Below are 49,970 nucleotides of genomic sequence, written 5' to 3'. Positions count from 1 at the left end.
GGTGCTGGTGATTCAGGGCGTCATCTTCGTGCTCGCCGTCTCGCTCTTCCGCCGCGGCTTCGTCGGCGAGGTGATCGCGGTCTGGGCGCAGATGAGGACGAGGACCGAACGGTGACATCGGGATGCGGCGCTCTCCCTCTTTCCGTGGGCGCCGTGTCGCAAGCGCTTCTTTTTACGAGGCGTTGCAGTCCATTCGATAGCTGACAACTCCTTGGTCCATGTTGGTGTTGCGCTTGTGCTGGAACACAGCGCCGCGACGTGTTTGACAGTCGCAAGATAGTTCAACTATGAAAGTGACATGCCAGTCCGATTGACCGACCTGAACCGGTCGGTCCCATGAGACATTCCACGGCCCACGGCCCATGGCCCTCTACTGACGCGCAGCAATGCATCGAAAGGCATTTCAGCCGTTTCGTTCACGTCGAGGTGAAGCTTCCTCTTCGACGGGCCATCGCGGCACCAGCCGGGTGACAGGAACGAAGGGATGGCCGCCCATGAGAAACAGAGCGACCAAGCTAAGAGGATCCTTCATGAAACGCAGTGAGAAGGTTATTATCACATGCGCGGTTACGGGCTCCATCCATACCCCGGCCATGTCTCCGTATCTGCCCATCACGCCCGACGACATTGTGCGTGAATCGATCGCCGCCGCTGAAGCCGGAGCGGCCATGATTCACCTCCATGCGCGCGATCCGCGAAACGGAAAGCCCTCGCCGGCTCCCGAGCTCTTTGCCGACTTCCTGCCCCGCATCAAGCAGCAATCCGACGCCATATTGAACATCACCACGGGTGGCGGCCTAGGCATGACGCTGGACGAGCGACTGGCTGCAGCGACATGGGCTCAGCCAGAGGTCGCCTCCATGAATATGGGGTCAATGAACTTCAATATCTCCGGCGCACTCGCGAAAATGGACGAGTTCAAATACGACTGGGAGGAGCCCTACCTCGCTTCTACGTCGAATTTTATTCTTTCCAACACGTTCGCTCAGATTGAGCAGGCCATGCGGAAATTGGGCGAGTTCGGCACCAAATTCGAGTTCGAATGCTACGATGTCTCACATCTGTACACGCTGAAGCATTTCGTCGACCGTGGCATTGTACAGTCGCCATTATTTATCCAGTGTATTTTTGGAATTCTCGGCGGCATGGGCGCAGATCCGGAAAACCTTCTGCATATGAAGGCAACAGCCGATCGCCTTTTCGGTGATGGATACTATCTCTCCGTACTGGGTGCAGGCCGCCATCAGATACCATTTGTCACCATGTGTGCGATTCTCGGGGGCAATGTCCGCGTGGGTCTTGAAGACAGCCTCTATGCGGGCAAGGGCCGGCTGGCGGCCTCGAACGCAGAGCAGGTGTTGAAGATCCGGCGCATTCTCGACGAGCTGGGTCTCGAAGTTGCGACGCCCGAGGATGCGCGCCGCATGTTGCAGACGAAGGGCGCCGATAAGGTAAACTTCTGATCTCACAAAAATAATATACACAGAGGGAGGATGCACGATGAAGCTTTTATTCCTTTCCGGACTTGCCATAAGCCTGCTCTGTCCCCTGGAGGCGCAGGCCCAGATTTCGGACGAGAAGATAAAGATCGGGGTCCTGAACGACATGTCGGGCCCGTATGCGGAATCGACGGGGATGGGGTCGGTCGAGGCTGTCCGCATGGCCGTCGAGGAGTTTGCAGGCAAGGTTGCCGGCCGGCCCATCGAAGTCATATTCGCGGACCATCAGAACAAGCCTGACGTGGCTTCTGCGATTGCCAACAAGTGGATCGACACGGAACAGGTCGATGTGATCGTCGACGTGCCCAATTCGGCAGCTGCCCTGGCGGTACAGGATATTACCCGGCGCAAGGAGAGGGTGCTGCTTGTCTCCGGTGGCGGGACCGCACAGTTGACGGGCGCATCGTGCTCACCGACCACCGCCCAATGGACCTATGACACCTATGCCCTGTCCCAGGGAATGGGCACTGCCGGCATGAAGCTCCTGGGCGACACCTGGTATTTTCTAACCGTGGATTACGCCTTCGGTCAGGCGCTAGAAAAAGACCTGTCAGTGGTGCTCAAGGCCAACGGCGGGAAGGTTCTCGGCTCCGCCCGCCACCCGCTGAACGCCTCGGACTTCTCCTCGTACCTGCTTCAGGCCCAGGGGTCGAAAGCCAAAGTCATCGCGCTCGCAAATGCAGGAGCCGATACCGCGAATGCCCTGAAGCAGGCGCAGGAGTTCGGAGTTCCACAAGGCGGGCAGACCCTCGCGAGCCTGCTGATATTCCCATCGGATATTCAGGCACTGGGCTTGAAGTCCGCCCAGGATCTCGTGTTCATGGACGGCTGGAATCCGGATCTCAACGATCAGAGCCGAGCTTTTGCCAAGGCGTTCATGGCGCGCAGCGGGCGTCTGCCCAGCATGATCCAGGTGGGCAGCTATTCGGCGGTTCGTCATTACCTCAAGGCCGTTGAAGCCCTCAAGTCCGATGCGGCGGAACCTGTCATGCAGAAGATGCGCGAGTTGCCGGTCAATGATGCCTTCACCGGCAACGGGAAGTTGCGGGTGGATGGCCGGATGGTTCATGACATGTATCTGATGCAGGTCAAGAAGCCCTCAGAGTCGTCGGGTTCGGGCGACTATGCCAAGCTCCTTACGATCATCCCCGGAGATCAAGCATTTCGCCCACTCGATCGCGGAGGTTGCCCGCTTGTGCGATAAGCACGTATCCGCATTCGCGGCCGACAGGGACGTGTGAATCGGCATGGAAGGTTTCCGTGCCGATTCACACCTTGGCGTCCTGCCGCGGCACGGTCATCCAGATCTCGATTTCCTCCGGCTCCGTGAGGATTATCGGCATTGCCTTCGGGTGGATGCTAGCGACCGGCTCACTCGGATCCGTGGTGAAATAGCAGAAGAGATCCATGGTCTCGATGCCCGTCTTCATCTCGCGGACGCAGGTCCAGACCAGCCGTCAAGATCCCGGCGAAGAATGCGAGCAGTAGCTCCTCCGAGAACGTGAACCAGATATCGCCGCTCACCGACAAGACCAACTGTAGCTTCCCAGCGCCGGGAAGCCTCTAGGGAGGCCGACACTCAGGCCTGCCGCGCCAGCGCCTCGAACACGCGGGCGACCGCCTCCGCGCCGGGGTCCACCACCCCGGCGAGGTCGGTGCCCGACAGGTAGCTGGACCGGCCGACACGGGCCGCCGTCATCGCTGCGGTAGCGTCCGCCCCGGCCCGCGCTGCACGGGCGGCGGCCGCAAGCGTTTGCCCCTCCGCCAGCGCCGCGATCGCTGGGCTGAGCGCATCGATCATGGTGCGGTCGCCGAGCTTCGCTCCACCGTAGTGGCTCATCCGCCCGACCCCGGCGTCGAGCGCCGCGGCAACGCCGGAGCCCTGCCTGAGGGCCACCCCGGCGGCCGCTGCAAAGATAGAGAGCAGCACGCCGCTCGATCCGCCCATCACCCGCGACAGACGCTCTGCGATGGCCTCGCACAGGGCGGCGGGATCGGCGAGAGGCAGGAGATCGAGATCGTCCTAAACCTTGCGGGCGGCGGCGGCGAAGGTGGAACCCGTGTCGCCGTCGCCGACTCGGGCGTCGAGCGCATCCAGCTGCGGCTGGGCGGCGATCAGCGTCGCGCTGACGGCGCGCAGCAGGGCACGGGTCGCCGGATCCTCCGACGGCGTCGCCGCGGGCCCGGCAAGCCGGGCCGAAGGCGCAACCACCGCGATCGGCCCCGGCGCGCGGGCCTCTGGCCAAGCGGGCACATCGACCGGAGCGGTCAGCCAGGCGCGCCTGACATCGTCGAGCGGAAGGAACGACAGTGAGAAGCCACGCATGTCCAGCGCTGTCACGGCACCCGCGGGGCCCAGAACCAGCGCGATGCGCGCCCCGATGGGGCTCTTCAGCACCTCGCGCAGAACAATGGAGAGTTCCAGGGCCGGGACACCGCCGAGATTGTTGACCAGCAGCGCGAGCTGGGGCGCCTGATGCACGTCGGTTCCGAAACGGGAGATCATGTCGGCCACAAGTTGTGCCGCGCCGGGCAGCACGATGCGCTCCAGCCCCGGCTCGCCATGGATGCCGAGGCCGAGTTCGGCGTGCCCGTCCTCCATGCGTTCCTCGGAGGGTCGCCCGGGAATGCTGCAGGTGCTCGTCGCCACCCCGAGCGACTTCACCGCCCCCGCCGCGTCAGCGGCCCGGCGTCGCACCTCGGCGAGCGGCAGTCCGGCGGCGGCGGCGTGTCCCGCGGCCTTGTGGACGAAGATGGTGCCGGCGATGCCGCGCGGACGGGGATTGTCCGGCAGGGCGATGTCGTCCCCAACGATCACCATCTCCACGTCCAGCCCAAGGGTCCGCGCGCGCTCGGCGGCGAGGCCGAAGTTGAGCCGGTCGCCGCCGTAGTTCTTGACGATCAGCAGGCAGCCCGCCGGTCCCGTCACCGCGAGGATGGCCGCAAGCACCGCATCCACCGTGGGCGAAGCGAAGATGTCGCCGCAGACGGCGGCATCCAGCAGCCCTTCGCCGACGAATCCGGCATGGGCCGGCTCGTGCCCCGATCCCCCGCCGGAGATGACCGCAACCCGGTCGGCCGGCCGATCGGTCCGCAGCACGACCTTGATCTCGGGATAGCCATCGAGCCGGGCCAGCCGGCCGCCAGATCCCAGGACGAGGCCATCGATGGCGTCGGCGACCAGCGTTTCGGAGGAGTTGTAGAAATGCTTATTCACGGCAGTCCGTCCTCGCGTTCCCGCAGGGACCATAGCCGCGTCGGCGCCGGTATCACCAGCGCCACCGTCAACAAGGATGGCGCGCGCAACCTGTGGATGGCATGCCTTTCGGGACAGGCAGGACCATAGGCCATTGTTGTAGGAGATCGTTGCCTGATCCGGGCTCCGCCGCCGGGAGGTCGGTCACCCTCCTGCCCGAGATCATAAGTCCAAGACCAGGCGCGGGCTCGCCGAGAGCGCGACGCAGGCCAGGAGACTTCTCCGGCGTTCTTCGGGGCTTAGGGCGCGGTCGCGGTGCAGGGGCTCGCCCTCGATCCAATCGACCTTGCAGAGCCCGCAAATGCCGCCGCAGCAGGAACTGGGAATGGAGATGCCGACTGCCGTCAGCGTGTCCAGCATGCTGGCACCCGCCTCCATCTCGATTTCAGCACCCGAGCGGGCGAGGACGAGCGTGTAAGGCCGGGCCTCTGGGGGAGCCACCAGCGGAGGCGGGACGAAGCGCTCCACATGGACGAGGTGCTCCGGCCAGTCGGCGGTAGCGGCCTCGAATGCGGCGATCAGGCTTTCCGGGCCGCAGCAGGAAACCGACTGCGTGGCATCGCCGGAAAGGAGGGGGCCGAGCGCCGGGCGGCAACCGGTGCTGGTGTCGTGAAGCTCGGCGACGCCCGCTGTCACCAGGGGGGCCAGCCGGTCGGCGAGCGGCGGCGGGCCGCGTGAGATGACATGGAGGCGGAAGTCGGTCCGTCCCGCGCGCAGCAGCGCCGCCGACGCCGAGAGAAAGGGCGTCACCCCGATGCCGCCTGCGATGAAGATCTGCGATTCAAGGGCCAATGAGAGGCCACCGCGTGGCAGGCCGACGCCGATCTCGTCGCCCGCCTTCAGGCTTTCGCAGAGAAAGCGGGAGCCGCCACGCCCGGCCGGCTCGTGCTTCACCGCGATCACGTAGCTGTCCTTCTCGGCGGGATCGTTGACGAGGGAATAGGTCCGCACGAGTCCATCTGGCAGGTAGAGGTCAAGGTGCGCGCCCGGGCGGAAGGGCGGCAGGTCCCAACCCTCCGGATCCTGCAGTACGAACGAGACCACGTCGCCGCCCGCATCGCTGCGGGCCGCGACCACGGTTCGGATGCGACGCGGCGCCATCTAGAGACTCCGCACCGTGTCGCCGACCCGCACCACGCCGCCCGCGAGAATGCGGCAGTTCAGGCCCGAGCGGTTGATGAGCGGGTCGAAGATGGCCTTCCCGGTGATCTCCTCGATATGGCGGCAGGGGATGGACAGGCGCGTCGCTTCCAGCACGGTCTCGCCCAGGCGGAAGCGGCGGCCGACGAGGTGGTTGAGCGGCACGCCCTCCACGGTCACGTTGCGCCGGTGCTCCTCCGGGCCGAGCACGATGCCGCAGTCGCGCTTCAGTGCCTCCAGCGTCTCCAGTTCGAACAAGGTGACCTGCCGCCCGTCCTCGGGACGGTCTGAGTAGAACCCTTCCTCGCGGCCGATCATGTAGCGGTCGCCCTCGATGCCAAGGCCGGCGACCAGCGTGATCTCGGGCATGGAGCGCATGGGCAGGAAGGCCCGCGGGGTGATGTGGAGGAAGCGAACGACGCCGGTGAAGGCGATGTTTTTGGCAAGCGGTCCCTTGGCGGGTCCTTCCGCGGGAAAGGTAACGTCGAGATCGCGAACGATCATGGGAATCTCCTGGCAATGATCTTGATGCTGATCTTGGAGTGGCGGTTCGGGAGCCGGCTACGGGCGGCCGGCTCCGTATCCGAGCAGGTCAGGTGAGCTCCTTGCCCGCCGTCTCGGGGGCGGCCCAGGTGGCGATGGCGGTGACGAGCGCCGTGCAGACGAGGAACAGCGAGACCGGCCAGGTTGCTCCGCCGCTCCACGCCATCAGCGAGGCGGCGACCACCGGGGTCAGGCCGCCGGAAATGGCGGCGCCGATCTGAAAGCCGAGCGAGGCGCCGCTGTAGCGCAGGCGGGCCGAGAACAGCTCCGAGTAGAACGGCGCACCCACCCCGAACATGACCATCTGCCCGAAGGAGATGGCGACGATGACGGTGAGCGAGACGATCACGGGATCGCGCGTTTCCAGCAGCGCGAACATGGGAAAGGCGAAACCGGCGCAGAACAGGCAGCTCAGGAAGAACATGGTCCTGCGCCCGACTTTGTCCGACAGCCAGCCGAACATGGGGATCGAGAACAGCGCCACGAAGGAGGAGAGCATCACGCCGTTAAGGATGGTGGAGCGTGCCATGCCGAGGTGCTGGGTGGCGTAGGACAGGATGAACACCGCGGCGATGGAGGCGTAGGAGATTTCCGCGACTTTCAGGCCCACCGCGGTGAAGAAGGTCTTCTTGTGGTCGCGGAACACCTCGGCCACCGGCATGCGCGCCACGTCCTGCTTCGCCTTCACCTGCCGGAATGCCGGCGTCTCATGCAGTTTGAGGCGGATGAACAGACCGACGCCGATGAGCACGATGGAGATGAGGAAGGGGATGCGCCAAGCCCAGCCCAGGAAGTCCTGCTCTGGCAACTGCGAGGCCAGAGCGAACACGCCCAGGGCTGCGAGATTGCCGATGGGATTGCCGACCTGCACCATGGAACCGAGGAAGCCGCGCTTTTCCTTCGGCGCGTTCTCCACCACCATCAGCACGGCGCCACCCCACTCGCCGCCAATGCCGATGCCCTGCACGAAACGCAGCAGCACAAGGAGAACGGGTGCCGCGATGCCTATTTGCTCGTAGGTCGGCAGGAGGCCGATGGCAAAGGTGCCGAACCCCATGATGATGATGGTGATGGACAGCATGGCCTTGCGGCCGAGCTTGTCGCCGTAATGGCCGAAGATGGCTGCGCCCAGGGGCCGCGCCAGATAGCCAACGGCATAGGTGCCGAAGGCGGCGATGGTGCCGATGGCTGGGTCCTGCATGGGGAAGAACAGCTTGTTGAAGACCAGGGCCGTTGCCACCGCGTAGATGAGGAAATCGTACCATTCGACGGCGGTGCCGATGACCGATGACCAAACGATCTGGCGCATTTCCGAAGCCTTGAGGGCTGGGGAGGGGAAGGACAGGTCGCTCGGGACTGCGTGTTCCGTCAAAGCCATGTGAGTATCCCCGCTGGAAGTGTGGAAGATTGGGGCGCACGCTCCCCCGTTCCTCCCGGCTTCTGTCGTCCGGGCGGCTGGACTTCATCGGGTCTTGGGCAGCGGTCAGGTGGTGGGCAGGGCTGCAATGCAGCCGATTTCCACCTTGATGCCAGGATGGGCGAGCCTGCTTTCCACGCAGGCCCGCGCCGGGGCCGCGCCGGGCGGCACCCAGGCATCCCACACAGTGTTGAAGGCGGCAAAATCGCCGATGGCGGGCAACCAGACGTTCGCGGTGAGGATGCGCGCCTTGCCGGTGCCGGCCGCGGCCAGGATGGCGTCGATCTTGGCCAGCACCTGGCGGGCCTGATCCTCGACCCCGGTCGTCAGATCATCCGGAACCTGGCCCGAGACGAAGACGAAGCCTCCGAAGACGGTGGCGGCGGAAAGGCGGGGTCCGACCCCGATGCGGCCGATCACGACGCCACCTTCAGGCCCGGCAGCACCGCCGGCTTGCCGAGCGCGCGGGCGATGGTGCTATCCAGCATGTCGAGCCGGTCCTGCCCCCAGAAAGCTTCGCCCCGGAAGACGTAGAAGGGCGCGCCGAACATGCCGTTGGCGATGCCCTCGTCCGTGTTGCGGTAGTATTGTTCCGCCGCCTCCTTGGTCTTCGAGCGGGCGAGGATGGCCTCGCCGTCGAGGCCGAGGCCGGACGCGATGGCGACGAGGGTCGCCGCGTCCTCGATGTCCTTCTCCTCCACCCATAGCGCGGTCATGATCGCGTGGACGAGATCGTGCGCCGGGATGTCCATCTGCATTGCGGCGATGGCAAAGCGTGAGGGAATCTCCACCGATTGCGTCATGTGCTTCGGCTCGAGAGTGATGGGCATGCCGAGGATGTCGCGGAAGCGGCGCATCTCCAGGAGGCGGTAGTCGCGTCGCTCCTTGGAGCGCAGCGGCAGCTTGATGCCGCCGGTCCGGGCGTACACGGCGCCGATGTCCACGGGATAGTAATTGATGGGCAGGCCATGGCGTTCGCCCATGGCTTTCAGGCGGGGGTTTCCGAAATAGGCCCAGTCCGAGTTGATCCAGAAGTAATAATCGATGGCATCGGCTGTCATTTCGGGTCTCCGGAGGTCTTTATTTCAGCGTTCGTTGAACTGGGGCGACCAGCGCAGCAGGCGGCGCTCCAGCCGTTCGGCCAGCGAGACGAGGGCGATGCCCACGAGCCCCAGCACGGTGATGGCGGCGAACATCTCGTTGGCGTTGAGCGTCGAGAGGGAGGACACGATCAGGTAGCCCATGCCCGTCGTGGTGCCGACGAACTCGGCGATCACCACGCCCACCAGAGAGAAGGAGATGGCGTTGGGCAAAGCGGCGAAGGTCCAGGCGAGCGCGCTGGGCACCCTGACGCTCCACAGGACCTGCCGGGGCGAGGCCCCGAGCGTCTGGCAGAACTGGAGGATGTGCTTCTCCACCGACAGGGAGCCCTTGAAGGTGTTGAAGAAGATGAGGAAGAACACAACGAACCAGACCGTCACCACCTTAGCCAGCAGGCCGAGGCCGAACATCATGGTGATGAGCGGGACCATGGCAATGCGCGGCAACGAGTTGAAGCAGACGATGAAGGGGTTCAGCGTCTTCGCCAGCACCGGGTTCTGGCTGAGGATCAGGCCGGCCGCGAAGCCGGTCACGCCCGCCACCGCGAGCCCGAGCAACGTCGCCGCGAGCGTCGATGCGAGGTGAGGCACGAGGAAGCCCGCTTGGGCGCCGAACGTCCAGGCCCACAGTTGCTCGGCGATCAGCGAGGGCCGGGAGATGAAGAACGGATCGAGGAAGGTATTCTTCATCAAATAAGGCACGCGGGTCAGCCCTTCCCACAGACCGAGAATGAGGGCCAGGAGCGCGAGCTGGTAGAGCCGTACGCGGGTGCTCTCCCCGAGGGAGAAGCGTCGGGCCGGGGGCGTGAGGGGCGCCGAGAGGCTTCGCGTCGTGTCGGTCATGCTGCGGCTCCGATCACCGCCTGAGTGCCGTCGGGCGTGCGCTGATATTCGCGGCCCAGCACTGACCAGATGGCCTTGAGGTGCTGCCCGAAGGCGTCGGTCTCGCGCACGGCATAGGGATCGCGCGGATGGGGGATATCCACCCGGTGGTCGAGCAGCACACGGCTCGGCGGGCCGGAGAGCACGATCACTCGGTCGGCCAGTGCCACCGCCTCGTCGAGGTCATGGGTGACCATGACAATGGTCTGCCCCAGCTGCCGCCAGATCTCGTGCAGCTCGCGGTGGAGATTGATCTTGGTGTGGCTGTCGAGGGCACCGAACGGCTCATCCAGCAGCAGGACGCGCGGGTCGCAGGCGAGCGTCATGAGAAGTGCCGTGCGCTGCCGCATTCCGCCGGAGATTTGATAGGGAAAATAGGCCGCATAGGGTTCGAGATTGGCGAGCCGGAGCAGGCTTCTGACCCGCTCCGCGACGCGCACGGGGGATTGGCGCGCAAAGCGCAGGCCGAGCCCCACGTTCTGCTCCACCGTGAGCCACGGCAGGACCGTGTCCTTCTGGAACAGGTAGCCGAGGCCCGCCGGTACGGTGCCGGGCATCACCTGCGCACCGTCCACGGTGATGGCGCCGGCGGTCGCCGGCTGAAAGCCGGCGATCATGTTGAGAAGCGTGCTCTTGCCGCATCCGGAGGGCCCGACGATGCACACGAACTCGCCCTGCGCGATTTCGAGGGAGACGTTGCCGATGGCCGTGTGGCGCGTCCCGCGCGATGCATAGGTCTTCTCGACGCCGTCGAGCCGGATCATAGTGCGCATCAGGCTTTCCCCCGCGCCTTGAGGACGAAGGAATTGTCCACGAGATCGGCGAACTTGGCCCGCGCGGCCAGATCGGCGGTAGGATACATGCGCCCGTCGCCCATCACCGAGATGAGGTCCGCATAGGCGGCGGGCGTGTAGGTATTGTCGAAGTTCCAGGTGGACTTGAACCGCTTCGCCCCACTGACCAAGGCGGCCAAGGGCGTGGACGGCAGGAAGTCGGCCTTCACCAACTCGGCGATCTCCTCCGGAGACGCGCCCTTCACCCAGTCCGTGCCCTTCACCAGGCCGTCCACCAGCTTCTGGACCTCGGCGCGCTTCTCCTCCAGCGTGTCCTTGAGCACGTAGACGCCGACGCCAGGCAGGTCGCCCTTGAACGCGGAGTTCCAGTTGGCATCGTCATAGGCACGGAAGATGGGCATGCCCCATCCTTCGGCCTCAGCGGCGTCGAGCATGGAGAAGGAGGCGATGCAGCCGTCCACCGAGCCAGCCTTGACCGCCCCGAGCATGGTGGTGAAGTCGCCCAGCGGGCGGAAATCCACCTTGCCCTTCAGCCCCGCCGCCTCGGTGATGGCGACGCCGAGCAGCCAGGTGAGCGACTGGGGCTGGGTGACGCCGATCTTCCTGCCGGCGAGATCCTTCACGCTGCGCACGCCGGCGTCGTAGGCGGCCTTGCTGACGAGGATGTTGGCGAGCGCCGGGCGCCGCTCGAAGGAGCAAACCAGGACGGAGGGCTTTCCGGCCATGGTGAGGGCGATGGAATCGCTCGATCCCGTGCAGGCGGCGAAGATCTGGCCGGCGGAGAGCATCTGCTTGGTGCGCGGACCGCTCTGCGAGTTGAGATGCTCCACATCGAGCCCGGCGGCGCTGAAATATCCCTTTTTCAGCGCCGCATAGATGGGCGCGTAGCTGACATCGAGGCTCGCCACGCCAAAGGTCACGGACGGCGCGGCCCGCAGCCTGCCCGGCAGCAAGGCCATGCCTGCGCCCGCCGCAGCGGCTCCCAGCAGCGAGCGGCGGGTGATGTTGAGATGGGCCATGTGGATCCCCTGTGGTCTGGTTGGCCGTATCGGGCGTGCTGCTCGCCGGCCTCTTGGTCTTGGGTCAGCCGCGAGGCTGGAGGCTGGACGGGGCCGGCTTTGGATCCTGGCGGGTCCATGCCGCGCTCAGTTGCAATCAACTCGCAAATCCAAACAAGTTTACTGTTGGAAATCAATAGCCCTCTTTCGAGGCTGATTCGGCTCGCGCCCTCGAAATGGGCAGAAAAGGGCTCAAAGAGAGTTTTTGCGGGCCAAAGTGCGCTCCATGCCGTGATTTTCGGCGGCGGGAGGGTAAAATTTCCTCAGTCAGTGTGTTTACTGCTGGATTTATAGGTGTCACTCCGATATTCCCAATCGGGAATAACTTTTCAGCCCGACGCCCATTGGGCGCGGGATTGCATCAGCCCTTGAGAGCGCGTTTAAGGTGGGCTGTAGCCCCTTCATGCGGCGGGAAGCGGAGACGGGTGTGCTGGACGTTTCAAAGTCCGATCGGCTGGGAGCGAATCTGAAGAAGCTGCGCGTCGAGCGGGGGCTCACGCTCGATCGGCTGGCATCCCTCAGTGAGCTGACGCGCGGCTATCTCTCCCTCGTCGAGCGGGGGTTGAAGACGCCGTCCATTGCCGCGCTGCTGCGCCTCGCGTCCGCGCTTGATGTCCACGTGGCGCAGCTGTTCGATCTGAATGCCGTCCCTGCTCCGCACTACACGCTGCAGCGTGCGACGGACGTGGCGCAGGGCGAAGCCGGCGTTGCGGGTCTTTTGCCGCTTGCCTCCGGCCGCGCGCGGAAGGCCATGGAGCCCTTCCTGATCCACCCTCCCATGGCCGGCGACAAGAAGGCCCGACCCATCCACTGGGCGCATCACGGGGGCGAGGAAATGGTATTCGTGGTCTCGGGCAGCATCACCGTGAAGCTGGGCACCGAGGAACTGCTGATGGAAAAGGGGGACTGCCTCTATTTCTCCGGCGAGGAGCGCCACGATCTGCGCAGCGTCGGGACCAGTCGGGCGGAGGTCTTGGTGGTCGTATCCGTGGGCGTCGATACTGCCGCCCCAGCGCCGGTCGAGGGCTGATCTCGATCAAGCCCCCGTACGAACACCGGAGGCCGCATTCCAGGCGGCGCGCTGTCCGGAGGCAAAGAGCATCGCTCAATAGCGAAAGCCCATAGAGATGGGGACGGCGAGCGCTCCGACACCATCTCCATGGGTGTGCCGATTCTCCGGCGCCGGCTCGACGGGATGCTGGGCCGATATCAGCCGAGCGCTTCCGCCGGTGCCTATTGGGCGGCGGCCGGAGCAGCGGCCCCCTCAGCTTCCTCGCGGCGGTGGGTCTGGCCCATCAAGACATAAGCCGTGGGCACCACATAGAGGGTGAACAGCGTTCCGATGGCGAGGCCGGTGGCGATGACGAGGCCGAGGTTGAAGCGCGAGGCCGCGCCCGCGCCGGACGCGAAGATCAGCGGCACGACGCCCAGCACCATCGCCGCCGTCGTCATCAGGATGGGCCGCAGGCGGAGCGTCGCCGCCTCGATGATGGCCTCGCGCTTGGACTTGCCCTCGAGTTGCAGCTCGTTCGCCACCTCCAGCATCAGGATGCCATGCTTGCTGATGAGACCCATGAGCGTGGTGAGGCCCACCTGGGTATAGATGTTGATGCTGGCCCCGCCGATGCCGACGCTGATGAACAGCAGCGCCCCGGCGAGCGACATCGGCACCGACAGCAGGATCACCACCGGGTCGCGGAAGCTGTTGAACAGCGCGGCCAGCGACAGGAAGATCACGATCAGCGCGAAGGCGAAGGTCGTGACGAAACCGCCGCTCTCCTGCACATATTGCCGTGAGGCGCCGCCAAAATCGAGCGTGTAGCCCGTCGGCAGGGTGCGCTTGGCGAGATCCTTCAGCGCCGTGATGGCTTCGCCCGTGGTCACCCCGGGCGCAACCACGCCGGCAATGGTGGCGGCATTCACCTGCTGGAAGTGGTTGAGGGATTCGGGCACGGTTTTGGTCTCGATGCGTGCCACCGTCGACAGCGGGATCATGGTCCCGTCGCTCATGCGCATGTAATAGTCGAGCACCTGGTCCGTATTGAGCCGTGCCTCCTGCTTCACCTGCGGGATGACCTTGTAGGAGCGCCCGTCCAGGCTGAAATAGTTCACATAGCCGCCCCCCAGCAGCGAGGAGAGGGCGCCCCCCACATCGCTCATGGAGAGGCCGAGGAGCGAGGTCTTCTCCCGGTCGATGACAATGGAGGCCTGCGGCTGGTCTATCTTGAGATCGTTGTTGAGGAAGATGAACAGGCCGGTGTCGAGTGCCTCCTGCATGAACTTCGCAGCCACCTCGTTGAGCTTGTCGAACCCATCCGAGGTGCCGATCACGATCTGCATGGGCAGGCCGTTCGAGCCGGGTAGAGGCGATGTCTGGAAGGCGACGATCTTCTGGCCGGCGATGGCGTTCAGCTCCTGCTGGATCATCGGCTGAAGGGTCTTGGTGGTCGCCTTGCGCTCATCCCAGGGCTTCAGCACCCAGCCGGCGATGCTGGTGCCGGTGCTCTCCACTTGGAACACCGTCTCGGTCTCGGGATGCTTGGCGAAGGTCTCGTAGGTCTGCCGGTTGTAGAGCAGCTTCTGCTGCAGGGTCGCATTGGGAGCGGAAATGCTCTGGGCGAGGATGATGCCCTGATCTTCCTCGGGCGCCAATTCGCTCTGCGCCGTGCCGTATAGCCAGTAGACGCTGCAAAGCACGAGGCCGGCGAACACGGCGGTGACAGGCATGTAATTGAGCGCGCCCCTCAGCGAGCGGGAATAGGCGGCCGTGATCCTGCCCATCACCCGGTCCACAGCCAGCACCATGCGGGATTCGAGATCCCCGCCCGCATGGTCCACCGGCTTCAGCATGTAGGCAGACATCATCGGCGTCAGCGTCAGCGCCACAACGGCCGAGATGGTCACCGCCCCCACCAGCGTGAAGGCGAACTCGGTGAACAGCGCACCCGTAAGCCCGCCCTGGAACCCGATGGGCACATAGACCGCGATCAGCACCACGGTCATGGCGATGATCGGATTGGCGAGCTGCCGCGCAGAGGCGAAGGCGGCCTGACGCGCGCTCATGCCCTCTTCCATGTGGTGATTGACGCTCTCCACCACGATGATGGCGTCGTCCACCACGAGGCCGATGGCGAGCACGAGGGCCAGCAGCGTGAGCAGATTGATGCTGAAGCCGAAGGCCAGCATCATCAGGAAGGTGCCGATCAGCGACAGCGGGATCGCGATGACTGGAATGAGCACCGAGCGCCAGGAGCCGAGGAAGGCGAACACCACCAGGGTCACGATGGCGAGCGCCTCCACCAGCGTGTGGATCACTTCCTCGATGGAGGAATTCACGAAGGCGGAGGAATCGTAGATCACCCCCATGGAGAGGCCAGTGGGCAGCTGGCTCTCGATGTCCGGCAGCACCGCACGCACGCCCTTGATGACATCAAGCAGATTGGCGGTGGGGGCGATCTGGATGCCGATGTAGACGGACTCCCGCCCGTCGAACATGGTGGCGGACTCATAATCATCGGCGCCGAGGGTGACGTTGGCCACGTCCTTCAGACGCACGATGGCGCCGTTCGCCTCCTTGACGATGAGGTTCCTGAACTCCTCCACATTGTGCAGGCTGGTGGAGGCGGTGAGGTTCACCTGCACCATCTGGCCCTTGGTGTTGCCGAGGCTCGCGATGTAGTCGTTGCGGGTGAGCGCGGTGGAGACCTCCGAGGCGGTCACGCCATAGGCCGCGAGGCGGATGGGATCGAGCCAGGCGCGCATGGCGAAAGTCTTGCTGCCGAGCAGTTCTGCCGTCTGCACCCCCTGCACCGCCTGCAGCTTCGGCTGCACCACGCGGATCAGGTAATCGGTGATCTGGTTACCGGCGATGGCGTCGCTGCGGAAGCCGATATACATGGCATCGATGGTCTGTCCCACCTTCACCGTCAACACCGGCTGCTGGGTTCCGGAGGGCAACTGGTTAAGGACCGAATTGACCTTGGTATTGATCTCGGTGAGCGCCTTGCCGGTATCGTAATTGAGCCTGAGGTTGGCGGTGATCGTGCTGGTGCCGGTGGTGCTGGTGGAGGTCATGTAGTCGATGCCGTTCGCCTGGGCGATGGCATTTTCCAGCGGCGTCGTGATGAAGCCCGCCACCACGTCCGGATCGGCGCCGGGATAGGTGGTCGAGACGGTCACGATGGCATTCTGCGTGCGCGGATATTGCAAGATGGGCATGGAACTCATGGCGCGCAGGCCGAGCACCAGGATCATCAGGCTGACCACGATCGCCAGTACCGGCCGGCGGATGAAGATGTCGGTGAAGGATGACACGGGCGCCTCCGTTCAGCGATCGACGATGGAGGGAGCGGGGTCGTTCGTCGGCAGCACCGCATTGTTCACGCTGACCAGGGACCCGTTGTGCAGCTTCATTTGCCCGGCGGCGACGATCTGGTCGCCCGCCTTGATGCCCGAGAGGATGGCGATCTGGTCGCCACGCGTCGCGCCCGTCTTCACAAACACCTGCCGCACGCCGAGGCCCGTGGCTGACCCGTCCTTCTTCTCCACCACGAAGACGATGTCGCCGTAGGGGTTGGCCGTGATGGCCGTCTGGGGCACGGTCACGAACGAGTCCGGTGTTCCCACAGCGACCTCGACCGTGGCGAACATGCCGGGAGTGAGGCGGTGGTCGTCGTTCCTGAACTCGGCGCGCAGTTGCACGTTGCGAGAGGTGACGTCCACCTTGGGGCTGATGGCCGTCACCGTGCCTTCGAAGGCCTGGCCGGGATAGGTGTCCACCGTGGCCTTCACCGTCTGCCCGGCCTTCACTTCAGCGAGGGCCTGCTGGGGCAGGTAGAAGTCAATGAAGATGGGGTTGAGGGACTGGAGCGTCACCACGGTCGTGCCTGCGCTCACATACTGGCCAAGATCCACGGAGCGGATGCCGAGGCGGCCGGAGAAGGGCGCCTTCAGCGTCTTCTTGTCCACTACGGCCTGCTGCTCGGCCACCTGGGCCAGCGCTTTCTTGAGGTTGGCGGTGTCGCTGTCGATGGTCGCCTGGCTCACCGCGTGGATCTTCAGCTGTTCCTGGTCGCGGTTGAGGATGATGGCGCTGACATCCGCCGTCGCCTTCAGGGCGGCGAGGTTGGCCACCTCCTGCTCGTCGCGTAGCTGAAGGAGGACCTGTCCCTCGCGCACTTCGTCACCGGACTTGAAATTGATCTTGGCAACCGTGCCGGAGCTTTCCAGCGCAAGGTCGGCGCCCGCCTCGGCGCGGACGCTGCCCACCGCGTTGACGGTGGACTGCCAGGGCGCGAGGGCAGCCACCGTGGTGGCGACGGTCTGTGGCGGATCGCGCAGCGAGGCCAGCGCCTGCTTGATCATGCTCGCCTTGAAGAGCTGGAAACCGTAGAGCGCCCCGAAAACCAGGGCGACGGCGGCCAGCATGATGATCATTCGTTTCTTCATCTGAAGTCTCTTCTTGCGGCTGCGGCGCAGGGGGGCGTTTTGAGGGCGCGCTCGCGAGGGGCGTTGCAGCCCTCTCAGTGGTCCTGGAAATAGCCGGCGTTGGTGCGGGGCTCGGACTGGGCGGTCTGGTCCACCCGGTTCCACCAGCCGCCCCCCAATGCCTGGAAGAGCGCCGCGGTATCGGTGAAGCGGGCGGCCTGCGCCTTCACACGCGCCACCACCGCTTGCTGGAAATTCTGCTCGGCGGTGAGCACTGAGGGATAGGTGACCGCGCCGGCGAGATATTGGGTGCGGGAGATCTTCACGCTCTCCTGCGCTGCCTTCTCGTAGGCGAGTTGGGCCTTCAGCGTGCTGGCATCGGCCTCGATGGCGCGAAGCGAATCCGCCACGTCGCGGAAGGCGGTGATGACCGTGCTCTTGTATTGCGCCAACGCCTGCTCGTTGCTCGCGACGGCGGATTCCTTGTCGTGGTAGAGCGTCCCGCCGTCGAACACCGTCTGGGCGACGCTGCCGGCGATGCTCCATGCCGCCGTGCCGGGAGAGAACAGGCTGTCCGGGGTAAGGCCGGCCCGGCCGTAGCTACCCGAGAGCTGAACCTGCGGCAGCATGTTGGCCACATTCACACCGACCGTGGCGGTGGCCTTGTGGAGGCTGGCCTCTGCGGCGCCGATGTCGGGTCGCTGGCGCACCAGAGCGGACGGAACGCTGACCGGAAGATCGCGCGGCAAGGTGAGGCTGGCGAGGGTCACATGCTCGCCCCGGTCCTGGCTCGGGAGGCGGCCGAGATAGGCCATGAGCTGGTTGCGCTGCTGGGCGAGCTGCTTCTGCAGCGGCGGAAGCGTGGCCTGTGTCTGGGCGAGGTTGGACTGCTGGGAGAGCACGTCCGACTGCGCCACCGCGCCCAGCTCGAACTGGCGCTGGACCAGCTTGAGCTGTTCCTGCTCCGACTTGATGATGTCGTTGGTCGCCTCGATCTGCGCGCGCAGGGAAGCGTCGGTGATGGCCGCCGTCACCACATTGGCGGTGAGGCTGAGATAGGTCGCTTCCAGCTGGAAGCGCTGGTAGTCGGCCTGCGCCTCCAGAGCCTCGACATTCCGGCGAGTGCCGCCCCACACGTCGAGCACATAGCTGACGCTGACCGAGGCATTGTAGAGATTGTAGGGACTGGTGTTTCCGCTCTCGCCCTGGTTCGCCAGCGAGGTGACCTGCCGCGTGGCGCTGCCGTTTGCCGACACCTGCGGAAACAGGGCGCCTTCCCCCGCCAGCGCATTTTCGCGTGCCGCCCGCAGCGCCGCCTGGGCGGCGGCGATGTCCGGATGGTTGCGGATGGCCTCCGCGACGAAGGCATCGATCTGCTTGTTCCGGAACACCCGCCACCAGTCGCCGGGGAGATCGCGCCCCCGAAGAAAGACCTGGCTGCTTCCGCCATGGACGTCGGCCGAAGTGGTGGGACGCGGCGTGCCCTCGGGGAGGTAGCCGCTGACGCGCGGAGCATCGGGCGCCTCGAATTCCGGCCCCACCATGCAGCCGTTCATGAGCAGCAGGGAGGCGGCGACGACGCCTCCCTTGAGGCGGGGCGCGAGCCGGGAAAGGGCAGAGAGGTCTCGCATGGGTGGCGGCATCCCGGATAAGAAATCTGAACCGAACCGTTCAGTTCGGCCTACGGGTAAGGCCAGATAAATCGTGAGTCAATATGGACTGAACCGTACAGTTCGATTAAGTTGAAGGCATGTCGGAATGCAACGCTTCATCCCTTGTGTCGCATGAGTCGAGCAGCCTGAGGCCCAAGGCCCGGGAGGCCCTCAAGGCGGCCCGCGCCGTGTTCCTGGACGCCGGCTACGACGGCGCCACCATGGATGCGATCGCGCGCGTCGGCGCTCTGTCGAAGGCAACTCTGTATGCGCACTTTTCCAACAAGGCCGCCCTTTTCGAGGAGTTGATCCGGGTCGAGTGCCGGGCGGTGAACGCCGACCTTTACAGGCCCGACCCGAAGAGCGACGCCGTCTCGAAGGAATTGCACAAGGTGGCGACCAATTATCGCCGCATCTTCGCGCATCGGGAGGGGCTCGACATCTTTCGTATCCTGATCCCGGTCGCGCCCAGGTTTCCCCGTCTCGCTCAGGTTTTTTATGATGAAGGGCCAGGTGCCGCGATCCACCAGATCGCGGCCTATCTGGGCGCGCTGGGCGACGTTGGCCGCCTGCGAATTCCCGATGCCGAACTGGCGGCGCACCAGTTTCTCGCGCTCGTCACAGAGGACATCAAGCTGTCCGGGGCCCTTGGGTTCCCCTCCCCGAGCAGTCGCGCGGCCGATCGCCTGATCGAGAGCGGCATCGCTATGTTCCTCGACTTTTACAAGGCGGAGCCGAAGCCTTGAGCGACCGAACCATGTATGGATGGAACAGGACGTCGGCTTGCGAACAGGGGTAAGCCGATTTTGAGGCGCCGCTGGGGGAAGAAACGGCCTTGCGCAAGGATGCTCTGGAGAACAGAAGGCGCCTGATCGAAGCGGCCCGGACCACCATGCGGGAGCAGGGACATGATGTTCCGCTCGAACTGATCGCGGAACGCGCGGGGATTACACGAGGGACGCTCTACCGGAACTTCGTGGACCGCGCCGATCTGTTCAAGGCTGTCCTTGATGACGAAATTTCGGCCTTGAAAAACGAAATCCGGACGGACGGCTCTCTCGGCATCTTCGTGGTCATGCGTCGGCTGATCGAAGTGAGCGACCTCTATCACGCCTACGCCTCGTCCCTGCAGGGCACCGCCGACCCAGCCGAGGCCTGCTCGCCGGCCGACCTGCTGCGAGATGTCATCAGCATCCCTCTTGCCGCGGCAAGAGCCGATGGCGTCGTCCGACCGACGCTGACAGAGGCTGAGGTCCTCCTGGCTTGCCGCATGGTGGCGTTCGGCTGGCGCCTGGATGGCGCGGAGAGCCGGGCGGAGGCCATCGAAAAGAGGCTTCGTCTGGTGGTCATGGGCTTCGGCACCGATCGGGAAACCGAGGGGCTCGCCAAGCCAGCATGACCGCTACATGAACCTCTTGCGCTCGCGATATCCGTACACCATTGTACGAAAATAAACGTACACATACGTACGCTTGTCTCGCGGGAGATGTTCATGTTCGCAGTCACCGGCGCCACCGGCCAGCTGGGCCGCAAGGCTGTCGCCAGCCTAATCAAGAGGGTCCCGGCTTCCGACATCGTCGCCCTCGTGCGCGATCCTGCGAAGGCCGGAGACCTCGGGGTCGAGGTCCGGGCCGCCGACTACCTCGTGCCTTCGACGCTGGATGACGCCCTCCGGGGCATCGACACGCTCCTGCTGATTTCCTCGAACGGAATGCAGACGCGCCAGCAGGAGCATGCCAACGTCATCGCAGCCGCAAAGAAGGCCGGGGTCCACCGCCTCGTCTATACGAGCCTGCTCCACGCCGACCGATGGTCCCACTGGTTTGCCGGCGACCATGTCGAGACGGAGCGGCAGATCAAGGCCTCCGGCCTCGCCTTCACCATCCTGCGCAATGGCTGGTACTGGGAAAACCACACGATCTCGATTCCGCCGTCCCTGCCGTATTCCGCCATGGTGGGCAGCGCCGGAGAGGGGCTCATCTCCTGGGCCTCGCGCCAGGATTTCGCCGAGGCCGCGGCGGCAGTCATGACCAGCCCGGGACATGAGAGCCAGACCCACGAACTCGCCGGCGACAAGGCCTACCGGCTTGATGACCTCGCCTCGGAAGTCGCCCGCCAGAGCGGCAAGCCGTTCAGCTATCGCAACCTGACGCAGGCGGAGCACGCGGCCGTTCTCGCCCAAGCCGGCCTGCCGCCAGAGGTTGCGGGCCTGATCGCCGAAGTCGAGGCGAAGGACGTCTCCACCGGCGTCCTGCACGACGATGGTGGCGTTCTGGCCCGCCTCATCGGCCGCCCCACGACCACGATCGTGGACGCCGTCGCCGAGGCTCTCGCCGGCCTGCCCCGCGGCTGAGAAACAAGACGCCGCAGGTCAATCCCCGGCCGACCCTGCGCGCCGGTCCGCGACTTCTCTGCAGGCGTGTGCCCCCTGCGCCTTCAACTGCTCGATCAGCCACCGGCCTGCGGGTCCGGGGGGCTGGTCGGCGCGATAGAAGGCGGACATTGCCATGCGCGTGGTGAGGTCGTTTTCCTCGGGTTCGAGCTGGACGAGCCGCCCGGCGTCCAGATCATCCTGCACCGCGTGCACGGGCATGCCGCCCCATCCGACGCCCTGCTTCAGGAACGCATGCTTGGCTCCGAGGTCGGATATTCGCCACGTCTTTTCCGACATCACCCGGAAGTCCTTGCCTTCGGTCAGCTTTGAGCGGTCGCTGAGCACGAGCTGCAGGTGCTTTGCGAACGCGCGCGCCGGGATCGGGCCGCCGTACTGCGCGAGTGGGTGCTGGGGGGCGGCGAACATTCGGTATTCGATGCCGAGGATGCGCTCCGAGCGCAGGTCCGGATGGGTGGCCGCCAAGGGCCCGCGGACGCCGAAATCGAAGCCGCCATCGAGCACCGGCTCGATCACGGCACCCATCCCCTCCACCGCCACACGCAGCGGCGTATCGGGGAACTGGACCTGGAACGCGCTGACAGCGGCCGCGAGGATGTTCGAGGGGAACATCACGTTGATGACCACGGCCAGCGCCGGCTCAAGACCGGAGGACAACCCCCTCGCCTGGGCTTTCAACTGGTCCATACCCGAGACCACTTCCCGCGCTTTCTGCAGCAGGGCACGGCCTTCCGCCGTCAGCTGCGGGTAGCGGCCTTCACGGCTGAACAGGCGAACGGCAAGCTGCGTCTCGAGAGTGGCGATGGCCTGGCTCACAACGGACTGCGCCCGCCCAATGCGCCGCCCGGCGGCGGAAAAGCTGCCGGTGTCGGCCGCGGCAATGAATGTGCGCAACTGGTCGAGCGAAAGCGCATCGAGCATCCATCTGCTCCATCGATACTAATCATCGAATTTTATAGGCTACGCGGATAAGCGGCGGAAGCGTACCGAATCTCCCACGCGCAGCATTCTGCTGCCCCGTGGAGAGACCCCATGAAGATCCTGCATGTGGATTCGAGCATCCTGTCGGAAGGCTCCATCAGCCGTCAGCTCACCGCCGAGATCGTCGCGACACTGAAGCAGGCGGCGCCGGGCGCCACCGTCACCCATATCGACCTTGCCGCCGCGCCTCTGACCCACCTGACCGCCGCTCACCTCGGCGCGGCGCAGGGCGCTCCGGTGCCTCCAGCCCTTGAGGCGGACGTGGCAGCCAGCAAGGGCGCGCTCGCGGACTTTCTCGCCAGCGACGTCATCGTCATCGGTGCGCCCATGTACAATTTCTCCGTTCCGTCCCAGCTGAAGGCCTGGATGGATCGTCTGGCGGTGGCCGGCGTGACCTTCCGCTATTCGGAAAAGGGGCTGGAAGGCCTTGCCGGCGGCAAGAAGCTGATCGTCGCCTCGACCCGTGGCGGCGTGTTCAGCGCCGGCACCCCCATGGCGGCTCTGGACCATCAGGAAAGCTATCTCACCGCCTTCTTCGGCTTCCTTGGCATCACCGACGTGTCCTTCGTGCGCGCCGAGGGCGTGGCCATGGGGCCTGAGGCGAAAGCGAACGCGGTGGATGCCGCGATCCGGCAGGCGCACGCCCTCGCGGCGTGACGCGGACCCGACGCAGAGCAACCAAAGGAGGAGCCAGTGTCAGCGTTCTCTGCGCCGTTGAGCGGTGTCCGTCATGGGATGTCCAGCCTCTCCATGGTGCATTTCGACGTGGATCAGCTGGACCCCGGCGGCTCCCCGATCCGCCTGCTCGACGACTTCCGCGTGTCGGGAAGCCCTTTCGGGCCGCACCCGCACGCGGGCTTCTCCGCCCTCACCTATCTCTTCGAGGATTCGGAAGGCGCACTGCGCAGTAGGGATTCGCTGGGCAACGATCTCGTGGTCGGCGCGGGCGGGCTCGTCTGGCTCCAGTCCGGGCGTGGCGTCCTACACGAAGAGACGCCGCAGGACGCGGGCCGCGCGCTGCACGGCGCGCAGATCTATGTGAACCTGCGTGCCGAGAACAAGTCACTACCGCCCCAAACCTTCTGGCTGCAGGGGGGCGACGTGCCGCGATGGAGCGACGATCGTGGCAACGTGGTGAGCGTCCTCGTGGGGACGTATCGGAACGTCGCATCGCCGCTCCTCCCCGCCGAGCCCTTCCGATTCCTCGACCTCGCCATCCGTACCGAGCTGGAGCTGGATCTCGTGCCGGCCGACTGCACCCTGCTCTATGCCCGTAACGCCGTGACGGTCCAATCCGGATGCGAGACGCTCGATCTCGGCGCCGGGCAAGTCATCTCGGTTTCGGGCAGCGATGTCGTCCGCCTCTCCGCACAGGAAGCCGCGCGCGTGCTCGTGCTGTCCGGCGCCCCCATCGAAGAGCCCTGCCATGCGGAGGGGCCGTTCATTCTCAACCACCCGCACGAGGTCCAGGACGCGATCTCCCGCTATCGACGCGGCGAGATGGGATCGCTCCAGCGCCGGTCGTGAGAGCGAGTTAAGCTTGGTGCCGGGCAGAACGTCTACATCTAGTCTTCCCTCTTCAGGGAATGCGGCAGCGACTGGTTTCCGGCTTGATATCCCTCCATGTCCTCGTGCCAAAATCACTCTCGAAAAATCAATGGCTTGTCATCCTGCCAGATGAGCGATCAGCAGGCGGGCGAGCGCGTCCGGCTGCTCCACGCAGGGGATGTGCGAGGCATCGCCGATCACCTCCAGGCGCGCGCCGGGTATCGCCGCTGCCATCGCCTCGGCCGAAGCGGGCGGAGTGGAGGGGTCCTTGTCACCCACCACGACCAGGGTCGGGGCGGAAATCCGGCCGGCGGAGGCGGTGAGATCGGCGTCGCGCACCGCCATGGCGCACCCCACATAGCCCTCGAGGGTGGTGCGGGCCACCATGTTGACATAGCCGCGGACGATGTGCGGCACGCGCTCGCGGAAGCCGTCCGTGAACCAGCGTGTCATGACGCCGGGGGCGATGGCGGGGAGGCCGTCGCGGCGGATGCCGACGAGGCGCTCGTTCCAGACAGAGGCGGGGCCGATCTGCATGGCGGTGTCGCACAGAACCAGCCGATCCACCCGCCCCGGCGCATGGGCCGCCAGATGCTGGGCCACCATGCCGCCGATGGAGAGGCCGCACACATGCGCCTTCTCGATGCCCAGTGCATCCAGCAGTCCCAACGCATCGCCGGCAAGGGCGGCGATGGAATAGCCGGTGTTCTCGTCGGGCAGCGGCGCGGCGTCGGAGAGGCCGTGGCCGCGCATGTCGTAGCGCAGCACGCGGAAGCGGGAGAGGAGCGCCGGCATTACGGCGTCCCACACCAGGAAGCTGGTGCCGAGCGAATTGGCGAGCAGCAGGACCGGCGCGCCCTCAGCCCCTTCGAGCGCGTAATGGGTGGTGCGGCCGTCGACGGCGATAAAGGGCATCCGGGTCTCCTGTGGAAGATCACACGGTGGCGATGGGGGTGACGGGCGAGCCCACGGCGCCGGGCAGGCGCAGCGGCGGGGCGGTGAGGAGGAAGCGATTGCGGCCGGCGGCGTGCAGATGGGCGGCGAGATCGGCGAGCCACCACAATTCGCCCAGCGGCACGCCGAGCCGGAACAGGCAGTGGTGGTGCAGCGGCATGGCCGCCTGCGTCGTGGCGGCGAGGCGCTTCGCCGGCAGATGCTCCACCGCATAATTGTCCGCGACGAGAGCGGCGATGCGGCTGTCCGAAATCCATTGCAGCAGGCGCGCGTCGCGGCCGTCGAGGGCGGCGCAGCTTTTGCTCAGGATCGCGCCGTCTGGGACGCCGTCCATCTCCATGACGACCTGCGTGAAGCCGGTGTAGAGGCAGAGCATGTCGCCCTCTTCCACCGTCACGCCCTGAGTGTCCATGGCTCGCATGAGGTCGTCGTAGCCGACGAGATGCCGTTCCCGGCCGAAGAGGGAAAGCAAATCCACCAGCACGCCGCGGCCCTGCACGCCGTGGACGGCGGCGTTGTGGATACCCAGACGGTGCGCGCCGGAGGCGATGCCCCTCGCCTCGGCGTCGCGCGGACCGACGATATCCGCGCCGGCACGGAAGCCGTTGTAGTAGACCGGCTCGGGTCGGCCTTCGCCGCTCACGTCGAACAGCGCTCCCACATGGGCGAAGCTGTCCCACTGGGTGGAATATTGCAGGCAGATCTCCACCTTGTCGTCGCTCACCACGTCCACAAGGCTCGCGTCCTCCGCGCAAAGCTGGGTGTTGAAGCGCGGCGCGTCCTCGGTACCGGTAGGCTTCAGCACGGGCGGCACGCGGCGCACGTTCAGCACGTTGCCGCCGGGCCGGTCGAGGGGCAGGCTGAGGCAGAAGGTGCGGCCCTCCTTCACCTCGGCAACCGCGGCGCGCACCTTTTCGGGGGTGATGAGGTTGAGACGGCCGAGCTCGTCGTCCGAGCCGAAATCGCCCCAGGTGGAGCCTTCCGGCCGGCGGGTCCAGCGGGGATTGGACGTCATGCTGTCTCCGTTTAGATGCAGCCCGCGCGGCGCCTGAGCGAAGACGCCGGAGCCGACGGACCTAGACTGCGCCTTTGCCCACCGTGATGCCGCCGCAGACCGGCAACGTCTGGCCGGTGATAAAGCCCGCGTCGTCCGAGAGGAAGAACGAAACCGCCTGCGCCACATCCTCCGGCGTGCCCATGCGGCCGACGGGGATGGCCTCCACGATGGCACGGGTGCGCGGCGCGTCGGGCGGGTTGGCGGCGGTGAACAGCGGCGTGGCGATGGGGCCCGGCGCGACCGCGTTCACAGTGATGCCGTCCCTGCCCAGTTCCAGCGCCCAGGTGCGGGTGGCGCCGATGAGCCCCGCCTTGCTGGCGGCATAGGCAGTGCGCAGCTCCTTGCCGTAGGCGGCGCGGCTCGACACATTGACGATACGCCCGAAGCGCGCCGCCCGCATCCCAGCGAGGAGCGCCTGCGTGGCCTGAATGGCGACGCCGAGATTGAGCCGCATGACCGCAGCGAAATCCTCGGCGCTGGTGTCATCGAGGCTTGCGGGCCGCACCATGCCCACATTGTTCACGAGGCGGGTGACGGGGCCGTGCGAGAGCGCTTCCGCGAGCGCTGAGGCGGTCGCGGCTTCATCCATCAGGTTGACGGACACGAAGCGGGCGTCGAGGTCGGCGGGGGGCGGCTCGCGGTCCAGCACCACCACGGCGCGACCGGCGGCCAATTCCTGCCGCGCCACCGCGAGGCCGATGCCGCTCGATCCGCCGGTGACGAGGGCGCGTGCGCTCATTTCGCCTCCGGCAGATAGCAGACGCCGTCCACATAGGCCTTGCGCCAGCGCTGGATCTGGACGCGCTCGAACAGGCCGGCGGTGAAGAAGGGGTCGGAGGCGATGAAGGCTTCCGCCTCCGCTCGCGTCTCCAGCGCCACCACATAGAGGCCGCCGCCGGCGGCATTGCCGTCGTCGTCCAGCTTGGCGCCGCAGGCGAGCAGCAGGTGCTTGTGCGCCTCGAGGAAGGCGAGGTGCGTGTCGCGCACCTGCGCGCGCAGGTCCAGCGTGCCGGGCTTGTCGAAGGTCTCGATCATGTAGGGCATGCGACTGTCCTTCGGGCGCGGCTTCAGATGGCGGAGGGGTGGCGCGCCAGCGGCGTCACCTTGATGTCCATGAAGGGGAAGAGCGGGAGCGAGGAGAGGAGCGTGTGCAGTTCGTCCACGCTCTCAACGTCGAAGATGGAGACGTTGGCGTAGCGCCCGGCGATGCGCCAGAGGTGCACCCACTTGCCCTGCCGCTGGAGATCCTGCGCATAGGCCTTTTCCGCTGCCTTGATGGCGTCGGCCTTCTCGGCCGGGAAGTCGTGGGGGATGTTCACCTGCATCTCGACATGGAACAGCATGGGCTTCGCCTTCTGAACTGCGCGGAGCTGAGGAAAGACCCCGGGCGCCCGCGCTGCAAGTGCGCGCAGGCGCCCGAGGGCGCGCCGGACCGGGAGGAGAGGCCGACGCGCGCGAGACTTACTTCTTCACCAGCGGGCAGGTGCTGTCGCTAAGCGGCTGGAAGGCTTCGTCGCCGGGGATCACGCGGACGATCTCGTAATAGTCCCATGGGCCCTTGGACTCCTTCGGGGACTTCACCTTGGCGAGATACATGTCGTGGACCATGCGGCCGTCGGGACGGATCTTGCCGTTCTTGGCGAACATGTCGTCGATGGGCAGCTCGCGCATCTTGGCGATCACCTTCTCGCCCTCGTCGGTGCCGGCGGCCTCGGCGGCCTTCAGATAGTGAAGCACCGAGGAATAGACGCCGGCATGCACCATGGTGGGCATCTTGCCGTTCATGCGCTGGGCGAAACGCTTGGAGAAGGCGCGGGTCTTGTCGTCCGTGTCCCAGTAGAAGCCGGTGGTCAGCACCATGCCCTGGGCGGCGTCCAGGCCCACCGAGTGGATGTCGGTGAGGAAAAGCAGCAGCGCCGCCAGCGTCTGGCCGCCCTGCGTGATGCCGAACTCGCGCGCCTGCTTGATGGTATTGATGGTGTCCGACCCGGCGTTGGCCATGGCGATGATCTTGGCGCCGGAGGCCTGCGCCTGGAGCAGGTAGGACGACACGTCGGAGGAGCCGAAGGGATGGGCCACCGAGCCCTTCACCGTGCCGCCCTTCTCCTTCACGATCTTGGCCACCTGGTTCTCCAGGTCGTGGCCGAAGGTGTAGTCGGCGGTGATGAAGTACCAGGTCTTGAAGCCCTCGCTCACCAGCGCGTTGCCGGTGCCGGCGGCCAGCGAATAGACGTCATAGGTCCAGTGCAGGCCGGTAGGCGAGCAGGCCTTGTTGGTCAGCGACATGGATGCCGCGCCGGAATTGATGTCGACCTTGCCCTTCTCCTTGGCCACCTCGCGCACGGCGAGCGCCGCCACGGAGCCGTTGATGTCGAAGATGGCGTCCACGTCCTGCGTGTCATACCACTTGCGGGCGGTGGCGGAGGCGATGTCCGCCTTGTTCTGGTGGTCGGCGGAGACCAGTTCCACCGGCTTGCCGTTGATGGGCTTGCCGAAGTCCTCGATGGCCATCTTCGCAGCTTCCACCGAGCCCGAGCCGGCGAGGTCGGAATAGGCGCCGGACATGTCGGTGAGCACGCCGATCTTCACGCCGCCGCCGGCATACTGGGCGGCCACGGGGCCCACCATCATGGCGCTGGCGAGAAGCGCGGCAGCGAAGGGCACCGCGAGGGCCTTGGTCTTCATGTTTCCTCCTGAGGACTGAAATCAGGCGACGGACAGGACCGCCGGTCAGGGCGTCGGGGGTGGGCGCGGCATCGCGAAAGAGGACTTTCGCGACGGCGATCATCTGAGTTGAGTTTGTGCGTATCGCGCACATTTTGTGCGTAATTTGGTACGGCCCCGCCACCTCTGCCGTCAAGCAGATTAAATGCTGCACCTGCGAACAAGAGCCCGCGATCGAACAGTTTCGCCGATGCCACGGGGCTCGGTACCGGACCGCCTGACCGCGATCGCAGCCGCCGGAAACTAGCGGCTTGTCTTTCAAAATTGTTCGCATTACGAACTAATGATGTCAGTTACGCACAAATCGAGGCCCGTATGAGCGAAGGCCGGAGCGGTCCCGTCACCCTGGTCGGCGGTGGCAGCATGGGGGTGGGCTGGGCCATCGTCTTCGCCCGGGCGGGGATCGAGGTGCGGGTGCACGACGCCTCGGCGGACGTGCGCCGAGGGGTTCTGCCTGCGGTGGCCGAGCGCCTTGCGGCACTCGCGGCCCACGGTCTGCTCGACGCTGCCCCGCGGGAGGTGATGGCCCGGGTGCGCGTGGTCGATACCCTGGCTGACGCCCTCGACGGCGCCGTTCATGTTCAGGAGAGCGTGCCCGAGCGGCTCGACCTCAAGATGGAGCTGTTTCGCGCGATGGACGAGATGGCGCCCCCCGATGCGGTGCTGGCCAGCTCGACCTCCTCGCTGCCGGCCTCCGAGTTCGCGGACGGCCTGCCGGGGCAGGCGCGCTGCCTCGTGGCGCACCCGGCCAATCCGCCCCATCTTCTTCCCATCGTGGAGATCGTGCCCGCTCCCTTCACCGATCCCGCCGCTGCGGAGCGCACCCGCGCCCTCATGGCGCGCGCCGGGCAGGTGCCGGTGGTGCTGAAGCGCGAGGTGAACGGCTTCATCTACAACCGCTTGCAGGGCGCCGTGCTGCGCGAGGCCTACTGGATGCTGGAACAGGGCATCGCCGACGTGGCCGATATCGACCGGGTGATGACCTCTGGCCTCGGTCTGCGCTGGTCCATCGTCGGGCCGTTCGAGACGTCGGATCTCAATTATCGCGGCGGACTTGCCGAACATGCCCAGCGCATGGGCGAGCGCTACCGGCAGATGGGGGCGGAGCGCGGCCAGCCGGAAGGGTGGAGCGATGCCCTCGTCGCCCGCGCCACGGCCGAGCGCCGGGCGCTGCTGCCGCTGGAGGACTGGGAGGCCCGCGTCGCGTGGCGGGACGAGCGCCTGATGGCAGCCCGCGCCGCCGAGAATAGGGCGGCTGGGCAGGCGCAGGATGCCCCCTATAATGCACCGGATGGATCGACCGCTGACGGCGGTTCGCGGGAGGGGGCATGACGACGGGCGAGGTGCTGGAGCGCGCCGGGGCGGCGGGCGAGGACAAGGACTATGTCCAGTCCCTCGTGCGCGGCCTTGAGGTGATCCGCGCGTTCAGCCAGTACAAGCCCCGCATGACGCTCAGCGAGGTGGCCCAGCATACCGGCCTGACCCGCGCCGCCGCCCGCCGCTTCCTGCTCACTTTGGTGCGCGAGGGCTATGCGGAGACGGATGGAAAGCTCTTCGCGCTCCGCCCCAAGGTGCTGGAGCTGGGCTTCGCCTATCTCTCGTCCCTCCCGATGTGGGAGGTGGCGCAGCCGGTCATGCGCGACGTGGTGAACACGCTGCAGGAATCCTGCTCCCTGTCAGTGCTGGACGGGGACGACATCGTTTATGTGGCCCGCGTGCCCACGGCGCGGGTGATGACCATCGGCCTGTCCATCGGCTCGCGCCTGCCGGCCTTTTGCAGCTCCATGGGCCGGGTTTTGCTCGCCGGTCTGCCTCCGGCCGAGCTCGCGGTGGTCTACGACCGGGTGAGGATCGAGAAGCGCACGCCTCGCACGGTCGCCACCATGGTGGCCCTGAAGGAGGCCGTGGAGAACGCGCGCCGGCAGGGCTGGGCGCTGGTGGACCAGGAGCTGGAACTCGGCCTGCGCTCCATCGCCGTGCCCGTGCGCAACCGGCGCGGCGAGGTGCTGGCGGCGCTCAACGTCTCCACCCATGAAGGCCGATCCTCCATCGAGGCCATGCGAACGCAGTTCCTGCCGGTGCTGCTCGACGCCGCCCAGCGCATCTCCGCCGCTCTGCCGCAATAGACAGCTTCGGTGCATCAGCGCGCCCCGATGGACTGCATGACGTGCTTGACCAGAGCGCGCTCGGAGCCGACGCCGGTCTTGCGATACATGCGCAGGCGGCAGTTCTTGATGGTGCCCTTGCTGAGGCTGAGCTTCTGGGCGATCTCGCCGGTGGTCTGGCCGTTCATCAGCAGCAGCAGAATCTCGCGCTCGCGCGGCGTGAAGATGCCGAGGGCGTCCTCCAGCAGGCGGTCGGGATCATCCTCCATCCCACGCTGCGGCGCATCGAGCACATACATGCGCCCGCCCGGCGCGAGCGGAAAATCGCGGTCGAAGACTTCCACCTTCACGGTCAGCGGGCCCGAGGCATGGACCGTCCCGGCCGGGGCCACGCGCAGGACCTCCACCGCATCGGCGAGGGCGGGCGCGCGCCGGGCGGCGTCACGCCAGGCGTCATTGGCGAAGACATCCACGCCGAAGCGGTCCTCGATAAGGGTGGGGCGGGTGATGAAGCCCTCCACCTGCGTCCCGCGCGGGTTGCGCAGGTCGTTGAACAGGGCACCGAGGTGGGAGCGGTGGAAGCCCTCCAGCATGGGGAAGATCAAGCGTGCGCGCTCGATGTCCTTTTGCGAGAAGCGCCCCGTCTCCCGCTCCAGAAACAGGCCGAAGCAGCAATGGCCGACGGTCGAGAAGAACATGCCCAGCTCGTCGGAGATGCTGGCGAGCGTCTGGAACACCTTATGGTACATGTCCCATGACTGCCCCGGGGAGCCCACGTCGTTCAACATCAGCACGCCGGGACTGCCGTTCTTTCTCCAGTATTCGGAGAACGGGTCCACCGACGAATAGAGGTTGCTGTAGTAGGCGACCACGTCGCTCGCCACGTCCTTGGTGTAGAGCACATCCGGCGGCGCCACGCGCGAATAGCGGATGATCCAGCAGGCATCGTGGTTGATGGCGGCACCGGCGAGTTCCACCAGCTCCCGGTGGAAGCGGTCCGAGCCGATCGAGCGGGCCACATCGCCCACGCGCGCAAACCATTCCGGACTGTTCAGGCGCACGGCGCTGTAGCGGGCAGGCTGGGCAGCGGGCCGGGGTTGATCGGCGTCGACCATCGCAACATGCCCCAACGGATTCGCCAATCGCGACATTCTTGTTGCGGCGAATAAAGCCGAAGCACCGGCGCTTGGCAATTCTTCGGACGGCGCGGATGGACCATGGGACGCTCGCTTGAAAAATGGGGCCGGCCGAAGCCGGCCCCAAGGAGAAGTGCCGGAGAGCGCGATTGGGACGGAACGCTCTCCGGCGGCGCCCAGGGGGGAAGCTCCTCGGAGGAAGCCCGGAGAGAGCCCTGGGGCACGACGGCCTGAGGTGGCTAAGGTTTCAGGCCGTGCGTTCTTCAAGCGGGTGGGTGCGCAGGCGCAGCGGATCGTAGAAGGGCGTCTTCACCACCCGGGCCGCAAACGTCCCGTCGGCCCCGCGCACCTCCAGTTCGGTGCCGCAGGCGGCGAGGTCCGGCGCCACGTGGGCGAGGGCGAGGGAGCGCATGAGGTAGCGGCTGTAGGCGGTGGAGTTCAGAAGGCCTACTTCCTTGCCGTCGAGGAACAGCTTGGCGCCCGGCTCGACGGCATCGTGGTGGTCGATCTCCACCCCCACCTGCGCCACCCGCTCCTGGCCCTTGCGGCGCACCAGCGCGTCGCGGCCGCGGAAGGCGGGCTTGGACAGGTCCACCGTCCAGCCGAGACCGACTTCCCAAGGCGTCGTGTCGCCCTGCGGCATGTCATAGGGGAAGAACAGGAGGCCGCCTTCCACCCGTACCACGTCGAGGCAGGACCAGGACACGGGCATGGCGCCGAACGGCTGTCCCGCAGCGAGGATGGCGTCCCACAGCGCGACAGCATCCGCCGCCGCGCAGAACACCTCATAGCCCCGCTCACCCGAGTATCCGCCGCGGGCGATGGAGACGGGGCGTCCGAACAGCGTCGTGCGCTGGTGCCCGAAATAGGGCAGGGTCTCCAGCGCGAACGGCGTATGCGCGTCGAGAATGTCCAGCGCCTTCGGCCCCTGCAGGGACATGATGTGGACGTCGTTGTCCTTGGTGAAGGTCACGTCCCGGCCTGCCGCGATGCCGGGCAGGATGTCCTCCAGCGAGCCACCGCCGTGGGAGATGCGATAGGCGTTCGGCCCATCGCAATAGATCAGCACGTCGTCGATGAGCGAGCCGTTCTCGTCCACCACGCTGGTGAGCGAGGAGCCGCCGGGCACGATCTTGGAGATGTCCGAGGTGCACGTCTCGTTCAGAACGGCGAGCGCTTCCGGACCCGCCACGTCGATGATGCGCAGCGCGGAGACGTCGAACAGGCCGGCCGCGGTGCGCACCGCGATGACCTCGTCATAGGTGTCGGTGGCGTAGTTCTGCGGCACCGGCATGTCGTTCCAGGAGGCCTCGAAGGCGGTGCCGAGCGCGCGGTGGCGGTCGGACAGCGCCGAGTGGCGAGAGAAGGCGGAAAGTCCCTGTGTCATCCTGCAATGTTCCTTGCGGATCAGAGGTGGAAGAAGAGGTCGGAGAGGATCACCACCCCGATGCCGGCGATGAGGGCGAGATAGGGCAGGATGCCGGCGCGCTTCTGGGTCTTCGTCCCGTCGCCGACCTGCAAATCCTCGAAGGTCTCATGCGGGAACTTGCCGCCGTCCTGCACATAGTGCCGGAAGATGAAGACCGGGATGATGAGTGCCGCTGTAATCAGCCCCGCCCACAGCGCCACCGGATTCCACACCTTGGCGCCTGCGCCCATGAAGACCGCATTGGCGAAGGCGAAGACGGTGCCGAGCACGATGAGGATGGTGGGGGCCTTGTAGGGCCGTGCCACGTGGCCGGAATCGATGCGGTGGATCCAGCCCGAGTTGAGGTTCAGGAAGTTGAAGATGATGTAGCCGACATTGGCGACCGCCAGCACGAAGAAGAAGCTGGTGGCATCGGCGCAGGCGATGGCGAGCAGCACGAGGTTGAACCACAGGTCCGTCCACATGGCCCGCGTCGGCGCGCCGTGCTCGTTCACATGGTCGAGGAAGCGCGGCAGCCAGCCATCCACGGCGCCCTGGTAGAGGGTGCGCGAGGAGCCCGCCATGGCCGTCATGATGGACAGCATCAAAGCGAGGATCATGAGCATCACGAGGGCGCTCTCGACGATCTTGCCGCCGCCCACCATGTGTGCCAGCGCCTGGGCGACGCCCGAGCCGTCCACGATGGCCGGGTCCAGCATTCCGGTCAGTCCCAGCGCGCCCTGGAAGGTGAAGGGCACGAGGATGAACAGCGCGAGGCACAGGAGGCCCGAGTAGAAGATGGCCTTGAAGGTGTCCTTCTCGGGATTGCGGAACTCGCTCGTGTAGCAGACGGCGGTCTCGAAGCCGTAGGTGGACCAGGCGGCGATGAACAGGCCGCCGAGCACCAGCGTCCAGCCCGGAATGTTCCAGCTGCCGGGATCAGCCGCGCCGGCGGCGGCCAGCGGCACCAGCGGCGAGAAATTCCCCCAGTCCACCTTGCCGGTGAGGATCGGCACGAGGCCGACGATGACCATGGGAATGATGACCGAGAGGCCGATCCACTTCTGCACGCTGGCGGTGCCCATGATGCCCCGGTGCTGGATGGCGAACACCACCAGCATCAGCGTCGCGCCCACGAAGAAGGAGGCGTTGAGCGAGAAGGAGACGGGGCCGATGGCGTGGGAGAACAGCGTCCAGTCGCGCACGGCCGGCGTCAGCGCGGCGACGGCCGCGGCGGCCTTCTCGGCATCGGTGCCGGTGAGGGTGGTGGCATGGGCGGCGATCCACTGCGCCACCTCCGCGCTGTTCACCGCCGGGATGGGGGCGAAGGCGTTGAGGATGTAGGCGGCGGCGATGGTGCAGCCGAGCGAGAGCACCGGGCTCCAGGCGAACCAGTTGCACCACACCGAGAGCGGCGCCACCAGCTTCACGTAGCGCACCCATGCGGCCGCGCCATAGATGGAGGCGCCGCCCGACTTGTTCGGGAACAGGCCGGCGATCTCGGCATAGATGAAGGACTGGATGAAGCCCATGCCGATGGAGATGGCCCAGACGAGGAAGGAGAGCGTGCCGGTGGTGCCGGCGATGCCGCCGATGGAGAAGAGCACGAGCGCGGGCACGCCGCTCGCCACCCAGAAGGCTCCGGTCCAGCTGATGGAGCGGTGCAGTTTCCCGTCACCCTCCGTTGTCGCGTGAATGTTGGTTATCGTCGTCACGGTGTCCTCCCTTGCCCGGTGCTTCGGGGCGACGGCGCGCGTGCCCGGCCCGGATTGTGTTGTCGTCACCCTTGCTGCGCTTCCGTCGAAATCGGTGCGCGCTTGTCTTGCCTCTGGACGCGATCGACTGGCCCGGATGCCGGGACCGATTTGGCGCTCGGTCCCGGCCCGGATTTTCAGCTGGGCTCTACTGGATGCCCTTCTGCTTCCGCAGCTCCTCCGCGATCTCCAGCATGTCGCCGACGATGCCGTAGCGGGCGATGGTGAAGATGGAGGCCTCGGGGTCCTTGTTGATCGCCACGATGTTCTCCACGTGCTTCATGCCCCACTGGTGCTGCACCGAGCCGGAGATGCCCATGGCGATGTAGAGGTTGCACTTGGCCGCCAACTGGCCGGACTGGCCCACCTGCCGCGCCTTGGGCAGCCAGCCGTTGTCGGCGATGGGCCGCGAGCAGCCGAGCGTCGCGCCGAGGCCGTCCGCCAGTTCCAGGAACTGCGCCACGTTCGCCTCGTCCCCGACCCCGCGGCCGATGGAGAGGATGAAGGGCGAGCCGGGAATGTCGATGCCGCCGGTTGCCGGCGGATCGCGCCAGTCGAGGTGCTTGCTGCGGGCCTTTCCGTCGCCGACATCAAGGGCGGATACGGTCGGGCTGGCGGGCGCCGTTTCCGGCGCGAAGGCGCCGCCCCGCAGGGTGAGGAGCACGCCGGTGCGGCCGGGAAAGTCGATCTCCACGAAGACCTTCTCGTTGTATCCGGCGCGCGTCGCGACTACCTCGCCGCCCTCCACCGCGACGCCGAACACGTCGGTGGCGAAGCCGAGGCCTTCGCCGATGGCGACGGCGGGCGCGAGGGAGAAGCTGTCCACGCCGTGGGGCATCAGCACCAGCGCGGGCGATCGCTGGGCGATCACGCTGCGCAGGACGGCCTCGTAGACGTGCGGCTCGTAGGTCGCCGCATCGGGGCGGGTGACGGTGACGACCTCGTCCACCGCGCCGACGCTGACCGCCTTGGCGAGCGGGGCGGGATCGGCCGCGATGATGAGGACCACGACGGGGCCGCCGAGGGCCGCCTTGAGCGTGCCGGCGGCGCCGATGGCCTCCAGCGTGGCGTCGCGCAGGATGCCGCGCCGGTGCTCGGCCAGGATGAGAATGCCGGACATCAGCCGTTCACCTCCGAAATGATCTCAAGAAGACGGGCCACCTGCTGGGAGGGCGTGCCCGCGATGATCTCGCCGCGCCCGCGCTCGGGCACGAAGACGCGCCGCACCCGGCTCAATGCGCCGGCGCCGCCGATCTCGGCATCGGCAAGGCCGATGTCATGGGGCGTCAGGCACTCGATGGGCTTGGCGTTGGCCTGCTTGATGGAGCGCAGGGAGGCATAGCGCGGCGTGTTGATGCCGAGCTGGATGGTGAGCACCGCGGGCGTCTCCACCTCAAGGCGCTCCACCAGCCCGCCTTCCAGCTCCCGCTCTACCTGCGCGGTGGAGCCGCCGGGGGTGAAGTCGAGCTTTGAGACCACTGCCGTGCGCGCCCAGCCGAGCAGTGCCGCGACCGACATGCCGGTCTGGGCGTGGCCCTGGTCGGCGGATTGCGCGCCGCACAGCACGAGGCCGGGCTCCTCGTTCTCCGCCACCTTGGCGATCACGCGGGCGATGGCCACGCGATCCGCCTCTTCGAGGCCGGCATCGTCCACGCGGATGGCGCGGTCGGCGCCCTTGGCGAGGGCCTTGCGCAGCACGTCGTCGGCATCGTCGGGGCCGATGGTCAGCACCACCACCTCCACCGACCCCTCGGGCGCGGATTCCTTGATCTGGACGGCCGCCTCCAGCGCATATTCGTCGAATTCGTTGAGGTCGAACTCGCAGAAATCGGGATCGACGTCGCGGCCATCGTCCTTGAGCTCGAACTCGTCGTCGAGCGAGGCGACGCGTTTCACCGGCACGAGTATCTTCATGGGTGTCCTCACGGCTGTGGGAAGGTTTCGAGGGGCCTGCGTGCGGCGCGCGTGGCGGCCGCTGCGTGGGTGACGGCGCGCTTGCCCACCGCGAAGCGCACCTGCGGCGCGTCGTCGTCGGCTGAGCCCCAGGCATCCGCCACCGGAAGGTTCGGGTGGCGGACGGCAAAAGCGCGGTTGAGGGGATAGGGATCGTCCAGCAGCAGGCGCAGGGCGGCTGCCGGGGCATCGGGATTGAGCGCCACCGCGCGCCGCACGTCCGCCTGCCCATGCCGGGCGAGGCGGCGGAGCACAGGCTCCCGCGCCTGCGGGTTGCGGGCGACGGCGGAGGCGACATCCTCCCCGTCTTCCTGTTCAAGCGCGCGCAAGGCCTCGGCCGGAAGGTCGGGGCGGCAGGCCACGGCGGCGCGCACCCATTCGTCGCCATCGCGGGCGAGGGTGGCGAGCACATCGGCCGGGCAGGCCGGATTGCGGCCGGCGGCATGGCGCACCCGCGCCTCCGCATCGCCGCCCAGCCGTTGGATGAGAGCCGCAGGCAAAGCCGGATTGCGGGCGAGCCAGACGCGCACCCACGCATCGCCGTCACGAGAAAGGGCGTCCGCCAGATCCTCCGGCACCGCCACATGGCGCGCCTGAGCGCGGCGCACCCGGACGTCGCCGTCATCGGTCAAGGCGACTTCCTGGCCTTCCGCATGAAGGCGCAGGGCCTGCGCGCGGACGGCCGGATCGCTGTCGCCCATCAGCGCCTGGCGCAGGCTCGGCGGCAGCACGGGATTGGATGCCGCCCGGCGGCGGATGGCGGCATCGGCATCGACGCAGGCATCTGCCACCTGCGTGAGCGGGCAATGGGGGTGCGCCACCGCCTCGGTGCGCACCACGGCATCGCCGCCCGCGAGCAAGGTGCGCAGCAGGTCCGCGTCCGCCTGCGGGTGGCGGGCGAGGGCGGCGCGCTCCCCGGCGTCCGCGTGGTCCAGCAAGGCATGGAGCGCGAGGGCCGGCGTTCCGGCATTGCGCAGCAGCGCGGCGCGCACCGTCGCGTCCGCGTTCATGGCGAGGCCGATGAGCGCCACCGCCGGCGTGTGGGCATGGGCGGCGAGGGCTGCGCGGGTCGCCGCATCGTCCATCTGCCGCGCGATGCGCAGCAGCGTCGCGCCTGATGTGGCCGGGTTGCGCACGATGCGCTGGAGGATGGCGGGCCGGTCCTCGCCGGCGAGCAGGGCGAGGAAGGCCGGCGGCGCGAAGGGTAGCGCGGCGAACACCAGCTTCAGCCGCGCATTGGAGAGGAGCAGTCGCGCCAGCGCCGCCTGCGCCCACTCCGCGCCCTCCGCCCCGTAGGCCGGCAGTGCCAGATAGGCGTCGCCCCGGGCGATCAGCGCACCCGTCAGCGCACTCATATTGGCGGGCGCGCCCATCGCTCAGCCGACCTCTGCGGGGGCGGGAAGGACGGCGGGCTCCTCGGGCTCCAGCGCCTCGGCGAGCAGCTCGGTCAGCTCCAGCACCCGGAAGTTACGCTCGTTGCCGGTGGTCTTCACCGCGTCCTCGAGCATGGTCATGCACTTGGGGCAATTGACCACCAGAGCGTCGAGGCCATGGATCTCGGCGGCTTCCCGCGCGCGGATCTCGCCCACCTTGCTGGTGCCGGGCGGATCGGGCACCCACACCCGGCCGCCGCCACCGCCGCAGCAGAAGGAATTGTCCCGGCTCTTGCCCATCTCCACCAGCTTCACGCCTGTGGCGGCGAGCACGTCGCGCGGGGCGTCATAGCCCTTGTTCAGGCGGCCCAGGTGGCAGGGGTCGTGATAGGTGACGGTGAAGTCCAGCTTGCGGGCGGGGGTGATGCGCCCGTCCGCCATCAGCTCCTTCAGGAAGGCGCTGGCGTGGCTGACGTCATAGGTGCCGCCGAGGTCGGGATATTCGTTCTTCAGCGTGTTGAAGGAATGCGGATCGGTCGTGACGATGCGGTTGAAGCTGCAATCGCCAAGCGTCGAGATGTTGCCTTCGGCAAGCTGCTGGAACAGGCCCTCCTCGCCCACGCGGCGCACGTCGTTTCCGGCCGTGGTCTCGCCCTCGTAGAGGATGCCGAAGTCGATACCAGCGGAATGCAGGATGCGGGCGAAGGCGCGGCTGACCTTCTGGTTGCGCGGGTCGAAGCTCGCATAGTCGCCCACGAACCAGAGCACATCCACGGGCTCCTTGCGCGCGTCCTTGATCTTGAACGGCAGGTCCTTGGTCCAGTTGGGGCGCTTGCGGCGGCTTTCGTTGAAACAGTTGCCGGTCTTGTTCACCGCTCCCAGCGTGCGCTGGAGGGCCGGGTCCATCTCGCCTTCATCCACCAGCGTGCGGCGGAGCATGTTGATGAGCGGCACGTGCTCCACCCCCACCGGGCAGATTTCCGTGCAGGCACCGCACTGGCGGCAGGACCACAGGGTGTCGGGCCGATATTCGCCGGTGGCGAGGCCGATGAGGGGTGTGGCGCAGCCGGCGGCGCGGGGCTTCGGCAGCACCTCGCCGAGATGGGTGTTGGCCTGCTCGCGGAGTGTCAGAACCACGTCGCGCGGGGAGAGCGGATAGCCGGCGGCGCGCGCCGGGCAGGCCTCGTGGCAGCGGCCGCATTTGGTGCAGGCGTCCGCCTGGACGAGGTAGCGGCTCGCGACGTCGCCCAGCTCGCGATAGCCGATGCGGTCGGCGTCCAGATCGCCCAGCGGCAGATGGCGGATGGCCTCGGGATTGCGCAGCAGCCAGGAGGCGGCGGCGGTGAAGATGTGCTTCGCCTTGGTGTAGGGGATGAGGGCGATGAAAGTGAGCGCCAGCACGCCGTGCAGCCACCACAGCCCCATGCGCAGCGCCCCCGCGCCGGTGCTGGTGAAGCCCACCGCCTTCAGGCCCGCGGCGATGGACGCGCCCACGGGGGCCCACCAGCGCGTGTCCCACACCGCCGGATCGTTCTGGAGCCACACCATGCGGGCGCCGGAGAGCAGGAAGCCGGTGATGCCGATGAGCAGCAGCGTCCACAGGAAGGCCCAGTCCTCGATGCGGTAGCGCTCGCGGGAGAAGTCCGCATCCTGCGGCGTGCGGTCGGGCCGCGCATAATCGAGCTTCGGCGGCTTCAGCCAGCCGCGCCGCCACATCATGTAGAGGAGGCCGCAGATAAAGCCGGTGCCGGCGAGCGTCATCGTGAGCTTGAACAGCAGGTAAAAGTGGCCGTGCCAGAATTCGAGGCCGATGAGCGGGCCGAGAATGTCTTCCTGCAGGGTGATGGTGGCGGTGCCGATGAACAGCAGCGCGAAGCCGTAGAAGATGAAGGCATGGAGCCGCCCGGCCGCGGTGTCGCGCCGGCGCAGCGTGCGATGGGAGGCGATGGTCTTCGCCGTGTCGATGAGCCTGCGGCCGATGTCGCCCCAGGCGAGGCGCGCACCCCGGCGTCCGGCGCGATACTTGTGAACCTGGGCATAGACGCCCCAGGCGAACGCCGCCATGCAGCCGATGGCATAGACATAGAAGATCGCGAGCATCCAGGGCGAGAAGTCCTGGAACAGGATGCGCGTGACCTTGGACGGATCGATGCCGCTCGGAATCATGTGCTGCTCGCCCTCTGATTTTGTTCTTGATTGCGCTCTTGCAAATGCCCGGACCGGCCGAGGGATTGGACCCCGGCGACGGCGGGCATGCGGGGCGCGTGATCTGCCGCGCCCCGCCCGCTCTGACCAGGACGAGGGGAACTAGCCCTGGTAGCGGATCTCGTAGGAGCCGCCCGGCTGGTAGGGCGCGCCATAGACGGCGGCCTCGCGGCGGTAGGGCTTGGGCTCCTGCGGGTTCGCCTCTTCGATCTCGCGGGCAAGGCGCTGCCCGTCGAAGGTGGCATCGGCGATGAGCTTGGGTGCCCAGGCGTCGCCGATCACGTACACCCCCTTGATGCCGCGGGCGTCCCACTCGCCGGAGCGCGCCTTGAGGGCCCGGAACAGGGCATCCTCGGAGCGGCGAGCGGTGACCAGCACGAGGGTGTCGTACTCGTGCCAGGCGTGGGTGGTGTTTGCGGTGCGCGGCATCTTGCCGGGGCCGGTATAGACGCGCTTATGCCCGTCGCCCCAGAGGTTGTAGAGCTCGATCCGCCCGTCTTCGACGCGGCTCGCCCAGGTGCTGGAGAGCACGTTGATGTGCAGCTCGTGCAGCATGCGGTGCATGTTCGGCGCTTCGAGCGTGAAGTGCATGTAGCGGCCGAGTTCAACGCCCGACGCCACCGTCACCTGATGCCCGGCCTCGGCCAGCTTCTGCGCGAGGCTCGGCGCCATGTAATAGGGGTCGGCATTGAGGATCATCACCCGCTTGCCGATGGGCTTGGTGCCGAGGATCACGTCTTCCGGCGTGAGCACATTGGCGCGCGGGGTGCCTTCCAGTCCCGGGATGGGCGCATGGGTGAGGCAGTTGGTGCCGTCGGTGACCCAGTGGGCGCCGGTGGCGATCACCACCTTGTCGGCGCCGTAGGAGAGCACGTCCTCCACCGAGAGCTTCTTGCCGCCGAGGGCGATCTGGCTGTCGCGGTTGCGCTTCACCAGCTTGTTCAGCTGAACCTCGCGATAATCGCGGTGATAGCTCCACTCGCCGAGGCCGGGCAGGGTGGCCACTTCGTTCACATAGCCACCGACCTTCTCGGCGCTGTCCACGAGATGAACCACATAGCCGCGCTCCATGAGCACGCGGGCGCACTCGGAGCCGGAGGGACCGGCGCCCACCACCAGGATGGCATCGTCCGAACCCTTCTTGGGGAAGCGCTCCGGATGCCAGCCGCGACGGAATTCCTCGCCGGCGGTGGCGTTCTGGGTGCAGATCATGGGCGGGCCGCCGATCTCCCAGCGGGAGATGCAGACGTTGCAGCCGATGCAGGTGCGGATGTCGTCGAGACGGCCGTCGCGGATCTTCTCCGGCAGGAAGGGATCGGCGATGGAGGGCCGCGCGGCGCCGATCACGTCCAGCTCGCCGTTGCGGATCACCTCGACCATCTTCTCCGGATCGGTGAAGCGGCCGACGCCCAGCACGACCTTCTTGGAGGCCTGCTTCACGAACTTCTGCCAGGAGAGCTGATGGCCCTGGCGGTAGAAGCGGGAGGGACCGGCATCCTCGCCCCACTCGGCGATGTCGCCCACGTTCACGTCCCAGAGGTCCACGAGATCGTCGGCCAGCTCGACGAACTTGAGGCCGTCGCGCTCCACCTCGATGCCGTCCTCGCCGATCAGCGTGTCAACGGCGAAGCGGGTGGCGATGGCGCATTCGGAGCCCACGGCCGCCTTCATCTGCTCCAGGGTCTCGATCCAGAAGCGGGCGCGGTTTTCGAAGCTGCCGCCGTACTTGTCGGTGCGCTTGTTGTAATACTTGGAGAGGAACTGCAGTGGCAGGTAGGAGTGCGCGCCGTAGCAATAGATGATGTCGAAGCCGGCATCGCGGGCGCGGCGGGCCGCCTCGACGTAGAAGCCCTGCACGCGACGGATGTCGTCGTGGTCCATCTCGTGGCAATAGGTGAGGGATTCGAACTCGGAGGCGTACTGGCTGGGACCGCGCGCAGTCTGGCGGGTCTCCATGCACGGGGCGTGAGCGCCGCCGTACCACAGCTCGACACCGGCAAGGGCGCCGTATTTGTGGATTTCCGAGGTCATGGCGGCGAGGTTGCGCACGTCGCCCTCGTCCCAGATGCGGGCGGAGACGCGGTGCGTATCGTCCGATTCCGGGTGGATGGAGCAGTATTCGGTGTTGAGTGCTGCCCAACCGCCTTCGGCCTTGAGCGAGCGGTGCGCGGCCTGGAAGCCGGGCTTGTCGGAACCGGCGCCGATGCAGTGCGGCACCTGATAGAAGCGGTTCCGAAGGGTTTTCGGACCGATTTTGATCGGCTCGAAAAGAATATCGTATTTGCTGACACCCAGCGTTTCGTGCGTCATCTCGACTCCCCGTAAATAATCCGGAAGGCAGGTGTGTGACGACCGGATCTCTTCGCCGAAAAAGACAAGCAGAAGGCTCTGCGCGCACGGGTGCGCACATCGATACTTTCGCTTCTCGACGAAGAGCTTGCTTGTCTGTTCCCGGTCGTTTTCTTATTGGGATAACTCTAACGCGCCGGGCCATGTCTCCGGCAATAGTGCCAAATGGCACTATCGTGACATGCGGCACTGCAAAATCCGGCAGGTCTGCTATGGGCCCGGGTGCATGACGCAGAGGAAGACTAGGGGCTTCTGGGGTCGCGCGCACGCTCGCGGTCGCCGAAGCCCGGTCCGAAGGGGATCGACGGGTCGGCACACGCAACGATCCGCCCGGCGGGGGTGCCCGCGCGGCGGCCCTATGGTGTCGGGATTTGGAGGGGGTTGCCCGGACCTGTCAGGTGAACAGCGTCAGCACGCCGGTGTAGCCGTAAAGGTGATGGCGGGCGATCTCTCCGCCGGCGAAGAAGCCGATGAGCGGGACCGGACCGAGCGCCTCGCGCACCATCTTGAACTCCGCGCTCGGCGCGCCGAAATGCGGGCCGCCGCGACCGGAGCAGCTCACATAGAGCGCGCCGCGGGCGCCGCCGGCGGTATCGGCCTGCGCCTTCACCTCGGCGACGATGCGCAGGAGATCGTGGCGCGCGGCCTCCGCGTTGCGCTTGCAGAAGGCGAGCCGGGTGCCGGCCTCCAATTGCTCCGCCACCACCAGCACCCCGGCCTTGCGACCGACGCCCACGAGGTGGCGCACCTGCGTGTCGGTGCCGAAGCGGCCCGGCGCGGAGCTCGTGTCCTCCCCCGGCGCGACGAGCCCGGCCAGCGTCTGGCCGAGTTCGAGGCGCAACTGCTCGTCGGGAATGTCGGCGGGCAGGCCGAGGTCCTCCATCGCGCAGTCCAGGGCCCGCGTGCCATCGAGGGTCACGAGGTAATTGCCTTCGGCGCGGTCGATGGCCCGCTTTGGGCCAATGGGCTGACAGCCCTGCGTGACGCGGGAGAGCACCGGCACTTGCGGCCCGAAAGCGACGCCGGACACGCCGCCGAGCATCACGTCGTCGGCAAACAGCAAAGGCTGGTTGCGCGCGGAGGAGAGGCCGCCGAACAAATAGCCGGTGAGGGTCTGCCCGGCCAGGGCCTTGAGCCGCTCGGGCAGGTCCGGTGTGCCGCCATCGGCATGGACGAGGGCAGTGAAAGGCTCGAACCCATCCGCCCCCAGCGGCGCGAGATCGGAGAAGACACGGAAGCTGTCCGGCGGAATATCGGCGAGCATGATCGCGATGCCCGGCGCATCGAAATATTCCACGTCGTCCGCCGCCACCCCGACGCCGATGGTGCCGACCCAGCTTACCGCCGGCAGGCCCGCCTTCAGGGCCTCCATGATGTTGCCGGCGGCACCGGTATAACGGTCGGAAAGGTAGCACCAGCCGAGCGTCGGCGGCGGCTTGTCCGTCAGCTGGGCCTGCAGCTGGCTCCAGCAGGAGCCGAGGGCGGCCTGCCAGTCGGTATTGCCGGCGTGGGCGAAGGAGAACTGGCTCATGAGCGGGTTTCCGCGCGATGCGTCCGGATGCGGACAAGGATGGGGGGAAACCCCGCCACGGCCGGGTGCGTTTGGCGCGGATCACGCGACACTTTGCGGGGCAGCAAGGTCATTCCCTACCCGAAGCAATCGGCGTGCCGTGGCCTCGTGCTTAGGCCACGGGCGAGCGCATCTCCTCGCCGAGCACGGCCTGCACATCGGAAAGGATACGGCGGAACTCCTCGTCCACCCGTCGCTCGAAGGCAAAGGCGGTATCGGCCTCGAGGCCCGCATCCTCGTGGGCGTCGTGGAAGGTCAGCTTCTGGCTGACCGCCTCCACCAGCGCCGGTCGAAGGGTCTCGTCCCGCGCCATCAATTGCAGCGCCAGCACGAGGATCTTGCGGTGGGCCGCCGCGGCAATGTCCAGCTCCAGCGGCGTCCGCGCCGGCAGGCCGTCGGGGGCCGCCGGGTGCGTATCGTGCTCATCGGCCATGGCCGTCCTCCGCTCGGTCGCCCCCTTTGGGCAACACGCGGGGAGGGGGGAGGTTCCCCCAATCAGCGCGGGCCGAGCGTGACTGCCAGCGCGGTCATGTCGTCGAACTGCGGCGCGGTGTCGGCCCAGCGGATTGCCGTGTCGAATATGCCGGAAAGGAAGGCTGCGGCGGGAAGGTCGGGCGCGGCTAAGAGGGCGGCCGTCGCGGCGGCTTCGAGCCGCGCCTCTCCGAACGCTTCTTCCGCCGGGTTGAACGCGTCGGTGAGGCCGTCCGAAAACAGGAACAGCCGGTCGCCGGGCGCAAGCGTCACGGTCGCGGCGCGGGTGCGGGCGCCTTCCATCATCGCGAGCGCCGGCCCGGTGGCCGCAGGGCGCTCCACGCCGCCGTCGGCGCGCAGGATCATGCAGTCCGTATGGCCGCAATTGCAGTAGGTGAGGACACCCGTGTCGAGGTCGATGACGCCGCAGAACAGGGTGACGAACATGTCCTCGCCATTGGTGGCGCAGAGCAGGTCGTTTACCCGCGCCACCGCGACGGCGAGGTCGGGCTCGCTCCGGAGCACCATGCGCAGCGCGGTCTGGGTGGCGCTCATGAACAAGGCGGCGGGGGTGCCCTTGCCGGCGACATCGCCCAGCGTCACCACCAGCCGGCGGCCGTCGATGAGGAAGTAATCGTAGAAATCGCCGCCCACGTCCTTGGCCGGGCGCATGGCGGCGAAGATATCCGCTCTGCCGCCCAGCACCTCCGGCGGCAAAGGCGGGGGCAACATGGCGCGCTGGATGGCGGCGGCGTTGGCCATCTCCCGCCGCTCCGCCGCACGGCTCATGATCGCCTCGGCGAGACGGCGGAAGGAGTGGGAGAAATCCACCATCTCCGGCAGTGGATTGCGCAGGTCATCGAGGAGAGCGAGGTCGAATTCCCGCCGCTCCAGTGCGTTGAGGGCGTTGGCGTAGAAGCCGAAGACCTGATTGAAGGTCTCGAAGCGGCGACCGAACTGGCGCATCACCGCGGACAGGAGATCCGGCCGCAGCCGTCCGGCTGCCTCCAATACCTCCGCCGAGAGGCGGACCGCGCGGATGGGGGTGAGGGCATCCACATGGGCGGTGCGGGCGACGCCGGTGAAGGCGGCGATCTCGCCGATCACCGCCGGTGCCTGCAATTGCGCCAGCTGGACGTGCTCGTAGGGCGTGTCGATGGTGACGACCGCCGTGCCCTCGAACACCAGGAGGGCGAAGGTGCCAACATCTCCCCGGCAGAGCAGGCGCGTGCCGGGCGCAACCTCCATCCGTTCGCCGCGGGCGATCAGGTCGACCAGCTCCTCCAGCGGAAAGGCGGCGAAATAGGGATGGCGGGCCATCACCTGCGCGGCCGCGAGGGCGTGCTGTGCGGTTCCGTCCGAACCGGTCGGATCCGGTACCGTCTGCTGCGATGCTCCTGGTGCCATGGTTCGTGCGCGCCCCTCGCTATAATCCACTATAGCGCAGGCCGGGCGGGACGACCTTACCTCAAACGCGGGACGGCACCGGGCCTAGCGGATGCGAAGCTGGGCGATGGCCCGCGACAGCACGGCGAACAGCACCGCCGTGGACCAGCCGAACAACAGCATGCCGTTGGCCGCCGTCATCGGTCCGAGGATGCGCCAAGGGCGGGCCGGGATGAGGTCGCCGTAGCCCAGCGTCGTAAAATTGACGAAGGCGAAATAGTAGATGTCGTCCGGCTCGGTGGCGCCCGTGAGCGCATAGAGCTGCGCCCACACCATCACCTCCAGCAGGTGGATGACGGTGAGGATCGTGCCCGAGGCCGCCATGACGATGACGAGGGTCTCGATCTTGCGCCGTCCGGTGAGGTGGTGCGAGGCGAAGCGCACCATCTTGATGACGATGACCGTGCCCAAGGCCTGGATCGCGATGGTGATGATGCTGACCAGAAGACCCGCAACGAACGCCCCGTCCATCCACATGCCCCTGTCTCTTCCTGTTCCGCGCGTCCGCGCCGCCACGGCTTGCCTGATGAACCGGCGTGAACGCGGCGGCAAGGGGAGGGCGTCAAGGCGCCCGGCGAGGTCGCGGTGACCGGGTCGCGGCGCGGTCGCATTGATCTTGATCGGTTTCTGTGTATTTTGCGCCGCAAAATATCCCTTTCCCGGCGGGCCCGAGTCATTCGGACCCGCGTTTTCGTGCTGGACCTTCCATGAAGCTGCGGAACATCGCCATCATCGCCCACGTCGACCACGGCAAGACCACGCTGGTGGACGAGCTGCTGAAGCAGTCGGGGTCCTACCGCGAGAACCAGCGGGTCGCCGAGCGCGTGATGGATTCCAACGATCTCGAGAAGGAGCGCGGCATCACCATCCTCGCCAAGGCCACCTCGGTGGTCTGGAAGGACACGCGCATCAACATCGTCGACACCCCCGGCCACGCCGACTTCGGCGGTGAGGTCGAGCGTATCCTGAACATGGTGGACGGTGCCATCGTGCTCGTGGACGCAGCGGAAGGCCCCATGCCGCAGACCAAGTTCGTGGTCGGCAAGGCGCTGAAGATCGGCCTCAAGCCCATCGTGGCCATCAACAAGGTGGACCGCTCCGACGCGCGTCCGACCGAGGTCATCAACGAGGTGTTCGACCTGTTCGCCGCGCTCGACGCCACCGATGAGCAGCTCGATTTCCCGATCCTCTACGGTTCCGGCCGCAGCGGCTGGATGGCCGACAGCCCCGAAGGCCCCATGGACCAGGGCATGGCGCCCCTGTTCGATCTCGTGCTGCGCCACGTGCCCGAGCCCACCGTCGATGACGGCCCGTTCCGCATGATCGGCACGCTGCTCGAGGCCAACCCCTTCCTCGGCCGCATGATCACGGGCCGCATCACCTCCGGCTCCATCAAGCCGAACCAGGCGATCAAGGTGCTGGCGCAGGACGGCTCGCTGGTGGAGCAGGGCCGCGTCTCCAAGATCCTCGCCTTCCGTGGCATCGAGCGCCAGCCCATCGAGGAAGGCGTGCAGGGCGACATCGTCGCCATTGCCGGCCTCTCCAAGGGCACGGTGGCGGACACCTTCTGCGCGCTCGAAGTGACTGAGGCGATGGAAGCCCAGCCCATCGATCCCCCCACCGTCACCATGTCGTTCATCGTGAATGATTCGCCCCTCGCCGGCACCGAGGGTGACAAGGTGACCAGCCGCGTCATCCGCGACCGCCTGTTCCGCGAGGCGGAGGGCAACGTGGCGCTGAAGATCGAGGAATCCACCGAGAAGGATTCCTTCTTCGTGTCGGGCCGCGGCGAACTTCAGCTGGCGGTGCTCATCGAGACCATGCGCCGCGAGGGCTTCGAGCTCGCCGTGTCGCGCCCCCGCGTGGTGTTCAAGAAGGACGAGGCCACCGGCCAGACCCTTGAGCCCATCGAGGAAGTGCTGATCGACGTGGATGAGGAATATTCCGGCACCGTCGTCCAGAAGATGAGCGAGCGCCGCGCCGAGATGATCGAGATGCGCCCCTCCGGCGGCAACCGCCAGCGCCTCGTCTTCTACGCCCCCACCCGCGGCCTCATCGGCTACCAGTCGGAGCTGCTCACCGACACGCGCGGCACGGCCATCATGAACCGGCTGTTCCACGAATATGCGCCCTATCGCGGCGAGATCGCCGGCCGCACCAACGGCGTGCTCATCGCCAACGCGGCGGGCGAGGCGGTGGCCTACGCCCTGTGGAACCTCGAAGATCGCGGCCCGATGATGATCGAGCCCGGATGGAAGGTGTACCAGGGCATGCTCATCGGCGTGCACAACCGGGACAACGACCTGGAAGTGAACGTGCTGAAGGGCAAGCAGCTCACCAACATCCGCACCACCTCCAAGGACGAGGCCGTGCGCCTCACCCCGCCGATCCGCATGACGCTGGAGCGCGCGCTGGCGTGGATTCAGGACGACGAGCTGGTGGAGGTGACGCCCAAGTCCATCCGCCTGCGCAAGCGCCTCCTGGACCCCAACGACCGCAAGCGCGAGGAGCGCAAGAAGGAAAGCGAGATGGCCTGAGGGCTGTCTGCTTTAGGTGGTTGAAGAGGGCAGCGGTCCAGGCCGCTGCCCTTTTTGTTTGGGGGAATCTCTCTCGCGCCCCGGACGCATGCAGCGCCAGCGGAATGCGAGCCGGGGTCCAGCGCAACGGGCCGCCGAAGGCGCTTCCGAACCCAGCGGCCTCTGGTTTTGCCCCGCTGCGCGGGGACTCTCGCGCTGGACCCCGGATCAGCGCTCCGGCGGTGCCGTCGCTTGTCCGGGGAACGGTGAGCCTGCGCCGTGCGCCGTAGCCGCCCTATCCCTCCGCCACCTCCACCACCCGCTCTGCGATGGCGAGGCAGCTCGTCAGCCCCGGCGATTCGATGCCGAAGAGGTTCACCAGCCCCGGCACGCCATGCACCGCCGGCCCCTGGATGACGAAATCGGGTGCGCGCCCCTCCACGCCGGGGATCTTCGGCCGAATGCCGGAATAGCCGGGTGCCAGATCCTCCTCGCGCACGTCCGGCCAGTAGCGGCGGATGGAGGCCATCATGGCGGCCTTGCGGGCGGGGTCGACAACGTAGTCCCGCGTGCTGACCCACTCCACATCGGGGCCGAAACGCCCTTGCCCACCGAGGTCCAGCGTGAGGTGCGTGCCGAGGCCGCCCGCCTCCGGCACCGGATAGATGAGGCGCGAGAAGGGCACCTTCCTGAGGCAGGAGAAGTAATTGCCCTTGGCCATGGTCTCTTGCGGCACCAGATGGGCGGGCATGCCGGAGATGGCGCGGGCGAGGGCAGGGGCATCGAGCCCGGCGGAATTGATGAACAGGCGGCAGGCAAGCGTCATTGGCTCCGGCCCGCCGGTGGTCACAACGATGCCGTCCGCTCCCGCCTCTGCGGCCACGATGGGGGAGGAAAGGGCGAGCATCCCGCCGGCCGCCTCCATGTCGCCGAGCAGCGCCAGCATCAGGCCGTGAGAATCCACGATGCCGGTCGAGGGCGAGTGCAGCGCCGCGTGGGCCGAGAGCGCCGTCTCCAGCGCCTGCGCTTCCGTGCCGCTCAGCATCGTCAGGTCATCGACGCCGTTGGCCGCGCCGGTCTTTGCCAGCTTCTCCAGATAGGCCACTTCCTCCGGCGTGGCGGCGACGATGAGCTTGCCGATGCGCTTGTGCCCCACCCCGTGGCTCTCGCAGAAGGCGTAGAGCAGCGCCCGGCCGCGCACGCACAGCTCGGCCTTGAGGCTGCCCGGCTCGTAATAGATGCCGGCATGGATCACCTCGG

At 66.8% G+C, this 49,970-nt stretch carries 43 protein-coding genes and 1 pseudogene (1 of these 44 cut by a window edge); 11 read left to right on the top strand and 33 right to left on the bottom strand.

The window, feature by feature from the left end:
* Positions 1-530: 530 nt before the first annotated feature.
* On the top strand, positions 531-1,463 hold the full coding sequence (gene kce, locus ACT535_RS17840) for a 3,5-dioxohexanoate:acetyl-CoA acetone transferase (protein WP_476365442.1): 933 nt from the start codon (positions 531-533) through the stop codon (positions 1,461-1,463).
* A gap of 37 nt (positions 1,464-1,500) precedes the next feature.
* Positions 1,501-2,703 carry an ABC transporter substrate-binding protein gene (locus tag ACT535_RS17835; protein ID WP_168462580.1) on the top strand — a complete coding sequence of 401 codons (1,203 nt, stop codon included), beginning with the start codon at positions 1,501-1,503 and terminating at the stop codon, positions 2,701-2,703.
* A 64-nt stretch (positions 2,704-2,767) separates the two neighbouring features.
* Here the strand turns inward: ACT535_RS17835 and ACT535_RS17830 are convergent, their stop codons facing one another.
* The 10 genes and pseudogenes from ACT535_RS17830 to ACT535_RS17785 form a co-directional block, all read right to left on the bottom strand.
* Positions 2,768-2,929: a hypothetical protein gene (locus ACT535_RS17830; RefSeq protein ID WP_476365441.1), complete on the bottom strand. Its 162-nt coding sequence runs from the start codon at positions 2,927-2,929 to the stop codon at positions 2,768-2,770.
* Between the two features lie 149 nt (positions 2,930-3,078).
* Positions 3,079-4,749, bottom strand: a pseudogene (locus ACT535_RS17825) (dihydroxyacetone kinase subunit DhaK).
* 168 nt (positions 4,750-4,917) lie between these two features.
* Positions 4,918-5,856, bottom strand: coding sequence for a PDR/VanB family oxidoreductase (locus ACT535_RS17820; RefSeq protein WP_476365440.1), 939 nt, complete (start codon positions 5,854-5,856; stop codon positions 4,918-4,920).
* Positions 5,857-6,273: an MOSC domain-containing protein gene (locus tag ACT535_RS17815; RefSeq protein WP_476365460.1), complete on the bottom strand. Its 417-nt coding sequence runs from the start codon at positions 6,271-6,273 to the stop codon at positions 5,857-5,859.
* Between the two features lie 214 nt (positions 6,274-6,487).
* Positions 6,488-7,816, bottom strand: coding sequence for an MFS transporter (locus ACT535_RS17810; protein WP_168459280.1), 1,329 nt, complete (start codon positions 7,814-7,816; stop codon positions 6,488-6,490).
* Between the two features lie 105 nt (positions 7,817-7,921).
* Positions 7,922-8,275, bottom strand: a complete 354-nt coding sequence (locus tag ACT535_RS17805; protein ID WP_476365439.1) for a RidA family protein — start codon at positions 8,273-8,275, stop codon at positions 7,922-7,924.
* Positions 8,272-8,916: a DsbA family protein gene (locus ACT535_RS17800; protein WP_476365438.1), complete on the bottom strand. Its 645-nt coding sequence runs from the start codon at positions 8,914-8,916 to the stop codon at positions 8,272-8,274. Before ACT535_RS17800 ends, ACT535_RS17805 begins: the two co-directional genes overlap by 4 nt.
* A gap of 24 nt (positions 8,917-8,940) precedes the next feature.
* Positions 8,941-9,798, bottom strand: a complete 858-nt coding sequence (locus tag ACT535_RS17795; protein WP_476365437.1) for an ABC transporter permease — start codon at positions 9,796-9,798, stop codon at positions 8,941-8,943.
* Positions 9,795-10,610 (bottom strand): ABC transporter ATP-binding protein, encoded by an 816-nt coding sequence (locus tag ACT535_RS17790; protein ID WP_476365436.1) that lies wholly within the window; start codon positions 10,608-10,610, stop codon positions 9,795-9,797. Before ACT535_RS17790 ends, ACT535_RS17795 begins: the two co-directional genes overlap by 4 nt.
* Positions 10,610-11,650, bottom strand: coding sequence for an ABC transporter substrate-binding protein (locus ACT535_RS17785; RefSeq protein ID WP_476365435.1), 1,041 nt, complete (start codon positions 11,648-11,650; stop codon positions 10,610-10,612). Before ACT535_RS17785 ends, ACT535_RS17790 begins: the two co-directional genes overlap by 1 nt.
* Before the next feature lie 466 nt (positions 11,651-12,116).
* Between ACT535_RS17785 and ACT535_RS17780 the strand changes: the two genes are divergently transcribed.
* Positions 12,117-12,719: a cupin domain-containing protein gene (locus ACT535_RS17780; protein ID WP_168459285.1), complete on the top strand. Its 603-nt coding sequence runs from the start codon at positions 12,117-12,119 to the stop codon at positions 12,717-12,719.
* A 203-nt stretch (positions 12,720-12,922) separates the two neighbouring features.
* Here the strand turns inward: ACT535_RS17780 and ACT535_RS17775 are convergent, their stop codons facing one another.
* From ACT535_RS17775 to ACT535_RS17765, 3 genes are all read right to left on the bottom strand, one after another.
* On the bottom strand, positions 12,923-15,943 hold the full coding sequence (locus ACT535_RS17775; RefSeq protein WP_476365459.1) for an efflux RND transporter permease subunit: 3,021 nt from the start codon (positions 15,941-15,943) through the stop codon (positions 12,923-12,925).
* Positions 15,944-16,015: 72 nt separating this feature from the next.
* A complete protein-coding gene (locus ACT535_RS17770; RefSeq protein ID WP_476365434.1) occupies positions 16,016-17,137 on the bottom strand; it encodes an efflux RND transporter periplasmic adaptor subunit in 1,122 nt (373 codons plus the stop codon).
* A gap of 74 nt (positions 17,138-17,211) precedes the next feature.
* Positions 17,212-18,747: an efflux transporter outer membrane subunit gene (locus ACT535_RS17765; RefSeq protein WP_476365433.1), complete on the bottom strand. Its 1,536-nt coding sequence runs from the start codon at positions 18,745-18,747 to the stop codon at positions 17,212-17,214.
* A gap of 119 nt (positions 18,748-18,866) precedes the next feature.
* Between ACT535_RS17765 and ACT535_RS17760 the strand changes: the two genes are divergently transcribed.
* From ACT535_RS17760 to ACT535_RS17750, 3 genes are all read left to right on the top strand, one after another.
* Positions 18,867-19,514 carry a TetR/AcrR family transcriptional regulator gene (locus ACT535_RS17760; protein ID WP_476365432.1) on the top strand — a complete coding sequence of 216 codons (648 nt, stop codon included), beginning with the start codon at positions 18,867-18,869 and terminating at the stop codon, positions 19,512-19,514.
* 89 nt (positions 19,515-19,603) lie between these two features.
* A complete protein-coding gene (locus ACT535_RS17755; RefSeq protein ID WP_168459290.1) occupies positions 19,604-20,167 on the top strand; it encodes a TetR/AcrR family transcriptional regulator in 564 nt (187 codons plus the stop codon).
* Positions 20,168-20,260: 93 nt separating this feature from the next.
* Positions 20,261-21,121, top strand: coding sequence for an SDR family oxidoreductase (locus ACT535_RS17750; protein WP_476365431.1), 861 nt, complete (start codon positions 20,261-20,263; stop codon positions 21,119-21,121).
* A gap of 18 nt (positions 21,122-21,139) precedes the next feature.
* Here the strand turns inward: ACT535_RS17750 and ACT535_RS17745 are convergent, their stop codons facing one another.
* Positions 21,140-22,081 carry a LysR family transcriptional regulator gene (locus tag ACT535_RS17745; RefSeq protein ID WP_476365430.1) on the bottom strand — a complete coding sequence of 314 codons (942 nt, stop codon included), beginning with the start codon at positions 22,079-22,081 and terminating at the stop codon, positions 21,140-21,142.
* Positions 22,082-22,192: 111 nt separating this feature from the next.
* On the opposite strand from ACT535_RS17745, the gene ACT535_RS17740 reads away from it, so the two are divergent.
* Complete coding sequence (locus ACT535_RS17740) at positions 22,193-22,798, top strand: FMN-dependent NADH-azoreductase (protein WP_476365429.1); 606 nt, start codon at positions 22,193-22,195, stop codon at positions 22,796-22,798.
* 78 nt (positions 22,799-22,876) lie between these two features.
* Positions 22,877-23,668 carry a pirin family protein gene (locus tag ACT535_RS17735; RefSeq protein WP_476365428.1) on the top strand — a complete coding sequence of 264 codons (792 nt, stop codon included), beginning with the start codon at positions 22,877-22,879 and terminating at the stop codon, positions 23,666-23,668.
* 138 nt (positions 23,669-23,806) lie between these two features.
* Here the strand turns inward: ACT535_RS17735 and pcaD are convergent, their stop codons facing one another.
* From pcaD to ACT535_RS17705, 6 genes are all read right to left on the bottom strand, one after another.
* A complete protein-coding gene (gene pcaD, locus ACT535_RS17730) occupies positions 23,807-24,604 on the bottom strand; it encodes a 3-oxoadipate enol-lactonase (RefSeq protein ID WP_476365427.1) in 798 nt (265 codons plus the stop codon).
* Between the two features lie 19 nt (positions 24,605-24,623).
* Positions 24,624-25,658 (bottom strand): cyclase family protein, encoded by a 1,035-nt coding sequence (locus tag ACT535_RS17725; RefSeq protein WP_476365426.1) that lies wholly within the window; start codon positions 25,656-25,658, stop codon positions 24,624-24,626.
* Between the two features lie 61 nt (positions 25,659-25,719).
* Entirely contained in the window at positions 25,720-26,439 is a 720-nt protein-coding gene (locus ACT535_RS17720) for an SDR family oxidoreductase (RefSeq protein WP_476365425.1), read from the bottom strand.
* The gene (locus tag ACT535_RS17715; RefSeq protein WP_168459298.1) at positions 26,436-26,744 is read right to left on the bottom strand and encodes a YciI family protein; all 309 of its coding nucleotides are present in this window, start codon (positions 26,742-26,744) and stop codon (positions 26,436-26,438) included. The genes ACT535_RS17720 and ACT535_RS17715 overlap by 4 nt, the downstream gene beginning before the upstream one ends.
* Positions 26,745-26,767: 23 nt before the next feature.
* A complete protein-coding gene (catC, locus tag ACT535_RS17710; protein ID WP_024277638.1) occupies positions 26,768-27,043 on the bottom strand; it encodes a muconolactone Delta-isomerase in 276 nt (91 codons plus the stop codon).
* A 118-nt stretch (positions 27,044-27,161) separates the two neighbouring features.
* A complete protein-coding gene (locus ACT535_RS17705) occupies positions 27,162-28,385 on the bottom strand; it encodes an ABC transporter substrate-binding protein (protein ID WP_168459299.1) in 1,224 nt (407 codons plus the stop codon).
* A gap of 354 nt (positions 28,386-28,739) precedes the next feature.
* On the opposite strand from ACT535_RS17705, the gene ACT535_RS17700 reads away from it, so the two are divergent.
* Complete coding sequence (locus ACT535_RS17700) at positions 28,740-29,756, top strand: 3-hydroxyacyl-CoA dehydrogenase (RefSeq protein WP_168459300.1); 1,017 nt, start codon at positions 28,740-28,742, stop codon at positions 29,754-29,756.
* Positions 29,753-30,550, top strand: coding sequence for an IclR family transcriptional regulator (locus tag ACT535_RS17695; protein ID WP_168459301.1), 798 nt, complete (start codon positions 29,753-29,755; stop codon positions 30,548-30,550). Before ACT535_RS17700 ends, ACT535_RS17695 begins: the two co-directional genes overlap by 4 nt.
* Positions 30,551-30,564: 14 nt before the next feature.
* Here ACT535_RS17695 and ACT535_RS17690 read toward each other — a convergent pair whose 3' ends face one another.
* From ACT535_RS17690 to ACT535_RS17635, 12 genes are all read right to left on the bottom strand, one after another.
* Positions 30,565-31,644, bottom strand: coding sequence for a helix-turn-helix transcriptional regulator (locus ACT535_RS17690; RefSeq protein WP_476365424.1), 1,080 nt, complete (start codon positions 31,642-31,644; stop codon positions 30,565-30,567).
* 268 nt (positions 31,645-31,912) lie between these two features.
* The gene (locus ACT535_RS17685) at positions 31,913-33,052 is read right to left on the bottom strand and encodes an aminomethyl transferase family protein (protein ID WP_476365423.1); all 1,140 of its coding nucleotides are present in this window, start codon (positions 33,050-33,052) and stop codon (positions 31,913-31,915) included.
* A 20-nt stretch (positions 33,053-33,072) separates the two neighbouring features.
* The gene (locus tag ACT535_RS17680; RefSeq protein ID WP_476365422.1) at positions 33,073-34,788 is read right to left on the bottom strand and encodes an APC family permease; all 1,716 of its coding nucleotides are present in this window, start codon (positions 34,786-34,788) and stop codon (positions 33,073-33,075) included.
* Between the two features lie 187 nt (positions 34,789-34,975).
* Complete coding sequence (locus ACT535_RS17675) at positions 34,976-35,947, bottom strand: electron transfer flavoprotein subunit alpha/FixB family protein (RefSeq protein ID WP_476365421.1); 972 nt, start codon at positions 35,945-35,947, stop codon at positions 34,976-34,978.
* Positions 35,947-36,741 (bottom strand): electron transfer flavoprotein subunit beta/FixA family protein, encoded by a 795-nt coding sequence (locus ACT535_RS17670; protein ID WP_476365420.1) that lies wholly within the window; start codon positions 36,739-36,741, stop codon positions 35,947-35,949. Before ACT535_RS17670 ends, ACT535_RS17675 begins: the two co-directional genes overlap by 1 nt.
* Positions 36,742-36,749: 8 nt before the next feature.
* Entirely contained in the window at positions 36,750-38,135 is a 1,386-nt protein-coding gene (locus ACT535_RS17665) for a hypothetical protein (RefSeq protein ID WP_476365419.1), read from the bottom strand.
* A gap of 21 nt (positions 38,136-38,156) precedes the next feature.
* On the bottom strand, positions 38,157-40,319 hold the full coding sequence (locus tag ACT535_RS17660; protein ID WP_476365418.1) for a heterodisulfide reductase-related iron-sulfur binding cluster: 2,163 nt from the start codon (positions 40,317-40,319) through the stop codon (positions 38,157-38,159).
* Between the two features lie 141 nt (positions 40,320-40,460).
* The gene (locus tag ACT535_RS17655; protein WP_476324748.1) at positions 40,461-42,668 is read right to left on the bottom strand and encodes an oxidoreductase; all 2,208 of its coding nucleotides are present in this window, start codon (positions 42,666-42,668) and stop codon (positions 40,461-40,463) included.
* A gap of 433 nt (positions 42,669-43,101) precedes the next feature.
* Positions 43,102-44,238, bottom strand: a complete 1,137-nt coding sequence (locus ACT535_RS17650) for an FIST signal transduction protein (RefSeq protein WP_476365417.1) — start codon at positions 44,236-44,238, stop codon at positions 43,102-43,104.
* Between the two features lie 151 nt (positions 44,239-44,389).
* Positions 44,390-44,710, bottom strand: a complete 321-nt coding sequence (locus ACT535_RS17645; RefSeq protein WP_476365416.1) for a hypothetical protein — start codon at positions 44,708-44,710, stop codon at positions 44,390-44,392.
* A 62-nt stretch (positions 44,711-44,772) separates the two neighbouring features.
* Positions 44,773-46,155: a PP2C family protein-serine/threonine phosphatase gene (locus tag ACT535_RS17640; RefSeq protein ID WP_476365415.1), complete on the bottom strand. Its 1,383-nt coding sequence runs from the start codon at positions 46,153-46,155 to the stop codon at positions 44,773-44,775.
* A gap of 84 nt (positions 46,156-46,239) precedes the next feature.
* Entirely contained in the window at positions 46,240-46,665 is a 426-nt protein-coding gene (locus ACT535_RS17635; RefSeq protein ID WP_476365414.1) for an ion channel, read from the bottom strand.
* A 236-nt stretch (positions 46,666-46,901) separates the two neighbouring features.
* Between ACT535_RS17635 and typA the strand changes: the two genes are divergently transcribed.
* Complete coding sequence (gene typA / locus ACT535_RS17630) at positions 46,902-48,731, top strand: translational GTPase TypA (RefSeq protein ID WP_168459313.1); 1,830 nt, start codon at positions 46,902-46,904, stop codon at positions 48,729-48,731.
* Positions 48,732-49,005: 274 nt separating this feature from the next.
* Here typA and ACT535_RS17625 read toward each other — a convergent pair whose 3' ends face one another.
* On the bottom strand, positions 49,006-49,970 hold the 3' portion of the coding sequence (locus ACT535_RS17625; RefSeq protein ID WP_476365413.1) for an NAD(P)/FAD-dependent oxidoreductase. 139 nt of this gene lie beyond the right edge of the window; the window shows 965 of its 1,104 coding nt (coding positions 140-1,104); the start codon falls outside the window, past its right edge — the gene reads right to left on this strand; the stop codon is at positions 49,006-49,008.

This window comes from Xanthobacter sp. DMC12, assembly GCF_056314105.1.
The sequence above is the reverse complement of the archived record's forward strand: the minus strand, read 5'-3'. Positions and strand labels throughout refer to the sequence as shown.

Excerpts from the sequence above, each read along its gene's own strand:
- ACT535_RS17640 (WP_476365415.1), bottom strand. The coding sequence starts at position 46,155 with ATGGCACCAGGAGCATCGCAGCAGACGGTACCGGATCCGACCGGTTCG.
- ACT535_RS17655 (WP_476324748.1), bottom strand. The coding sequence starts at position 42,668 with ATGACGCACGAAACGCTGGGTGTCAGCAAATACGATATTCTTTTCGAG.
- ACT535_RS17795 (WP_476365437.1), bottom strand. The coding sequence starts at position 9,798 with ATGACCGACACGACGCGAAGCCTCTCGGCGCCCCTCACGCCCCCGGCC.
- kce (WP_476365442.1), top strand. The coding sequence starts at position 531 with ATGAAACGCAGTGAGAAGGTTATTATCACATGCGCGGTTACGGGCTCC.
- ACT535_RS17670 (WP_476365420.1), bottom strand. The coding sequence starts at position 36,741 with ATGAAGATACTCGTGCCGGTGAAACGCGTCGCCTCGCTCGACGACGAG.
- ACT535_RS17685 (WP_476365423.1), bottom strand. The coding sequence starts at position 33,052 with ATGACACAGGGACTTTCCGCCTTCTCTCGCCACTCGGCGCTGTCCGAC.
- ACT535_RS17775 (WP_476365459.1), bottom strand. The coding sequence starts at position 15,943 with ATGATCCTGGTGCTCGGCCTGCGCGCCATGAGTTCCATGCCCATCTTG.
- ACT535_RS17785 (WP_476365435.1), bottom strand. The coding sequence starts at position 11,650 with ATGGCCCATCTCAACATCACCCGCCGCTCGCTGCTGGGAGCCGCTGCG.
- ACT535_RS17705 (WP_168459299.1), bottom strand. The coding sequence starts at position 28,385 with ATGAAGACCAAGGCCCTCGCGGTGCCCTTCGCTGCCGCGCTTCTCGCC.
- ACT535_RS17750 (WP_476365431.1), top strand. The coding sequence starts at position 20,261 with ATGTTCGCAGTCACCGGCGCCACCGGCCAGCTGGGCCGCAAGGCTGTC.
- ACT535_RS17725 (WP_476365426.1), bottom strand. The coding sequence starts at position 25,658 with ATGACGTCCAATCCCCGCTGGACCCGCCGGCCGGAAGGCTCCACCTGG.
- ACT535_RS17645 (WP_476365416.1), bottom strand. The coding sequence starts at position 44,710 with ATGGCCGATGAGCACGATACGCACCCGGCGGCCCCCGACGGCCTGCCG.
- ACT535_RS17700 (WP_168459300.1), top strand. The coding sequence starts at position 28,740 with ATGAGCGAAGGCCGGAGCGGTCCCGTCACCCTGGTCGGCGGTGGCAGC.
- catC (WP_024277638.1), bottom strand. The coding sequence starts at position 27,043 with ATGCTGTTCCATGTCGAGATGCAGGTGAACATCCCCCACGACTTCCCG.
- ACT535_RS17830 (WP_476365441.1), bottom strand. The coding sequence starts at position 2,929 with ATGAAGACGGGCATCGAGACCATGGATCTCTTCTGCTATTTCACCACG.
- ACT535_RS17675 (WP_476365421.1), bottom strand. The coding sequence starts at position 35,947 with ATGTCCGGCATTCTCATCCTGGCCGAGCACCGGCGCGGCATCCTGCGC.
- ACT535_RS17720 (WP_476365425.1), bottom strand. The coding sequence starts at position 26,439 with ATGAGCGCACGCGCCCTCGTCACCGGCGGATCGAGCGGCATCGGCCTC.
- ACT535_RS17770 (WP_476365434.1), bottom strand. The coding sequence starts at position 17,137 with ATGAAGAAACGAATGATCATCATGCTGGCCGCCGTCGCCCTGGTTTTC.
- ACT535_RS17715 (WP_168459298.1), bottom strand. The coding sequence starts at position 26,744 with ATGCCCTACATGATCGAGACCTTCGACAAGCCCGGCACGCTGGACCTG.
- ACT535_RS17665 (WP_476365419.1), bottom strand. The coding sequence starts at position 38,135 with ATGAGTGCGCTGACGGGTGCGCTGATCGCCCGGGGCGACGCCTATCTG.
- ACT535_RS17740 (WP_476365429.1), top strand. The coding sequence starts at position 22,193 with ATGAAGATCCTGCATGTGGATTCGAGCATCCTGTCGGAAGGCTCCATC.
- ACT535_RS17745 (WP_476365430.1), bottom strand. The coding sequence starts at position 22,081 with ATGCTCGATGCGCTTTCGCTCGACCAGTTGCGCACATTCATTGCCGCG.
- ACT535_RS17635 (WP_476365414.1), bottom strand. The coding sequence starts at position 46,665 with ATGGACGGGGCGTTCGTTGCGGGTCTTCTGGTCAGCATCATCACCATC.
- ACT535_RS17765 (WP_476365433.1), bottom strand. The coding sequence starts at position 18,747 with ATGCGAGACCTCTCTGCCCTTTCCCGGCTCGCGCCCCGCCTCAAGGGA.
- ACT535_RS17820 (WP_476365440.1), bottom strand. The coding sequence starts at position 5,856 with ATGGCGCCGCGTCGCATCCGAACCGTGGTCGCGGCCCGCAGCGATGCG.
- ACT535_RS17810 (WP_168459280.1), bottom strand. The coding sequence starts at position 7,816 with ATGGCTTTGACGGAACACGCAGTCCCGAGCGACCTGTCCTTCCCCTCC.
- pcaD (WP_476365427.1), bottom strand. The coding sequence starts at position 24,604 with ATGCCCTTTATCGCCGTCGACGGCCGCACCACCCATTACGCGCTCGAA.
- ACT535_RS17660 (WP_476365418.1), bottom strand. The coding sequence starts at position 40,319 with ATGATTCCGAGCGGCATCGATCCGTCCAAGGTCACGCGCATCCTGTTC.
- ACT535_RS17815 (WP_476365460.1), bottom strand. The coding sequence starts at position 6,273 with ATGCGCTCCATGCCCGAGATCACGCTGGTCGCCGGCCTTGGCATCGAG.
- typA (WP_168459313.1), top strand. The coding sequence starts at position 46,902 with ATGAAGCTGCGGAACATCGCCATCATCGCCCACGTCGACCACGGCAAG.
- ACT535_RS17735 (WP_476365428.1), top strand. The coding sequence starts at position 22,877 with ATGTCCAGCCTCTCCATGGTGCATTTCGACGTGGATCAGCTGGACCCC.
- ACT535_RS17690 (WP_476365424.1), bottom strand. The coding sequence starts at position 31,644 with ATGGTCGACGCCGATCAACCCCGGCCCGCTGCCCAGCCTGCCCGCTAC.
- ACT535_RS17835 (WP_168462580.1), top strand. The coding sequence starts at position 1,501 with ATGAAGCTTTTATTCCTTTCCGGACTTGCCATAAGCCTGCTCTGTCCC.
- ACT535_RS17790 (WP_476365436.1), bottom strand. The coding sequence starts at position 10,610 with ATGCGCACTATGATCCGGCTCGACGGCGTCGAGAAGACCTATGCATCG.
- ACT535_RS17650 (WP_476365417.1), bottom strand. The coding sequence starts at position 44,238 with ATGAGCCAGTTCTCCTTCGCCCACGCCGGCAATACCGACTGGCAGGCC.
- ACT535_RS17695 (WP_168459301.1), top strand. The coding sequence starts at position 29,753 with ATGACGACGGGCGAGGTGCTGGAGCGCGCCGGGGCGGCGGGCGAGGAC.
- ACT535_RS17760 (WP_476365432.1), top strand. The coding sequence starts at position 18,867 with ATGTCGGAATGCAACGCTTCATCCCTTGTGTCGCATGAGTCGAGCAGC.
- ACT535_RS17800 (WP_476365438.1), bottom strand. The coding sequence starts at position 8,916 with ATGACAGCCGATGCCATCGATTATTACTTCTGGATCAACTCGGACTGG.